This is a genomic window from Micromonospora sp. NPDC053740 (assembly GCF_040677775.1).
GTDB lineage: Bacteria > Actinomycetota > Actinomycetes > Mycobacteriales > Micromonosporaceae > Micromonospora > Micromonospora alfalfae.
In genome coordinates this window covers 24,167-81,837 of the sequence record NZ_JBFASO010000003.1, presented here as the reverse complement: position 1 = coordinate 81,837, position 57,671 = coordinate 24,167, and the positions used below count along the sequence as shown (strand labels likewise).

The following is a 57,671-nucleotide window of genomic DNA, read 5'->3' as shown; positions in this document are numbered from 1 at the left end:
CAGTCGGGGCGTCGGTCGCCAACTTCATCACCTCGTCGTCGGGTCTGGTGCGTCGTCACCGCAACCACAGGCCAGGCTGGTCGAAGGCCGGAGTCCGGAAGCTGTTCGACAGGCAAATGCCGCGCAACAACCGATGACCACCGGAACGGTCCGCTTCCTAGGCGCGCCGGGAAGAGGAGTCTCGGGTAGCGATACATCGACGGCACCTCGCTATGGTGTCTGCAGCGCATTGCACTGATCCACCTGTCATCGAGGTCTTCGCGGGTACGGGAGCGTTCCTCCGCGCGGGGGACGGTCCTCCGAACGCAGGATCTCGAAGGGATGGCGAGTGACGATGCGCCGCAACGGGCACTCAGGCCCGAGACAGAACCGACGGACCAACGCCAACCGGTGGCGGGATGTCGGGGAGTCGGTAGCACTGATACTCAAGGTGCTTGCCTACTCCGTCGGCCTCGCGGTGACGCTGGCCGGCAAGGGATGCGGGCCCAACTGACCTATCGGTCAACTGGGCCCGCGAGGGAGCGGGAAGGCCCTTCGCCTCGTGGCGTCGACAACCTGAGGCAAGGGTCTTCCTTCTCCAGCGTTACTGGATGTTCGTCCAGTGACGTTGGATATCTACCGTTGAGAAGCAGACTACCGTCGTCCTTGGGGTATCAATATAGGACACGGTCTTCCACACTTTCGTCGACCGTCGTCGCCAGTGACATGATCCCACCGTGCGTGCAGGTCAACGTCCCCCTGGGCGTGCCTCAGGTATCTCGCCCACGCGGCGCTGTCGCCAATTCTCGGCCGCGTCGTGGGACAGGACAAACCCCAAGACCACTTGATCGCCTCCCTCCGTCACGACGCTGAAGCTCCAGACGGTGCCGCGGGCGCGGTACAACTGACACCGCCCGACGGCGACAAGTGTGCGTGGACCCCGCGTCGCTCTCCTCTAACCTGAACGGCCTACGGGAAGGGGAAGACGTGGGCTGGTGGGAACGAGGTCAGGCTGGGCGGGGCGGCTCCTTGAGGTCGGTCGAGGCTGATGTCGCGCTGCTCCCGCTCACGCCGCAGTTCGAGCAGGAACAGCACGGGGGTACGTCGCTCGGCTGACCGCCACTCTGCAGGTCCCGGACGTTCGCAACATCGCGCTGACGGGTCGCTACGGCGCGGGCAAGTCGAGTGTCCTGAAGGCCTTTACCGACGAGCACACGGGACGGGTTCTCAACCTCTCCCTATCGACCCTCGGGCCTCCCGAGGAGGAGAAGTCGGTCACCAATCGGATCGAGAAGGAGCTCGTCAAACAACTGTTGCACAGCCAGCCGCAGCGGGCGCTGCCCCGCTCGCACTTCCGGCGCATCGATAAACCGAACCTCCGCCGGGCCGTCGGGATCGCCACGACACAGGTCGCAGTCGTCGCGCTGATCCTGTTCCTCCTCGGGTTTTTTCCGCGTCTGGTCGGCGCCACCAAGGAGCATCCATGGCCGGTGCGGGCCGGGGCGGTCGTCCTGTTCGGACTGTTGATGGTGGCCGTGCTGACATGGATCCGACAAGCCGTCCACAACCGCGTCGTCTCTAAGGTGTCCGCCGCCGGGGCTACCGTCGAGCTGGGCGCCAAAGAGGTCAGTTACTTCGACAAGTACCTCGATGAGATCGTCTACTTCTTCGAGTCGACGAAGTTCGACGTCGTCGTTTTCGAGGACCTCGACCGGTTCGACGACCCGGGCATCTTCGAAGCGTTGCGCGAGCTCAACACCCTGCTCACACCTCGCACGTCGCGCGGGGCCGGACGATCCGGTTCGTCTACGCACTCAAGGACAGCATCTTCGAGCGACTCGGCAATGACACCGGGCAGCTGGACGACGGCGCCTCCGCCGAGTCGGTACGGGCGAACCGCACGAAGTTCTTCGACCTGGTTGTGCCGGTGGTTCCGTTCATCACCCACCGCACGTCACGTGACCTGCTCACCCAGCTGCTGGCCGACCGATCCCTCGTTCCGGTGTCACCCGACCTCGTCGACCTGGTCGGACGGCACATCAGCGACATGCGGCTGCTGAAGAACATTCGCAACGAGTACGCCGTGTTCGCCGCACGGCTGATCACCGCGAAGCGCGGTGTGCCCGAGCTTCGTGCGGACTCGGTCTTCGCGATGATGGTCTACAAGAACGTCCACCTCGGCGACTTCGAGCAGATCGCACTGGGCCGCAGCGACCTCGACACGCTCTACAAACTCAGCCGCGATCTGGTGAATCAGTCCATCGCGAGGCGACGCGCCCGCATCAGCGAGATCGCCAATTCCGCAGCGCTGGCCGAGGCGCTACGGGAAAAGTCCGAGCGTTTCGCCGAGCGTTTGAACTGGCATGTCGATGCCATCCGACGGTCCGGAAACTATCAACAATACACTCTCTCGAGCTACACAATCGGCACCGAAACCTTCGCTCCGGCTGATGCCGGGACCGACAAATTCTGGCAGATGCTCATTGCCGACGGGAACGGACCGACGGCGAACTTCTACCATTACGGCTCACAGTTGCCCGTTCGCATCCCAATCGACGACATCCGTCAGCTGTTGCGGGCTGAACTTGATCTGGACGACTGGGACCGGCGCGAACGTCAGGCGTTGGACGCTGAGCGTGAGGAGGCGGTCGCCGAAATTACGGCGTTACGGAGGGCCGACTTCGTCGACCTCGTCGCGGATCCCGCCTTCACCCTCGGCCGCGGCACAGCGGAGGTCACCTTCGAGGCCCTCCTCGGGGAGACGATCCGCTCTGAGGTCGCCCGCGACCTGATCCGCCGCGGCTTCATCGACCAGAACTTCGCCCTCTACGTGGCCCAGTACTACGGCGAGCGCGTCTCCATCCGTGCCATGAACTTCATCGTGCGGCACGTGCAGCCCAACATCCCCGACACGTACTACGCCTTCAACGGGCCGGATGACATCGCGGGCGTCCTGCGGGAGACCAAAGCAGACTTCCTCGACCTGGACAGCGCCTACAACATCGAGATCCTGGACCACCTGCTAGCAAATCAGCACCCTGGCGCCCGGACCGTCCTCAAGCGCCTGGCCGAGATCGACGGCCCGGTCGAGCAGGCCTTCCTCCAGGCCTACCTAAGTGGCGGAGCGCAGGCCGCGGAGGCCGTCCGGCGACTGTCCGCCACGTGGCCGCCGATCTTGAGCCGGATCCTGCAGGTCCCGGACCTGCAGCCGGAAAGCCGGCTCGACCTGATCGACGAGGCAGTCCCGCACGCCGATCCAGACCTCGATCGGCAGATCGAGGAGCAGGTGACGACCTATCTCCAGGACAATCACGCTCGCCTGGCCTGCCTGACCCGGCCGACCGACGAGCGGTCGACACGTAACGCGGTCGCGCTGCTGCGACAGGCTCGGGTGGTGATCGACGACCTGACCGTTCTCGGTCACGACGTAAGTGCTCTGGTCGTGGCCGACAGCCTGTACACCCTCACGCCAGGAAATCTGCGCACCGCGCTGGACAATCCGCCGAGCCTAAGCCTGGACATCGTCCAGAAGACCGACCCCACCGTCTACGACTACTGCATCGCCAATCCCGCCGCCTACCTCACCGCAGTCGAAAACGACGGGCCCACCACGGTGACGGTCGCGGATCCCAGCACCTTCGCGGACATCGTCGCGGAGACTTCCAGCTGGGAGACGGGCCTGACAGAGCGACTCTGCCGCGCCGCGGCGGCGCAGTGCCGGATCGACCGTCTCACGGACGTACCCGCGGAGGTCTGGCCCGCGCTGGCCCGCTCCCGGCGGTTCCCGGCGACGGTGAACAACACCGCCGCTTACATCGAACAGGTCGGCGGGGTCGACGCCGATCTGGCCGGGCTGCTCGTCGACGCAGGCGCGATCGCAACTCCCGAGGCAGAGGCGGATCGGCTCGCCGAGCAGAAGACACAGGTCGCCGTGACGATCCTTCGCAGCAGGGAAACGATTCCCTCCGCCGAAACCCGTGCCACTCTGGTCGCCACGCTCGCCCTGACCGAGTCTCTCGCTGCCAGCCGCGTCGAGCCTGAGAACGGCCTCCTACTCGGCGAACTGCTCCGTTACCAGATTTGCGACGACACCGCCGACCTGTTCCAGCCGTTCGCCGGCGGCGACTGGGACACCCTGCGGCACGGCATCGAGTGCTCGACGAACTTTGCCGACTTCGTCACGCCCGCCCTGCTCGACGAGGACATGACGGCCCGGTTGCTGGGTAGCGCCTCAATCAGCCCGACGGTCCGGCAGGCTGTCTTGCTCCGGCTGGACGAGTTCGTACCGACCGATCATCGCGAGGCGCTGCGAGCAGCCGGGTGGTTCGCCGTGACGGCCCAGCCACTGAACCCCACCCAACTGGAGCGCATCGCCCGAGTGACCTGCGACGCGGAGCTGGTGGTCCCGTTGGTCGATCAGCTCGGGAACGCCATCTCGACTGACCAGACCCTTTCCGTCCTCGCGTACCTCGGGCACGGGTACGCCGATCTCACCACCTCTGGCGCAACACCGACCTTCCCGAACGATTCCCATCACTTCCAGGTCCTCACGCGGCTCAAGGAGGAGGAACATCTGTCGAGAGTGACCCGGCACCGGACCAAACCCCAGATCAGCGTCACGGTCGCCTAAAAATCGGCCCCCTAGGGCACTGATCTCCAGCACCGTGGACGACAGCGGGCGGTGCCTCATTGCAGGGAGCTGGAACCGTTACCGACGCGATGAGCATGAGCAGATCCACCATTGTGGCGGCGGCCGTACGACGCATCGTCGCCGACAACCAGCACCCGTAAGGCAGAACGATTCCCCTCACCGCCCCGTCCGGAGCCAGCGGTGGTGGCCGAGGCACCCACGCCTGATGCGACACCAAACCCTCGAGGGTGCCACGCAGCGTCTCGACAACGCGGTTTTGGTCTGGCGGAGTAGCCGCCAGAATCGCTGCCATATTCGGGGATCGATCAGGCCTGCTAGCCTGAAGATGATCCGGCCGCGGAGGGCTGGAAGTAGCGCAGGCCACCCCCGGACCTGGCAAGCGCTCCGACCAAGGGTGTGCTACGCCCGCTCCGCCAGCAAGCCAACTCCGTCATAGACCGAACTTGTGTGACAACCGCTGGCCGGGCAGCGCGGAGGGTCACGCATGCCTCACACAGCTCACACCGCCCATGCCCGTCTCCGGGCGGCGTACACCGGCGAGCACATCACCGCAGCCCGGCAGGGCGTCGGACACATCGGCGACCTCGGCTTGGACCGTTGCACCGTCCCCCAACAACGACTACGCACCCTTCTCGCGACCTACTTGTTCGGCGGGGCGGTCGCCGGGACCTCGATCGTCAGCCGCCTGACCCACTACTCGCTCACGATGTCTCCCCGCATCGACGACCTCGTCGTGGTGACCGACTGCCCCACCAACGTCCTCGGATACCTCGTCCCCAGCGGTGAAGAAACAGGGGCCGCAGGGCTGCCAGGGCTGAGACTGAACCAGGCCGACGGCAACGAGACCTACCGGCTGGTGCACCTGCCCACCGGCGCGCGCATGACCGTCACCGACCAGCATCGAGGAGTGTTCGACGACGCCCGCTTCGGGGTCTACTCCCGCGACACTGGCGATGGCTACCGATGGTGGACGCCAGACGTGCCCCTCCACGCCACAGAACAGCACATGCTGCGGTTCAACCCTGTCCCCAGCAAAGGGGTCGCCGCGATTCTGCGGGCACTGGCCATGCGCCTCGACGCCCGCGACATCGCTGGACGCTGGGCCATCGGCCACTGGTTCTCCGACCCACTGCAGCGGCCGAAACCCACCAACTTTCACTACTTCCGACAACGCCGCCTCGTCGGAGCCGGCCGACGGTGGCTCCTGCAATGGGACAGCTACCCGTACCCCCAAGACCTCGTCAGCATGCTGCTCGACGAGACCATCGGCCTGCCGGGCATGACCGCCACGGAAGCGGGCAAGGCCTACGACCTTCACCTCAATGGCCACATACTGCGGATTCAATCCAGCTTGGACCGATAGCTCACCACAACGGGCGGAGCAACTCACGAACAGCGGTCCGACTGGACAGGGACCATCTAGCTGATCGGTGTTGCTCCGCCCTGGGTTTTGACCCGGGATTGCTCTCGGCGGCGGGGGAGTAGTTCGGCGGCGGCTTCTGCTTTGGCGCGTTCGACGTTGAGTTCGGCGATGACCGAGGTGTAGACGTCGGTCATGGCGGCCGAGGAGTGGCCGAGGAGTTCCTGGATGTCCTTGAGGTCGGCGCCGACGGCTTTGAGGTAGGTGGCGGCGCAGTGCCGCAGGTCGTGCAGTCGGATCGGGGGTAGGTCGGCGTCGCGGACGAGGGCTTCGAAGCGGTCGGTGACGGCGTTGGGGTGCCAGGGCCCTCCGTCGGGTTGGACGAAGAACAGTCCGGTGTCGGGCCAGGTGTGGCCGGCGGCGAGTTTCCACTGGGCGCGGCGGGCGTGGTGGGCGCGCAGGACGACGCGGGTGATGCTGGCCATGGCCATGATTCGGTTGCCGGACTCGGACTTGACCTTCTTGATCACGGGTGTGTAGCCGTGGGTGGCCATCTGTTGGGTGACGCTGATCAGGGAGTTGTCGAGGTCGACGGCGGTGTCGGTGAGTCCGACGGCCTCGCCGCGGCGCAGTCCGCGGTGCAGGATGAGCGCGAATAGTGGGTAGAGGGCGATGTCGTGCTCTTCGGCGTGGTCGAGGAACGCGCCGGCCTGCTGCGGGGTCCAGACCATGACCGGGCTGGGCCGCTCGCCGGTGTCGCGCCACCGTTGTACGGCTTTGGTGGTCCATACCCGGGCTTTGGGACGTACGCCGGAGGGCAGCTCGATGTGGGCGGCGGGGTTGAAGTCGATGAGCCGGTTGTTGCCGCGGCGGATGGCGTCGTTGAGTGCCTTGCGCAGGGTGGCGCGGATGCGGTGCATGCTGGCCGGTTTGGTGGTGCGCAGGCCGCGGACGCTGGCGCGGATGGTGGGGTCGTCGCTCTGGCGGGCGATCTCGATGGCGGTGCTGCCCTCGGCGATGGCGGCGAACATGGCTTCGACGTGCTCCACCCGTAGTTTCACCAGGGCGATGGTGCCGAGGTGTGGGACCAGGTGGACGCGGATGTGCGACTCGTAGGCCAGCAGGGTGTTGGGTTGGACGCTGCTGAGGCTGCGGCGGGATGCCAGCCACGACTGCAGGTATTCACCGACGGTGGTCGTGACGGTGGCGGGCAGTCCGGCGCGGACCCGTCGGGCGATGGTGTCGCGGTCCGGCAGTGATGCGCCGGCGGTAACGGCGAGGAGCATGTCGGCGATCTCGGCGGCGACGGCCGGGTCGTCACTGGCGAGGGCGAGCAGGGCTTTGGCATGGTCGCGCTCGCCGGCGGCGGCGCCGCGGGTGTCGAAAGTGCTGCGGCGCAGTTGACGGCGCGCCTGGCCGGGGTGGGTCGGCAGTTCGAGTTGGTAGGCCCACCGGCCGTGGTTGGGGTTCCACACTCCGTTTGCCCGGCGAAGCTGTGGGCAGTGGTTGCCGAGTTTGCGGCCTTCGCCGTCCCGGCAGGAACAGCGTTTGAACTCGGACCCTTTCGGCCGCCTCAGGTGCCTCTCTCCGGTTGAGCGTGCGGCAGTAGGTGCCTGCGGGTTCGGTCGAGGGCGATCGGGGATTGCCTCTTCGCCTGCGACTTGGTCCTGTTCCGGCGCTGGTGCCAGCGAATCGCCCTGGTGGTTGGACGTTACCTGCAGGGCGTGAAAGATGGCCGCAACCGGCACCCGGTAGTGGCTGCCGAATCGGAGCACCGGGACCGGAAACTGGTCGCGCTTGGCCAGGTCATACGCGACTGAACGCGAGAACCTCATGATTCGCGCGGTCGTCGCTAGATCGGTCACCATGCCCAAGGCCGCGATCCGCTCGCCAGTCCATAGGTCGTCTGCGACATCGCCGTCAGCCCCGGTCGGCGATGCCGGGCCGGAGCCATGTTCGAAAGTCTTCATCGCAGAGTGGTCCATTCAGCAGCTAGGAAGAACGACGTCCGGTCTGGATGGGACGAGGTCAAGATGCGGGGCCGCTCCCTAGCCATGTGCTGGGACCTGCCTGCGAGACCGGCCGCTCGGCAGCTGCAGCAATGCCAACTTGCTCCTTAGTCGATACTCCGAATCATCTAATGAAATTGTGTGAAGGATTTCCGCGGCAGGGCGCGCACCGCTCCTGTGCCAGCCAGGCAAGCGGCTACCTGTCGGATGTAGTGATCACGAGCATGGGCGAAAAGGATCAGAACAGCGTCTCGTTGATCACCGCGCCGAGGTGTCTTCGACGGGGTATGGGCCTCCCGCAAATTTTAAGCCTAAGACGAGCCGTTCGAGCCTGAAGTGGGCATTGTTGTGGGTTTCGGTCTATGACCGTTCAGTCGCTCGGTCAGAATGTCAAATGACGTGGCCTGCTCGTAGGCGTCGCCGTCGCGCAACCGTTCACCGAGGAGATCCTCCAGCCGCTGCGCGGTGGCGTTCTGTTCGGCGATGAGGTCTCGAACGACAGCAGCGAGGCTTTCGTTGGTCATCTTGGCCGCGCCGCCGGCGACGGGGTTGTCGACGAGTTTCTCGAGGATGGTCAGCCACTGCCGGCTCATCCGATCTACGTATTGTGCGCGTTTCGCGTCCACGTCGTACTCGCAGTCGAGCTTGATCAACTGCTCCCAATACGGCTTGACTGCCTTCTTCACGCCCTCATCGAGTTCTACCCACACGTACGGCTGGCAGGCCACCCGCACTCCGTTGCGCTCGTACCGCCACGCCCCGCTGTCGGCGATGGCCCGCTGCAGCTCTACTTCAAGTTCTCTTGCGCGGTGCGCGACGACGTTGCGGGCTCGGGCGGCGGCGAGACGTGTCAGGGCTCGAACGGCGTAGGGCATGAAGTACTGGGCAGAGCCGCTGAGGAACTCCCTTGGTATCCCTTCGGATGACCATACGAATGTGGCGTGGACGCGAAACATGAAGACATAACCGCGCGCCGGCACGATGATCGGCGCCGGTGCGTCCCGGCGTTCGGTCAACCGGCCTGGCGGCGGTGGTGGCGGGGGCGGCGGGGGCATGGGGACAGGCTCGGGCCCGCGCAGCGCCGCCACGAGACGGTGCCATAGCGTCAGTAGCCAGGATCGGAACCGGCGCCAGGCGGCGGGTGAACTGGCCGTGTTGGTGGTGTCGGTCATGTCGTCACTTCCTCATCGCGGCGTCGAGCCATTCCGGTAGCCCGTCCTCGAACTGCGAATGCCGGGCGAGGTGGAACCTCATCCGGCGACCCATGCTTGGTAAGGCGGTGAGGTCGGTGACCAACGCTGCGGTCGCCTTACGCAGGGCTTCGTCGGAGTCAGCCTTGGTCAGCCATTGCTCGAAGGTGCTCCATGCCCTCCGCGACGCACCGGCTGTCAACAGCGCCACCTGCCAGAGGCGTACGAGATCGTGACTGTCGACCTCCTGCGCTGCGGCTCTGACCAGGAGTTCGGGAACGCCGCTCGGGGAGGTGTCGGCCGGTATCGCGGCCAGACTGAGCAAGGCGCCGGCGGCGTGCAGTTGTAGCTGTCGGTCGTCCGACCACTCCGCGAGTTCGAAGATGATCTGATCCGCCCTGTGCGGGGCGTAGAGCTGGTACACGCCCTCGGCGACCATGTACGTGTGCTGCTGCATCGGATCTTGGGCGATGCGGCGTAGGTCGGCGAGGCTCCAACTGAGATCCGGTTGTTGCAGCCCACTGGCGTACACGCGGGCGGCTGCGTCTCGCTGCAAGTTGCGATGCCCACTGGCCCAGTCTCGGACCTGCCCACGGACGAGATGACCCACCTGTCCGCCCATGTCAGCCGCGACCATCGCCCAGGCCGCTGCCTGCCGAAGCCGACTTTTGGGTGAGGCCGCCCAGCCGTCAATGAGGTCGGCGCAGACCCGCGCGAAATCATGGTGAGCGAGCAGGCCAGCCGCCTCAGCCGCCGCTCGCTGCATCGGCTCGTCATCCTCCGAGACCAGCCTGTCCAGCCACTTGAGCAGGGCTGGCCGAGTGCTGTCGAACTCATGCCACGCCTCATCGATGATGACGCCGCGCATGCCGCCGTCATGCAGCCAGGCCGAACGTGACGACCCGCCCCGTAACCGGGTGGCTTCTCGGCCCTCCTGCCAGTCCACCGCGAGCGGTCCGAGCAGCTCCGACACTGGGTGCTGCAACGCCAGCCGGCCCCAGTCCACCCGCTTGGCCTGCCCGTCGATCTCCTCGAGCAGGATGCCGGCCGCCTCGAAGGCGTAATGCAGGGACTGCCAGGCGAAAACGGCGTACGCAATCCGGAAGGCCCTTTCGTGCTGGTCAGCCCGTCGGGGCCGTCGGCTAGCGCCGCCGGCATCCGAACGCAGGATTTCCGCCGCACGAGCCCTGCGCCGCGGTTGCGAGCTACGGAGGATCTCGGCCAGTGCGCCGCCGTCGGCCGGATGGCCCTGCCCGACGGCTTCGGCGATTGGCACCACCTCGCGAGGTCCATAGGTGCTGTGCAGGGCATCGACGAGGTCGCTGTGGTGGAGATACCCGCGGATAAGTTCGGCGCTTTCCTCGTCGCTGAGCCTCAGTCGGTCGCGCAGGTGATGACCAAGATGAGCGCGAAAGACGGCCAGCGGTGCTGGGCTCCTGTGCTGCACCTCGGCGCTGTGCCGAACACCCGCACGCGAGTCGTCATGCCTGATCAGCAACAGGCTCGCGGACCGTCGTTGAAAGAGATCTGCTAGCAGGCGCATTACCTGGCTGTGGCTGTTGCCGGGCAGCCGGAGCACGTAACCGTGATCCTCCTCGATGCTGTCGCCCGCTCGGCGGAGTACTTCCGGCGCAACATCCCCCGGCAGCAGGATCTCATGTACTCGATCCGGGCTATGGCGGCAAGCCAGCGCCACGCAGGCGGTACTGAACCGCCCGGTGTGCGGCCTACCTGCCAGGCACGCCGTGGATCGCTGGCCGAGCTTCTCCCCGAGTTCCTCATCTGCGCCCGTCGCCGCGTACACCGCGAGCAGATCGGGTACTCCCGGCAGATCCCTGATGATGGGTTTCGTTGACGGTTGACCCGTGATAGTCACGACGTGAATCGTGTTGTTGTTGCCGACAGCGTTCACACCGCGGGCGTCGATCCCCGAGTAGACGGCTGAGAATTGGGTGCCGTACAGCTCGGCACCCACTCGTGGGTCCATCCGTAAGGAATCCGGGACAATCTCCTCCTGCTCCTCCCGCGACTCGGCTGTCGAGTCCGAAGCAGTCTCCTCTTCACGGCGAACCGGCTCATCTATCCGCGGCTCCGGCAGGGCTGCGTCGCCGGACGCCGCCTCTCCGGAGGCCGTACTGGGCGGCGACGGGTCTTCGTCAGGGGTGGTGTCGCTCATCGAGGCGAACCCCACGAGTCGAGGTCTTCTGGGCGGCCCGAGACGGAGATCGAATTGCCGTTGCCGATCGCGCCAATTCCCCGCGACCGGATGTCCTGGAACACCTGCCCACCACTGGCCGGCTGTGGGCGAGACCGGTCGCCACGGCGTTCGACGCTCTCACCGCCGCTCCCGTCGTGTGGTTGGTCAGAGGCGGAAACGGGAGGACCAGGAGGCTCGTAGGTGGTGGAAATACTCTCGCCCGGAACGTAGATCCAGGCGGTGGCCTCGAAGTGCTTCTCAGGTAGTCGTGCCGTCACCTGCTGGAAGTGCTCAGGCCGAAGATCCTGGTACTGGCGGACGATGTCGTGGTAGAGCCGGTCCGACACAATCAGCGCGACCGCAGCCCCCGGGAACTGCCGTAACGCGGCCTTGAGCTGGGGCGAGTCCACCAGTCGGCAGACTGTCACGACGGCGTCGCCTGGGTAGCCGTTCGCCCCGTCGAGATGAACCGGCCCTTCGTGAACACCGACGCGCAAACGGATACGTGCCTCAAGCCTGAGCCCACGGTTGTGTTCGCGCAACAACCGATCGAGGACCGGCGTAAGCCGCGTCACAACCGCCCGCTCGCTGGCACCTGGCGGGAGGATAGCTAGCTCACCATCGCCTCCCTGTTGGATCAACCAGTTGGCGCGGTCGAAGCCCAACTCGTCGCACGCCGTCGCCATGACCTCCCGAAAGGCCAGCTGCGCTCGATGCTGTAGGACGTTGTCTCGGCCGCTGTAGGACTCCATGTCCACAGCGACCAACACACGCCGGTCTGGGTCCGTGACGTAAGCCATGTGCTTTCCATCCCTCACTGGCTCGACAAGTCGTTCGAGACTCATCTCTACAGGCCGGCGGAGCTGGAAATCCCATACAAATACAGGAACAAGGTCCACTGTCGAGTCAGCGACAAGCGATACTTCGATCCCATGGCTCTCGCCAATATGGCCTTGACTCGAAGCATGGGAAGAAGCCGGAGAGCAAGCAGCGGCGAGGACACGTGGCGGGATCTTCATGTCGGCCTAGTCACGGCGGCATCACTGCAAGCCTCGATCAGACATGCGGACGCGAAAGCCTTGGCGCTGCTGACGGCCGAAGGAGGCATGGCCGCGACGGTCGTGGATCAAGCCTTGCCAGTCTCGCCGGATGGCAGCACAAGCGTTGCCGCCCTTACCGTGCTCCTTGCGGCCACCATGGTGATAGCCATGACGGCGGCCACCTGCCAGCTCGCGCTGTCGCTTCGGCCCCGTCTGCCCAGCGCTGGTGGTACGAACCGGTTCGGTTTCCCGGATCTCGTCGCGGTTGGCCAGCGGCCATCGATTGCCACAGCCACCCGGCACAGGAACGAAGCCTGGGATTTCGTGGTGGTACTCGCCCGGATCGCGATGGCGAAGCATCTATGCATTCGACGGTGTATGCCCTGGTTTCTCACGTCGCTGGGCTCCGCTGTCAGCTTGGTGGTCCTCAGAGCCTTTGCGGGTTCGATCACTTGACTGCTACTGCGGGGTGTAGCGACATCGACGCGAACCGTGAAGAATGATCTCTGGAGTCTGAGGAGGTGTACATGGAGGAAGTGCTCTGGCCATCCGCCACGTTCCTCGGACGCCTCCAACCGTCGACGCGAGAGCAACTCTTGGCGATGGGAGTCAGGCGCTCGGTGCGAGAGGCCCAGGTGCTTCTCCGGGAGGGCGCCTTGGAAACCCACGTGGTCCTGCTCCATGACGCGCTCGTCAAAGTCACGGCAGCACTCTCCGACGGCCGGCACGCCTTGCTGGCGATCCGTGTGTCTGGCGACATAGTTGGAGAGATCTCCGCCCTGAACGGCACACCGAGGACGGCGACGATCACTGCCTGTCGTCCATCAACCATCCGGATCATCCACCGCAACGCATTCAGGGCCTTCCTCCGCGACTACCCTGAAGCCGCCCTAGAGGTGGCCGGGATCGTCGCCGACCGTCTTCGGTGGGCCAACCGGCGACGGATCGACTTCACCTCATACCCTGTGCGAGTTCGTCTGGCCCGAGTCCTGTGGGAACTCGCAGCCGCCTACGGACGACGCAGCCCTCGCGGGTTGGTCATCGACATCCGACTAACGCAGGACGAGTTGGCTACCCTCTGCGGCGCCGCGGAAATCAGCCTGCAGAAGGCGCTCGGAGGCCTTCGGGCGGACGACGTTGTCGCCACGGGCTACCGCGAGATCGTCGTACGAGACAGCGAGGCGCTGCGTCTAATTGCCGAACTTGACTAGCTCTCAACCGGTCCCGGGCGGGCAGTTCGACCCGGCGGACCGGGTTGTCGCCGCTCAGCCCTTCTCGAACTGCGGCGTTCAACGCCGCTCGCGAGGTGTGGTGTGCACGTGGTGCAGGGTGCACGGGATCTGCGGCTGCCCGGCCCGGTCGTGGGTGACGGCGATCCGCGCGAACGCCGCCTTAGCTGCCGTTCGGTCAGGTCACCCAGGATCAGCTGCCCGAGGTGCGGAACCAGGAATACCGCCACGTCTCGGCGTGTAGGGCATCCCTGTTGTCGCGCGGATCGGGGTTGGTCGACAGCCAGCACCGCAGCCACCGGGCCAGGGGTTCACCGGCGGCCCGCCTGCTCCTCGCGTGAAACCGTCAGCAATTCGCGTGCGCCCGCCGGGCGGCTGCCGGCCTTCCGCAGGCAAAGACCGGCGGGCTCAGCGCACCCCGGTAACGGTACGTGCGGGCGGTTGACCTCGTCCTTGGACGAGGCCAACCGCCCGCCAAGCCGGAACTCCTCGGCAGGTCGGATGGCTGACCGAGGCGGATAGTCTGACACGGCCTCCTCCGGTGGCGGCTATTCGTACGTATGGGCGAGTGTCGGGCCTCTTCATGGGCTCACTGAGCGTTACAGTGTCGAGCCGGGCGCTCAGACCATCGGCGAACGATCACACGGAGCGAGTGTTTTGACGTCAGCAACGGCTTCAGCGGTGAGTAGTCGGGCGGCATCGCCGACGGGCACGAAGCGCGGACCCGCACGGTTCTGGGCCGTCGATCTCCACGTGCACACCCCGGCCTCACGCGATGTCGACACGCAAACTTACGGCGCGAGCGAGCCCCGTCAGATCATCGACGCGGCGATCGATGCCGGGCTGCACGCGATCGCCGTCACCGACCACAACACCGCCGGCTGGTGCGACAGAATGGCTGAGGCCGCCCGAGACACGACGCTCGTGGTGCTGCCCGGCCTGGAACTCAGCACGGCCGAAGGGCATCTCCTCGCCATCTGGGAAGAGGGCACCCCGGCGCAGCAGATCGAGGACGTGCTCGTTGAACTCGGGGTGCTCCGCACCGACCACGGCGACCTGCACAAGGCCCTGGACAAGGGGTTCATCGACACCGCGAAGGTCATCACCGCTCGGGGCGGCTTGGCAATCCCGGCGCACGCCGAGCGGGAGAAGGGCCTGCTCCGCCTCGCCGTGGCCGACCGCATCAACCAGACGCTTCTCGACGACGCCATCGGCGCGGTCGAGATCGTCGACCTAGTTGAGGTCGAGCGGATCAAGGCGCGGCTCGACGGCCGGCGCGAGCTCGCGGTCGTCCGCAGTTCCGACACCACCGCACCCGGTGCCAGCACCCACGTCCTGCGTGGCATCGGCCACCGCCGGAGCTGGATCAAGGCCTCGCGACCGGACTTGCGTGGCCTGCGGCATGCGCTGGCGGATCCGGCTCTGCGTGTCCGTCTAGAAGAACCCATGGCGTCGGAGCACACGGTGATCGAGTCTGTGACCGTGACCGGTGGGTTCCTCGACGGTCAGCAATTCGAGTTTTCGTGCGATCTCAACTGCCTGCTTGGCGGCACCGGAGCGGGCAAATCGCTGCTCATCGAGTTGGTCCGGTTCACTCTCGACCAGCAGACCGACGCCACCGACTTCCCACAGGTTCGCAAGGAAGTCGACTCCCGGCTGAAGTACGCGCTCACCTCGGGCTCGACCGTCGAGGTCGTGCTCACCCGCGGCCACGCGCGGTGCCTCGTACGCCGTGCGTACTTCGAGGACGGCTCCACCCAGCCTGAATTCATCGGCGACGCCGAGCAGCTGACCGGCCTGTCCGGCCGGATCGCGATCACCGGCTTCTCGCAAGGCGAGGTGATCGAGTACGCCCGGACTCCGGTCGGCCGGATGGCGCTCATCGACGCCGCCCTCGACCTGACCGAGTTCGAGATCCGCGAAACGGACGCGGTCAGCCAGCTCAACGACAACGCTCGACTCATCGGATCGCTCGAAACGAAGATCGCGCAGGCCCGCGCGAAGTTAGAGACCCTTCCGGAGGTCGAGAAGCGCCTGGAAGAGCTATCCGGCTTGTTCGACGGCGAGACCATCAAGATGCAGGCAAAGTGGAGTGCCGAGAAGGCCCTCTTCGAGCCCGTGGTCGGCATCCCCGAACTGAAGGTCACCGCCCGAACAGACAGCGGAGAGAAGTTCCGGGCTTCGGCCGCCATCGCCGACAACCAGGACCTCTACCAGCGAGCGCAGACGGCATACACACAGTTGCGTGAGGCGATCGAGACGGCGAACGCGCAGCTGGCGCAGGTGCTGCTGGTGGTAAACAAGGAACTCGTCGACATCCGACAGGAGTGGCACGACCGGTACCGGCAGTTCGACCACGAACTCGCCGAAGCGGTCAACCGTATCGATGTCGATAACAAGGGTCTCGCCGCCCTGCGCACCCGGCTCGTCGAACTTCAAACGGAGAAGGCGAAACTCGACGCACAGCAGACCCAGCTCGACGACGAACTCGTGCCGAACCTGGCCACGGCCACGTCCTACCGGGAAGAGTTGATCGCCGAGCTCATCGAAGCGCGCAAGGCGCGGCGCCGGCGGCGTGAGGACCGGATCAAGGCGCTCAACAGGCTTATGGGCGGCATCGTCCGGATCAAGATGCTGTCCGAGAACGACGACTCGGCCTACCTGGCCGAGCTGACGGCTATCGCCAAAGGATCGCGGCTGCGGGCTCAGGTCATCCAATTGATCTGCGAAGGGTCGATCCCGGTCAAGCTGGTCCGCTCGTTCCTCGATGACGACGTCAACGGTGTGTGTGACGCCACGGGCGCGGAGCGCAGGCACGTCGAGACGTTGTTCGAGTACGTGCGGGAGAAGGGCGCCATCGAGGACTTCCTGCGGATGCAGACCCTCGACCTGCACGACGGCCTCTCCGTCGAGTTCCGCAAACACGCCAACGACGGGTATGTGGCGATCGAGCGGCTCGCGCATGGCCAGAAGTGCACCGCCATCCTCATCATCGCCCTCGCCGACGGCAACGACCCCTTGATCATCGACCAGCCTGAGGACGCCCTTCACGCACCGTGGATCGAGGAATACCTCGTGGCGAAGCTTCGCGACCTGCGGGGCAGCCGGCAGTACATCTTCGCCACCCGCAGCCCTGGCCTCGTCGTCTCCGCCGACGCCGAAATGATCATCACTCTCACCTCCGACGCGAACAACGGTGTCGTCGAGGCAACCGGATCCCTCGAGCGTCACGACCTCAACACCCTGGCGCTGTACCACCTGGAAGGTGGCCCGGTTCCTTTCAAGCGCCGGACGGTCAAGCTGGGTTCGTCGATGTCGTAGGTCTCAGCGTGGCTGCCAGCCCACACGTGTGGCGAACGCGGCGTGAGAAGTTCGTTCGCTCTAGGACAGCGGCTCGGCAAGGTGGTGCAGCGTGCGATCGTTCTGGTCGCGGAACCAGCCCTGGGCCCAGACCTGGGCGTTGGGCCGCTGCCCGGTCGCAGTCTCAATGATGTGGCTGATGAGCCGGATCAGCCGCCACCGTGCACCGTCGTGCGCCCATTCAGCGGGCCCGGAACTGTCGTTGTGCCAGCGCACACGGGCGCGGTCGGGGTGCGTCGCCAGCCAGGCTCCGATGGTTTCACGGTCTTGGCCGACCTGGTCGGGTACGACGATGGTCAGTTCGGTGCCATCGGGGATGGTCTTGTGTGCGATCAGCCGATCCACAGCGGAGGCGCGGCGGACTTTCGCGGCCTGCGTGGCGACCTGGGTGCCACTGCTCGAGCGCGGACGGACCATGTACTCCTCCGCATCCGGAACCGGTAGGAGCCGTGCCACTGACAAGACGGTCTCTCCACCACTGGTGAGATAGAGCTGGTAGCGGACGAGTCGAATGTCAATTCCGGACTCGTACAAGTAGAGAGCGGCGTTAGTAGTCGTTGGTCCGAAGTCGCCGGCCATGAGGATGATCCGTGGCGTTCGCAATGTCTCGTCGGACACGCCTTCGGCCCATTCCTTCAGCTGTGCCAATGCCTCGTCGGTAGTCGTGTCGCCACCGAGGTGAGCGGCGTGAACCTCGGCGAGGCTGTCGAGGCTGAACAGGCGGGCCATGGCCGCATAGTTGATCGCCTGCATCGTGACGGTGTCTGGGGCGCGGTCCCGCTTGAGTTCGACGACGACGAGCCGTCCGGCCCGGTCCAGACCCAACACGTCGAGCCGGTCGGCGGCCGGCATGCCGCCGGCTGTTATCCATCGCCCGTATTCGAAGGTCACGACCTTCATGTCGCTGTCGATGACTTCGGGATGGTCGATGACCCACTGCTGCAGGTGTTGACGTTCCAGTAGGCCGGCCTCGACCAGCGAGATGCGCTGTGCTGGTACCGCGTTGACTCCGTTCACCGTGAACACGATTTCGTCAGGCACGGGCGGTGCCTCCTTGTGAGCTCGTTGGATTTCTTGGAAGGTTGAGCTGCCGCAGATCCGGCCCATGTGCGGAGGTATGCCCAGCCGGTCGTGGTCCTCGCCTCTGATTGCTAATCACCTGGTCGCCGTACTCGATATCAGCGCAAATCACAGCCCTACAACTGCCCGACGTGCCGTAGCCGGCGTTGCACTTCCAGGCTGCGGCTTGGGCCGTGCCGATACCTCGCCTGCCGGGCCCAATCTCTGCGCCCTCCTGCCGACTGGGGATAACCGGGCTAAGGTGCCCCGGTGTGCCATCGACGTGGACCTGCGCTGCGGCGAGGATCCCGTCCCCGCTAGCTCCTGATGCTGCCATGCCGGCATCGCAGTAAACCCTTCCTCGTACTCATCCCCAGGCGCGAGGTAGATGCCCGTGATCACATCGCCTTCTTTCGCACCTGCGGCTTGAACTCGCTGGTGCCGGGGAGCTACCTGGCGCCCTACGTCGCCTCCGCCCACGAGATCCTGCGGCGCTTGCACGTCGACTCCTGGCGCCGGGACGCGGGCGTGGGCCTGGGAGAGTTAGGTGCCCTCACCCGCCAGGTGCGAATGCACAAACTGTTCGACGGCCGGGCTTTCGCCTAGCCCAACCCAGAAGCCGCCGTAATGCATCGCTTGGAGGGTGGCGGATTCGGCCACCGTGACCAGCGCTGCGGCAATCGCGTCATCGGTGATGGTGCCGAAGACCTCGCGTCGCACAAGTTCGTTTGTGGCGATTGTGTCGAGCGCGGGCTGTGCGCGGAACTGGTGCAGCGCCGCGCAGTTCGGGTAGAAGGCCGATGCGTTTTCGCGAGATGACGCTGCCTGCGCCATCACACACCACCAGAGATCAAACTGGCACAGCGAGTTGAGGAGGAGATCGGTCTGGGAGAGGCTATCGACCGGCTCAATGAGGCTGGCTGGAAGATCCGGATGCAATGCGGGGTGCTGGGCGGTCAGGGCGCGGGCGAGAGAGATTAATTGACCGCCCCGTTCGGCGCCGTCTTGGGAAAGCAGCAGATTGGCTCGAGATGCGAACACCTGGCCGTGCTTTAACCAGGTCACGTAGACGTGGTGGGGCAGGATCGCGACGGGCTTGAACACCAGACACGGGAGGAATCGCCACGACTGCTGGCGGACGGCGAAGCTTCCGATCGCGAACAACCTCAGAAGCACGTTGAGCCAGTGTCGCGCGATGTCGCGGGTGCCGGCGACGCCCGCCTGAGCCGTGTTGTACGCCCTGTAGAGACCATCGATCACAATGTCGAACACGTCTAGACGGTCGTAGTGGATAGCCTGGACCGCGATGACGGCGAGCTTGTCGAGCGCTTGCTCCGAACGAGTGTCGGGTGCGGAGACACCGGGCATAATCGCCGCAACAGCGTTGGTCACGAATTGCCTGATCCGAACCGTACTCGTGGTGTCCAAGGACGCGACAACCGCCTCCGCGAAGACGTCCTCCTCCATCTCGAGGAGCAACGGCACGGAGGATCCAGCCGCCGTCCCGCCGCGCCGGAGTGCGTCGATGAGCCCGCGGACAAGGTCGTCGATGTCGTGCCGGGCTTCCTGGCGTACCCGCTCGCGGTAACGGCCGAGCAGGTCGTTCCAGTGCGCGTATCGGAGTCGAACGTTGGAGGTGCCTTCGCGGATCAGCACCTCACCCTCGTTGAACACGACAGCGATCCCACCACCATCCCTGGTGTACTGACCGATCGTCGAGACCGGCACAGGAAGGCCGTCTGGGTTGGGCTGTACGTATACCAGGACGATGGTCCGGCCCCGGACCTCGTGATGCTGGCTGAGGATGTGCACCGGGGCCTCGACGTACTTCGCGATCCTGTTACGGAGGTCTGCGGAGTCGAACTGTCGGACATTTACGGGGGGCTGATCATGGGCCGGCTGGCCCCGGCCATCCACGCCGATCACGATGTAACCCCCACCAGGCAGGTTGCCCATCGCGATGCAGTCTTTGACGAACTCCAGCGAGTCCTTCGACGTTCGGCTGCTCAGGTCGAGCGTCGCCTTGAAGTCCAGCGCGGTCTCCTCTGTACCTGCGGCGAGCAGTTCCTGTAGCTTCTCCGAATCGGTGCGGCCGTCAACGACGATCAAGCTGCGCTCCTCAAGTTCTGCCTGCTCGGGAAGTCGAGGCCACTGGTCTGCCTCGTTTGATACCACATCTGTCGATGGATGTGGGGGGCCGAGCGGCGCAGCAATTTTGCCCGGTCGCGGGACTCCGGGAAGCACGCTCGCCTATCGGCTGCGAGACCTTGCCGCCGTTGGTCTGATGTCGGTCTCACCTCCACCGACGACGGTGCGCGGGCTGACTGCGGCTTCCTGCGGGGCCTGCTCAGGGCGGTCGGCGTCGAGCGGGGCGCGGCCGAGCCGGTCGGTCACCGGCGCGGCGGAGCCGTGGTCGCCGATCACGGGTAGCGCTCCTCGGAGCAGATGGAGCCGATGAACCCTGTCAGCTCGGGGTGGTTCTGGAACCATTCCTCATGAGTGGACAAACGCAGGTGGTCGAAGCGCCGGTGGAGCAGGTTCTCCAGTTGCTGGCGGACGTGTTTGCTGTCTTCGGCGATGACGTGCAGCAACTCCAAGCCGTGGGGGTTGCTGCCGTGGATGGGGCGCATCCGCTCGTACGGGTCGGCGGCCTCACCGATCTTGATGAAGGAGCCGCTGGCGATGAAGTACACGCCGGCGTAGTGGTGCGGCAGGCCGGGGTCGCCGAAGCATCCGAAGACGGTCGACGAGGCCTCGATCATGGCTTCGGTCGGGTCGCCGTGGGTGCCGTAGCTGCGGATCTCTCGTCGGTATCGGGCGGCCAGCCGCCGCCGACCCTGGTATTCGCCGTAGGTGGTCATCGGTCACCGTCCCGGCTGGTGGTGAGGTCGTCAACCCTCACGTCGCCCCTGTCAAGATCTGGGCTAGCTGTACCCGGGTCTCGCGGAGCGCACCGAGCACGCGAGTGTGGCCGCAGAGTTCGGCGGTACTCCGCGAAGTCGCGGTCGCGGTCAACGCCGGCGGCCATTGCGGCCTGCCACACGATCGCCAACTCGGCCTCCCTCGCCGTGATCCGCCGTTCCAGTTCCTCAAGGCTGCTCGTCGCTTGCGATTTTCCCCGGCGGCGCGGGCCGTGGCCAGGGCGGTCTGCGCGGCGGCCAGCCCGACTGGGAATCATTGCCACACCGTGCGATGCCTACCGGACTGGCACGGCTTTGGTCTTGACTGTCGGCTTTGGCTCTGGCTTGGCTGGCTCGTCGCCTATGTCCTTGGTGGGCTTGAGGACTCGTACGTCGAGCATCCGGGCGCGTAGAGCCATGCTCGTGTCCATGGTCAGCAGCCGGACGGGCAGCGTTCGGGTGTAGGGCTGCAGCGCGAGTGTCCGATCGATGATTTCGTCGTCGGTGTCGGTCAGCCGCACATGGTGTGCGTCGTCGAACAGCACCTCGATGGTGACCTTGTCGTGGGGCACACCGCCGGCTTCGATGACCTCGTTGTGGTTGTCGGCCTCGCGGATCGTCACGCGTGATCGCGGCTGCTCCAGCAGCTCGTCCAGAACGCCGAGGGTGTGCGCGGCACGCCACCGGCTCTGTTGATTGCCCGATTCTTTGAGCCGGTCCAGCTCGTCGACCACCACCCGGGGCACCACGAGGCGTACCTCCTCGTTTCCGACGTTGAGCAGATCCGCAAACGCGATGTCACGGATCTTGTCGGGGTGGTGGATGAAGACGCTGGTGTCCACCACGATCACGTAGGCGTCGGAGCTCCACCTGTCGATCTCGGCCTTGAGCGCTGACCATGCCTGTTCCCACACGTCGGCCCGCTCGGTGAGCTCAGCGCTGAGTAGATCCTGGGTAAACCGATCGCGGCGGTCGCCGAACTCGGCCAGGCGCCAGAACCGCGCGGTGAAGATCAGTCGGTCGATATCGGTGGACCGGATCTGGTTGCGCAGGACGCGGGCGTTCTCGTTCGCCCAGTCCAGGTACTTGGTCAGATCGTGATTGTTCCTGATCGTTGTCTTGGCCCCGAACAGCAGGTCGAGCACGTGCGAGGTGTGGGCGCCGGGCGACAAGGTGACAAGCATGGCGACGATCTTGCCAGCTCCGCCCGCCTTAGCAGCATTGACGTTCGGCCGCATCGCAGCTGACATCGGATGACATTTAACCAAGACCAAAGCCATTCGCCGTCATCCGGCGGCGGATTGTGGAGGCGCACCTAGACCAAGGCGACGGCACTGGCTCAACAGTTCGTCTCGATCGACGGGTCGATCCTTGAGCACACCTCCTTCCCTTCAGGTCGAAGCGGTCGATCTGCGAGCCGATCGATCGGGCACCTACCGCCGACTGGCTGACGTCGACCAACGCCGCGGTAGATCCGTGGCTGCTCGGTGGCTGCTCGGGCGACGGGGGACGGGCGTGGATTTACCGGGACGGAGCAGGATTTCATCAGCTATCGCGAGCCCTCGCGCTAATCGATGGGTAGCGATGGTAGTCGCGCCCAGCGCCCGGACCAGCAAGGACGTGGTTGGACGGGGTTGGACTAGGGAGGTTGCGGACCGACTCGATTTGGCATATAGTGCTCTTTGTGGAAGACTAATATCTCCTTCGGACTACGGATCAGAAGGTTAGGGGTTCGAGTCCCTTCGGGCGCACAAGATCACAAGGGGCCTGACCTGCCAGAATGGCGGTCAGGCCCCTTGCTTGTTCCATCCCTTGTGGACAGTTGGGTGCTCGGTGGGTGCTCGTGCGACGAGCATCCCTTGCGTCCCGCCCTGTCCGGTGCGTGCCGGCCCAGTCCAAATTTCTCCAGCTCCAGCTGGGCAACCTGACGCCGCAACCGGCCCGCTCGTCAGCGGCCAGGTCGCTGGGCCGGTCGCCATCGCGCTCCTGCCGCAAACGATCGACCCAGTTGCGCAGCGTCTCGTGGTTGATGCCCAACTCCCGGCCTACGTCACGGATCGTGCGACCTGAGTCGAGCACCAGCGCAGAGGCCTGGCGGCGGAACTCCTCGGGGTACTTGCTCTGTCGAGCCACAGCGCTTTCCTCCTCCTCGGCAGGATGCCAAGTCAGGAGGTGTCCGGTCTCAGGGAGTCATTCACCTTTGTGGCTCGCTGCAGGCGATCCAGGTCGCCGCCCGGTCGTAGTCGTTGTACACGGACCAGGCAACGACTCCTTGTCAACTCTGCGGCCGTCAGCGCTTAGTCAGGAGATCTGCCACTCGATCGGGTGCTCGCCCGGAGCCGGGATCAGCGCGGTGAACAGCGGACTGGGCTTTGCGAGGACGGCGTTACGGAACTCCGCCCAGTAGCCGTCGGTGCCCAGGATCTGCTTGGCCCTGGGAATGGCTGCCGAGTCCGGTGCGGAGTAGTAACGTACCTTGGTGTTGTCCCCGTCGACGGCGGCTCGGTATACGACGTCGGCGGTGATCGACGGGTCGGAGCCGGTTGGCGCGTTCTTGGAGAAGAACGCATCGATTCCAGCCTGATAGTCCGCAGGGACGTCCTGCGCAATGTCGATCTTCGTGAAAATGCGGGTGGAGTGCTGTCCGGGCAGGACGGCCTTGACCGCGATGCCGAAGGCGGCCACCTCCAGGCTCATCCCCTCGCTGAGCGCCGCCACGGCTGCCTTGGAGGCGGCGTAGACGGCGCTGTACGGATAACCCTGCTCGGCGGTCAACGAGGAGATGTTGATGATCGTTCCGGAGCGCTGGGCGCGGAAGATCGGCAGGAAGGCCTGGCTGAGCGCGACCAGTCCGAACACGTTGGTCTGGAACTGCCGGTGGATCTGGTCCATGCTGCTCACCTCCACCGGCCCCATCTGGTAGAAACCCGCATTGTTGACCAAGACGTCGACCTGTCCGAACTGCTCCACGGCGGTCTGCGCGAAGGGCCCTGCCGCCTGCTCGTCATCGACGTCCAGCAGCAGCGTCCTGACCCGCTCCAATCCATCGTGCACCGTCAGGTCGGCCTCCTTGCGGACCGTCGCGACCACGTTCCAGCCTTCGGAGGCGAACTTTTCGACGATGGCCCGGCCCATTCCAGTTGCGGTACCGGTCACCACGATCGTTTTCGACATGGAGGGCTTCCTCTCCCATTAGTCCCGGCCCGGACATCCGTGCCCTCTATTGGCTTTGCTGCTGTCCGGGCAAGTGGTGGCTTGCTGATGCGTCCAAGTGTCATCGTGGTTTATCGGGTCGGCCAGGTTCGGTTCTTCATGGGAAAGTTCATCATGGGAAAGACAGTCCCAGGTATCCGCCGAGGCCCGGGGGTAGATTGGGTTTCATGTCCGAGCGCCCGGAGTCCAGCGTGAGCAATCCGCTTGCTGAGTTTCTGCGGGCCAGTCGTGCACGTATCCGGCCGGACGACGTCGGCCTACCCGACGGCGGACGGCGGCGCCGCGTTCCCGGGCTGCGCCGTGAAGAGGTCGCCCAGCTGGCCAATGTCAGCGCGGACTATCTGGCCCGGCTCGAGCAGGGACGCGTCACCACTGCGTCACCCGAGGTCCTCGACGCCCTCGCGGACGCGCTTGGTCTCGACCGCGACGGCCGGGAGTACTTGCACTCGATCGCAGGGCCGAAACAGCGCCCAGGATCCCGTACTCAGACCACGTCGCGGGTTGACCCGCAGACCCAGCGATTGCTCGATAGCCTGTACGAAGTTCCCGCCTACGTATTCGGCCGGAGACTGGACATCCTCGCCTGGAATCCCCTGGCCGCTGCCTTGTTCACCGATTATGGGGCACTGCCGGAGCGGCACCGGAACCTTCTCTGGCTCACTTTTCTCGATCCGGGTTACCGGGAATTGAACACCGACTGGGCCAGGGCCGCCCAGGAATGCGTCGCCTATCTACGTATGGAGGCCCGGAACTACCCGAGCGATCAGCGCCTGGCCGAACTTGTCGGGACTCTCTCCGTCAAAGACGCGGACTTTCGCACCTGGTGGGGCGGCCACCTCGTGACCGGCGCCACGCTGCGCCGCAAGATCTACCAGCATCCACTGGTCGGTCCGCTCATCCTCGATTCGCAGCAATTCGACGTCAGCGGCAAGTCCGACCAGCACCTCGTGGTGTTCACCGCCGAACCAGACAGCTCATCCCACGAGGCACTGAAGTTGCTCGCCCAGTGGACGAACACACCGGTGGCGATGGGACAGAGCCGAATGTGAGACAGAGCCGAAGGTCGGACAGTCCCGTGCCGCGCTGGTCAACCCACCACGCTGCTCAAGTCTGACTCGGGCGGGATCGCGTCGCGCAGGACCGCGACGAGTTTCGCGCCGTTTTTCCAGCATGTCCTCGGCGGCTGTCGGCGCAGGGCAGCCGCCTCGCCCGCCACCAAAACCCTTGATCCCCTTACTTACCAGGGTCTGAACGATCCGGGTTCTCTGCGAAGACCTGGGCCGCGACCTGGTAGCCGTCGAACGCGCGCGCTACGCCAGCGTAGGCCGCGACCTGAAGAAAGACTTCGGCGATCTCTTCCTTGGTGGCGCCGGCGTTGAGCGCGATGCGGAGCTGACCACGGAGGGGCTCCAGGACGCCGAGTGTCGCCGCGATGGTGACGGACACCAGTGCCCGCGTCCGTGTATCTAGGTGCTCGGTGCGCGGCCAGACGTCGCCGAAGGCGTGCATCGTCGCGATCCGTTTGAAGTCTGCGCCGTTAGCTGGCTCACCAGGGGTGGCGCCAAGAAAGCGCTCCAAGCGGAAGCCCAGCAGACGCTCAGCCGTGTCCAGCGCGGCGGCGTACCCCGGGTCTGTCGCCGCAGATGCCGGATCGCTCATCGTCATGATGTTCACTCTTCCATGTGCAAGGACGAAGCAGGCGAAATCCGGCATTTCGAACGTGACTGAGGGTCGCACCTAGTCAAGCTGATCAAGGAAGAGCGAGCCTGGGCCCATAACCCCCGACGTAGCTGGCCTCGAACTCAGCCGTCAGCGGACCACTCATGTCGACAGCAGCACTTGCCCAGATGGTGGAACCAGCGCGGATCAGAATCCCGCTACCACGGGCGCCGCTGCCCTCTCTGCCACGTCAACCCCGGCAATCGGCCCAGGTTGAGGTGGGGCTGTGGGTGCTCGGTGGGTGCACGGACGTCGGGGAACTGACACGGACGCTCTGGGGACGGGGCCGGACTTCTGGCCGCTTACGAGGCGGGCCAAATTATCGATCAACCTCCATGCGTGACGCTTGCGGGCCTTGGACCTGCACGGACGCGGTGGGATGCGGCCGGACTGAAGTGGTTGCGGTCGGACAGATCTTGCGATAGAGCCGAGCGTGGGAAGTGGGCGCGTTCACTTCGGACTACGGATCAGAAGGTTAGGGGTTCGAGTCCCTTCGGGCGCACAGAGCAGGGAAAGCCCCCGACCAGCCAAACGGCACTGAGCCAGCATCAATGACGCCCCGGATCCTTGCATCTGCGCGCCGCGCAACCGTGCCGCATCGGCAGTGAACATCTGGTGGGGTGTGTGCCAGCAGCCCCCGTTCCCCCGGACGGGGACCGCCGATGCCAACGAGGTGGCCTACGGCGCCTCGGCCGGCCGACGGACGCGTGGCCGCCCAGCGTGTGCCACAGACCGTTGCAGATGGTGAGAGCTACTTCACAGCCGCGCTGTGGGACATCCATTGTCGCCGCTGCGCCGTCGATCTAGGATCCGAACACGGATCGCTGTGGGTCAATCAGACCGTTGCCTTGGACTGTTTCCCGCGAGCGTTGTGGTGCCGAACATCGGGGGAAGGGTCGGCGAATGATTCGACATGCGCACTTGACGTTGCGAATGGGCGCCCGTGAGGATCACCATGCGGGCTTCATTCGGGGTAGCGCCGATATGGCGGCCCAATGGAATATGCCCGCCACGATTGTTCGCGGCCAACGGCGTTGAACCGGTTACTCGGACTCGACCTGCATCTGATCCGCCGGCTGTCCCGTGGCAGAGCCGCCCGGGCCTTCCTGCTGGCGGTCTTCATCGACGCGGCGGGTCGGGGGATCTTCCTCACCGGGTCGATCCTCTTCTACACGCAGGTCATCGGACTGACCAGCACGCAGGTGGGCACCGGCCTGTCGATCGCGGCGCTCTGCGGGCTGGTCTGCGTCGTACCCATCAGCCGGCTCGCCGATCGGGTCGGAGCGCCCCGGATGCTCATCGTGCTCCAGTTGTGGCGCGCTGCCGGCTTCTTCGCCTATCCGCTGGTCGACGATTTCAGCGGATTCCTGATAGCGGCGTGTTTCATCGGCATGGCCGAGAACGCGGCCACCCCCCTGCTGCAATCCATTGCCGGTTCGATCGCCGAGGACGATACGCCGGTCGGGACGATGGCAGCCGTTTCGGTGGTGCGCAACACGGCCTACTCCCTCGCTACGCTGGCAGCCACACTCTTTATCACCCTGGCCGACGCGTCGGCGTACATCGGATTTGTACTGGTCAACGCAGCGGCTTTCTTGATCACCGCATTCTTGCTGCTGCGGGTGCGCTCGGAGCTACCGCGGGGTGTCGCGGTACGCGAGCGCGGTGCCAGTGTCGGGGCACTCCCCTGGCGGGACCTGCGTTTCGTGTCGCTGACCCTGCTCAACGGCATTCTGTTCCTGCACGCTGCGATCCTGGGTGTCGCGCTGCCGCTGTGGATCGTGACGCAGACGTCGGCGCCCAAGCCGGTCGTCGGAGTCGTGTTGCTCATCAACACCGTCCTTGCCGTTGCGCTGCAGGTCCGATTCAGCCGTGGTGGTGACGACCTCGGTCATGCCGGTCGGCTCCAGCGCCGCGCGGGTGTGGCCCTCGCGGTGTTCTGCGTCCTGGCCGCGGTGTCGGGCGGGTTGGGCGACGTGGGCGCGACGGTTGTTCTGCTACTCGCCGCGGTGGCGTTGACCTTCGGGGAGCTGTGGCAGTCGGCCGGAGGATGGGGCGTGTCCTTCGGGCTGTCCCCGGTTGATCGACGCAATTTCTATCTCGGTCTCTACAACCTTGGCGCGGGTGGCTTCGCGGTCATCGGCCCGGGGCTGCTCACCGTTGCCGTCGTCGGACGCGGGCCGGTCGGCTGGCTGGTCCTGGGAGCCGTCCTTCTCGTCGCCGGGGTGCTCACATCGGTGCTCACACAGCGTCCGCCGCGTTCCCGGGAACCCGGTGACGCCGGGGTGCCCAGCCGGGCCGGAGGGGCCTGACCCGAGCGTGGAGTACCGCCACAAGGAAGGAAGTGCCATGCCGCCCGTGCAATTCGGTGTCGTCTCGCTGGGTGCCGCGTTGGGGGAACCGCAGGATGTCGCTGAGGTGGCACCGAGCTACGTGAAGGATCCCGAGCGTGTGATGGCGTGGGGCTATCGCACGTTCCATCGGGTCGTCGACGGAACCACGTCGGCGCACCTCGGCGCCCGAGCGGCCGCCCAGGCGTTGGAGCGTGCGCGGATCGAGGTCGGCGAGGTCGATCTGCTCGTGGTGGCCGCCAGCGACGTCCCTGACTACCTGCAGTGGGACGTCTCCTCGGCGGTGGCCCGGGAGCTGGGGATGGTCGGGACGCCGACCCTGCTGCTCACCCAGGCCTGCGCCGCCACGGTGACGGCGTTCCAGCAGATCGCCGGGACCTTCGCCGTCCGTGACGACGTGCGGACCGTCCTCCTCGTCGCGATCAACCAGGTCAGTGAGGGGCACGCCAACCGGATGAACACCAACACGTGTGTCTCCAGCGACGGGGCCGCCGCCGCGGTGTTGAGGCGGAACCACGCGACGTTGCGGTGGCTGGCGACCGACCAGTTCACTGATCCCGAATGCGTCGACTTCTTCCGGGTGGAGTACGGCGGGGCGGCGGCACCGATCGCCCCGGAGGGCCTCGGCAACCTCGAATTTGACCGGCTCGCCGCCGTCTACCGGCAGTTCCGCCGTGACCCCGACCACTTCACACGGTTCACCCGCGAGTTGAACCAGCGGGTCGCTCTGGTCGTGGACAACGCCTTCGCGCGCTCCGGTGTCGACCGGGCCCGGCTGACCCGGCTGATCTACCTCAACGACAACTACAAGGCGATGGTCGACGTGGCCGAGGCGGTCGGCTTGCCGCTCGATCGGACCAACTTCGAGCTGGGGGCGTCAATCGGCCACTGTGGCGCCGCTGACCAGCTGATGTGCCTGGACACCTATGTCGAGCGCGGCGATCTGCAGAAGGGCGACGTGGTGGCACTGGCCGGCATCGGGTACGGCATGCACTGGTTCTGTACCCTCCTGGAGGTCTGACCGCCTCCGCTCATCGCGGCAGAGAGGCCGCGATGAGGTGCATCTCCTTCTCCGGCTCCAGGTACTCGGCCCGAATCTCGATGGAACGCAGCTGCCCGAGGCTGCTGACATGTGTGCCGCCACACGGCATCGTCGCCACCGGCGAGATCTCACAGCGCCAGACCCGTTCCGCAGTGAAGCTGTCCGACGATCCGACGAGATGAACCGGGGCATCGGCGGCGACCCAGGAGGCCAGCAGATCGTTGGCGCGAGCGAGGTACGTGTCGAGGCCGGCGAGCATCCGGGCGTGGTCGAAACCCTTGCGTCGTAAAGACTTGCCCAGGCGGTAGCGGTCCACGCTGCTGCCCAGGTCGTGCCGGCTGTCGATCAGCGCGGCGGCGTCGAAGTTGCGGCTTCCCCGGGAATCCCGGGGCGCGTCCTTGCTCCACAGTTCTTCGGTGGCCTCGTTGAACGCGTACGCCACCAGATGGCACCCGGTGTGGGCGGCGCTCAACCACCGACGCCGATGATCGTCCACCGTCAGCTGGGCGGTCCGACCCACCCAGGACTCCTCCGGTTGCTTGACGATGAGGTGAGCGACAGCGAACACGTGCTCGGTGTCGCCACGGCGTGCGGTCACCTCAGGCCCGATGGACACGGCACCGTCGGCCGGCCGGAACGTGACGATCTGGGTGTCGACGACCGGGGTGACCTGATCGCCCACGGTCAGGTTGCCGTGATCTCCCGGTTGGTCCGGCCAGGCGGCGTCGACCGGGTGGAACGGGGTCGCGTCGGTGACGACGGCCCAGCGCCCGGAGCCGGCCGGCAGGACCGCCTCGATCCGCGCTTCAGCGGCAATGTCACCCCGGTGATAGGAGATCCGGGTCTCGGTGATCTCGTACAAGGCTTCTCCATCGAGCAACATGTGCGCAGTGCCTTCGACAGTGGGGCGTTCAGCTGGCGTCGGTGCGGCCGACGGCCGCACGCACGGCATCGGCCAGGTCGATACGGTAATGCTTGGCGAGCTCGGCGCAGAGCTGTTCGACAGTCACGTCGTATTGTTGACCACCTTCGTGTTGCAGGGCGTACCAGGCGAGCTGACATCCGATCGCGGCGGCGTCGATGTGCGACAGGCCCCAGTCGATGCCGGCGAAGAATCCGGCTCGGAAGGCGTCGCCACCGCCGGTGGGGTCGACCACCACCGGGACCGACGCGGCGGGCACCGTGGCGTCGCCGTTTTCGTCGCGGATCCGTACGCCTCGCGGGCCGAGTGTGGTCACCACGGTGCCGACCAGCCCGAGCAGACCCTTCTTGGTCAGTTCGCACTTCTCCAGAAGCAGGTCGAACTCGTATTCGTTGGTCAACAGGTAGCGGGCCCCCGTGATGAAGGCACGCAGTTGCTCACCCGGCATCCCGGCGATCTGCTGCGACGGGTCGGCTGCGAAGGGCCAGCCGGCCTGCCGGCAGCAGGCTGCGTGTCTCAGCATGGCGGCCGGCGAGTCGGGCGAGATGATCACCAGGTCCGGTGCGGCTCGGTCTCCACCGACGACGGCGGCCAGGTCCAGGCGATGGGCTTCGGCCATCGCGCCGGGATAGAAGGACGCGATCTGGCACTGCTGCTCGTCTGTGGTGCAGATGAAGCGAGCAGTGTGCTCGCCATCGACGACGAGCACTGGCGAGCAATCGACGCCGTGCCGTTCCAGGAACGATCGGTAGTCGGCGAAGTCGCGCCCGACCGCGCCGACCAGGCTCGGTCGTAGACCGAGCCTGCTCATGCCGTACGCGATGTTGGCGGCAACGCCACCACGACGGATCACCAGTTCATCGACCAGGAAGGACAGCGACACCGCGTGCAGGCGGTCCGCGATGACCTGATCGGAGAAGCGGCCGGGGAAACGCATCAGGTGATCCGTGGCGATCGATCCGGTGACGTAGAGCCGCCCCATGTCAGTTGGTCGCCGCGCTCTTCAGGTCGGCGGCGCGGTCAGTGCGCTCCCACGTCAGGTCCGGCAGCTCACGGCCGAAGTGGCCGTACGCTGCGGTCTGCTGGTAGATCGGACGCAGCAGGTCCAGGTCGCGGATGATCGCGGCCGGACGCAGGTCGAACACCTCCTTGATCGCCTTTTCGATCCGCTCGGCCGGCACGTTCTCGGTCCCGAACGTCTCTACGAACAAGCTCACCGGGTGGGCCTTGCCGATCGCGTAGGCCACCTGCACCTCGCACCGCTCGGCCAAGCCGGCCGCCACCACGTTCTTGGCGACCCAGCGCGTCGCGTACGCCGCCGAACGATCCACCTTCGACGGGTCCTTGCCGGAGAACGCACCACCACCGTGACGGGCGTAACCGCCGTACGTGTCGACAATGATCTTTCGGCCGGTCAGGCCCGCGTCACCCATCGGACCGCCGATCTCGAACCGGCCCGTGGGGTTCACCAGCAGCCGGTAACCCTCGACGTCCAGGCCGAGGGCCTCCAGCTCGGGAGCGATGACGTGGTCGCTGACGTCCGGCGTCAGCAGCGACTCCAACGAGATGTCGGCGGCGTGCTGCGACGACACCACCACCGTGTCCAGACGCACCGGACGCAGACCGTCGTACTCGATGGTGACCTGCGTCTTGCCGTCGGGACGCAGGTAGGGGATCGTCCCGTCCTTACGGGCGGCCGACAGCCGGCGGGCCAGGCGGTGCGCCAGCGCGATCGGCAGCGGCATCAGCTCCGGCGTCTCCGAGCAGGCGAACCCGAACATCATGCCCTGGTCCCCGGCGCCCTGGCTGTCCAGCGAGTCGCCGGTCCCACCCTCGCGCTTCTCGATGGCGGCATCGACACCCTGCGCGATGTCGGGCGACTGCGAGCCGATGGAGACGCTCACGCCGCAGGAGGCGCCGTCGAAGCCCTTCTTCGACGAGTCGTAACCGATCCGCAGGATCGTGTCGCGAACGATGCCGGGAATGTTGGCGTAGGCCTGCGTGGTGACCTCGCCCGCCACGTGCACCTGGCCCGTGGTGATCAGGGTCTCCACCGCGACGCGGCTCCGCGGGTCCTGTGCGAGCAGGGCGTCGAGAATTCCGTCGCTGATCTGGTCAGCGATCTTGTCCGGGTGGCCTTCCGTGACCGACTCGGAGGTGAACAGGCGGCGTGCCACGACGTGTCCTTTCGATATCGGCGCGTTCCAGGGTCAGGCGCGCCGGCGGAGGGGCGAAGGTCCTCAGTGGATCGGGCGCTGCGTGGCGGTGCCGGCGATTGCTGCCTGCCACGCCTCCACCGGCGGCGGATTGTCCATGTGCTCGGGAACCCGGACGTGGATGACGGACGGACCACTCCCGGTGGCCGCCTCCTTGATCATCACGCTGAGCTGTTCCGGGTCGAACGCTCGTGCCGCGGGCAGTCCCATGCCGTTGGCGAGCAGGACGGGGTCGATACGTCCGGGGTCGACCGCGAAGTAGCGCCCGCCGGCGTAAAGGTGCTGGATCATCTTGATCCAGCCGAGGGAGGTGTTGTCCAGGACCACGTAGGTGATCGGCAGCCCGAGCCGGCCGGCCGTCTCCCAGTCGCCGAGACCCATCGCCACGCTGCCCTCTGTGGTGAGGCAGAGGATCCGCTCGCCGGGGTGCGCCACGGCAACGCCGATCGCGGCCGAGATGGCGAAGCCCAGTGGCCCGTGCCCGCGAGGAATGACGACTCGCCACCCGTCGCCGGACGATTCCCAGAACGAGGCGAGGAACGGCGTGGGAGTTCCGGCGTCCGCCACGACCCAGGTGGACCCGCCGAATTCGGCATGCAGCGCACGAACCACGTCCCGCGGCTGAAGCCGCTGGTCACCGGGGTCCGGCAGTGGCGACGAGTTCGCCGTGACCCACAGTTGCCGGGCGGTGGCGAGAGCCTGGATCCGATCGTCGCGCGTCTGCTCGTCGGCGGCGGGTAGCGCCTGGCGGAGCTGGTCGAGAGCCGTCCCGACGTCCGCGATCAGGGGCGTGCTTCCGGGGTAGTTGCGTCCGGCCCGCTGCGGAGAGAGGTCGATGTGCGCGATCCGGGTGCCGGAGCGTGGGGGTGCCGTGAAACTGGCCGTATCGGTGGCGTTCGCGCGGGTTCCCGCGAAGAGGACGAAGTCGGAGTTGCGTAGATAGTCGTTGGCGTACTCCCGGGCGCCGTTGGCGCCGACGACGCCGAGGGCGAGTGGGTGGTCCTCGGCGAGGGCGCCCTTGCCGTGGATGGAGGTGCCGACCGGAATGGCCGCGTGCTCCGCGAGGTCGGTGAGGGCGCGCCAGGCACCGGACAGGTGTACGCCGCCGCCGACGACGATCGCGGGGCGTGCGGCCTGTGCGATCTGTCCGGCCACCGTGTTCACTGCCTCGGTCGGGGCGAGGGGGCGTGCGGCGGGAACCGTGCTGCTGCCGGTGGCGACGGGCAGGTCGGCGGTCTCCTCCAGAACGTTCTCCGGGATGATCAGCACTACCGGGCCGGGACGGCCGCTCGTCGCTGCGGCGACGGCCTCCGCGACCGCGCCGGGCAGGTCAGCTGCCTGGTCCACGGTTCGCCGCCACTTGGTCACGCCGCTGAACAGTGCCATCTGGTCGATCTCACTGATGGCGCTGGTGCCCCGGCTGCCATGCGGGTTGTCGGTGCTGATCGCCAGGATCGGGATGCCGGAAGCGAAGGCCTCGCCCAGACCGCTGGCCAGATAGACGGCGCCCGCGCCGCTGGGCGCTTCGCAGACCCCGAGGCGGCGGAGGGTACGGGCGTAGCCGTCAGCCATGTACGCCGCGTGGCGTTCGTCGCGGGCCAGCACGTGCCGGACGTCCTGCGGGCGCCTCGCGATGACGTCGTAGAAGTGGATGCTGGTGTCTCCGGGGAAGCCGAAGATCGTGTTGACACCGTGCCGCACCAGCGCTTCGACCAGAAGTTCCGCGCCGGCGCGCGCCGCACCCTCAGCTGCGCTCATTGATCTCTCCATGGGAGTCGCTAGGCGAATGGGACGAAGAAGAAGGTCCGGCGGTAAGAGAACCGGCCGGATCCGGAAACGGTGAAGAAGTCGGCGAAGCCGATTGTCGAGTGCTGCCCGTCCAGGGTGATCCGGTCCGCAGTGCCGTGCACTGCCACCTCCGGCCCTTCTATGATCAAGGAGGAAAGGTTGTGCCGGCGGCTACGAATAGGTGGCTGGGAACGGTAGAACGCAGATATGGCCGATCGCCCGATAATGGACTTCTGGCCTGGCCTGTCGTAAATGGAGTCCGGTTCGAAGAGAAGCATCATCCCATCGATGTCATCGGCGTCGACCCGACGGTAGTAGGTGCGCACCACGTCGTCGAGGTGAATCCGATTCATCATTTGCGGCACGGACATCTCCGGCAATTATTCGCGGCTCACCACAGAGCGGCTCCGGTCGTGGTGATCACCGGTCAGGGAGGGGTGACGGGCTGACGCGTTAGTGGACGAAATGCATGATCCGACATCATCCTCACATTCGTTGCCCCGCTACGTGTGGCGCTCGTCACAGACGGTGCTCGTCGGGGGCGGCGGTGGCGTGGGGCGAGGTGACGCGGTGCCTCCATTGGCATCGATGCAAGTGATCTTAAAAGGTGGCGTTTCGTGTGCTGGGACGACATGTGTACGCGGCGGCCAAGGAGCTGCGACTTTGCAGGAATGTCACCCGCCGGACCTTCGGCACGATAGCTCATCGCGCGTCCGGTGTGGGGTACGTGGAGCGTTCTCCAGTCGCTGATCGGCATTTAGCCTGGGCGTCGAGTCGCCGTTCCCACATCTTAGGAAACATTGCTTGCACAGCTAGGGGTGCATGTGCTTGCATCGATCTCTGTCGGGCTGGGGTCCGAACTGGCGAGAGTGGCCTGGTGCTTCCTGGTCGTCTCGATGCATACGGGGATTCTGACTAATCACTTGAACCGTCAAGGCGATACGACGCGTCGATGTGTGCCATTGTGCACGCGGTCGTACTCGTCACGTGATTCTGTGAACAACCGGTAGCAAACGGGGGGAAAATGAGCACGGAAAGTCGGCAGAACACGGAACTTCTGGATTTTTATCGCCCGCAGGGCGACGGAGAGCCGAATCTCTTCGAGATCTGGGAGAAGGGCGGAGCCCGTGGCGACTCGGTGACGCCGTCGACCTACTCCAGCGAGTACCGCCGCTGGATGACGGGCGTCCTGGTGAACCAGTTGCGGAGCAACAAGGCCACCGGCCTGCTCAGCCTCGGCTGCGGAAACGCCGTGGTGGAGGCGGACACCGCCAAGGCCGGCTTCCGCGTGTATGCGGTGGACGCGTTGGAGGAGGCGGTCGATCTCGCTCGGGCCAAGGGCCTTGAGGCGCAGCAGGCGGACCTGAACACCTGGACGCCTGACGAGAAGTGGTCGGTCATCTACATGGACGGCGTGCTCGGGCATCTGTACGACCCCGAGAACGGACTTCAGCCGATCCTGAAGCGCATCCACTCGTGGCTCGAACCGGGACCTGCCGGCGTGGCGTCGTTCGTGGCGTCCAACGACGACACCCAGAACGACTCCTGGGTGCAGGCGGCCTCGAACGTCAAGGGCTTCTACTGGCTGTCCACCGGCTACCTCGGTGAGCAGGCGCTCGCTGCGGGCTTCGACCGAGTCGAGATCCAGCACTTCCACTACCAGCGCCCGCAGTCGGGTCCGCGCCGGCGGTCCGTGGTCGTAGCACAGCTGCACGCCTGATCGGGAAGCGTGTGATGAGCGTTCTTGAGCTGTGGTTACGCGAAGAGATCAACCCGGACGAGCACCGTACCGTCCTGACCCCTGATGACGCCCGGGTGCTGATCGCCGACGGCGTGCGGCTGACCGTCGAGGAGTCGGCGCACCGAATCTTCGACACCGGGGAGTACGCGGCGGCCGGTGCCCGGATCGTCGCGGCCGGCACCTGGCCGGAGGCGTCGGCCGAGACCGTCATCGTGGGGCTCAAGGCCCCTGCCGACGAGCCGGAGCCGCTGCGCCACCGGCACATCTTCTTCGGGCACGCCTACAAGGGTCAGCGCGACGGGGCGGCGCTGCTGCGCCGCTTCCGGGCCGGTGGAACTCTGCTGGACCTGGAATACCTGACCGACGACACGGGCCGTCGGGTCGCCGCGTTCGGCTACTGGGCCGGTTACGTGGGCGCGGCGTTGGCGCTCCTGCATTTCCGGGGCCGGCTCGTCCCGCCCCTACGGACGATGAGCCGCCCGGAACTGGACGAGGCTCTCGTCGCGTCCGGGAACGCCCGTGTACGCGCCTTGGTGATCGGTGCGCTGGGCCGGTGCGGCCGGGGCGCGCGAGACGCGCTGTCAGTGGGCGGAGTCGAGCCCACGGCGTGGGACGTCGCCGAGACCCGCGATCTCGACCGCCGGGCGATCCTCGACCACGATGTGCTGGTCAACACCGTGCTGTCGAACGAACTCGCGCCTCCGTTCGTGCGCCCGGAGGATCTCGACGACCCGGCTCGCAAGTTGTCAGTGATCAGCGATGTGACCTGCGACGTAACGTCCGAGTTCAACCTCCTGCCGATCTACCGGAACCCGACCGACTGGGCCCGGCCGGTGCACCACCTGCGTGCCGAGCCCGCGCTCGACCTGCTCGCCATCGACAACCTGCCCTCGTTGCTGCCGCGTGAGGCGAGTGCGGCCTTCTCCGCCGACCTGCTGCCGCACCTGCGCACCCTGCCGGACGACACGCCGGTCTGGCGACGGGCGTACGACCGGTTCGCCGCCGCGACATCTGAACTCGACCTGATGGGAAGCCCGTCGTGACATCCACCCTCACTGAGCCGACCGGACGGGTTCACTGGCTCGGCACCGGTCTGTCGACCGGGAGCGGGCTCGCCCTGGTCTGCGCCACCGCTACCGGCACCACGGTCTGGGGACGCAGCCGCGAGAAGGCGCAGGCCTGTCTCGACCGGCTCGGGCTCACCGGCCAGGCCGACGCGCGGGAACTCGGCTGGGAAGCCCTCGCCGACGCCGTACGCCCTGGTGATCTCGTGGTCTCCATGCTGCCGGCCGCGGAGCACCCGACAGTGCTGCGGCTCTGCCTGCGCCAGTCGGCGCACTTCGCCAGTTCCAGTTACGTCTCCGCGGAGGTCGCCGAGCTGGCCGCCGACGCGCGACGAGCCGGGCTCGTGGTGCTGACCGACGCGGGGCTCGACCCCGGAATCGATCATCTGCTGGCTCATCGGCTCGTTCAGGCCGCAGAGAAGGCCCTCGGCGATACTCCGGCGACTGTGTCGTTCACGTCGTACTGCGGGAGCTTCCCCGCGGTGCCGAACGACTTCCGCTACCGGTTCAGCTGGGCGCCGCGGGGTGTCCTGACCGCCCTCGGCACCCCCGCCCGCTTCGTGGAGGGTGGCCGCGAGCTGACCGTCGACCGGCCGTACCGCGCTGCGGAGAAGCTTGTCCTGGGTGGCGAACCGTTCGAGGTCTACGCGAACAGGGACAGTATCCCCTACATCACCACATATCAGTTCCCTAAGTCCTGGGAGGTTGACACCTTCGTTCGCGGCACGGTCCGGCTCGACGGATGGACCGACGCCTGGCAGCCGGTCTTCGCTCAGCTGGAGAACGGCACCGCCGACGAGATCACCGCTCTGGCCGCGCGGCTGGCCGAGCAGTACCCGGCCACCAGCGAGGACCATGACCGGGTGGTCATGTTCGTACGGCTGGAGGCGGTTACCGGCGACGGAGCGCGCTGGGCCGGCGAATACACGATGGACGTCCAGGGGGATGCCACCGAGAACGCGACACCTCGCCTGGTCTCCGTGGCCCTCGCCGGCGGGCTCGCCGAGTTGCTGGCCGGACGGATGTCTCCCGGTCTGCACCAGGCGACCTCCGACCCCGGGTCGATCGACAGCTGGTTGGACTTCCTGTCCGCCAACGGCGTCGCCTGCCAGGAATATCTGCCATAGGCCGATGATCTGGTACATGGTTGGAATTCGATCGCCTCATGGTGTTCCGAAGTAAGTACACTTCGGACGGTCTGGCGCGGTTCACAGCCAGTTACGGGGAGGCCAGGACATGGCGCAGCAGTCGGAGACCGGGCAATCGGCGACGATTCGGCGTGGCATTCTGCCGCTGCTGATCTTCGCCGCGTTGACCGCCGCGATGGACGTGTACGGCAGCAACCGACTGCAGGTGGTCAGCCCGGAAAGCCTCACCGCGGTCTCCTTCACGCTGACGGCGGTCTTCTTCCTCGTCCTGGAGGTCGTGCGTAACGGCACAGCGTTCCTGACCATGCTGCGTGATTCACGTCACGACGTCATCGCCATCAACATCACCACCGCCGTGACGTGGCTCGCCACCTTCTACGCCCTCCGCAACCTGGAGCCCGCGGTAGTGAACGTGGTCGGCCTGGCCCTCGGTCCGGTGTTCATCCTCGTGACCGGCGCGATCCTGCGCCGGGGGGCGTCCGTCATCGCTGCGGAGGTCGTGGTCGCGTTGGGGATCTGCGTGTTCCTCAGCGTCCTGGTGTGGGGCTCCTTCACCGGTGAGACCGCCGTCGGGGACATCGGTGAGAGCACCGCCGCCTGGGGACTCTTCTTCTCGGTGGTGTGCGCGATCGGATCGGCGGCCAACATCACCTACATGAAGCGGCTCAGCGATCGCGGTCGCAGCCCGCAGGAGGTGCTGGCGGTGCGGTTCTTCCTGATGATCGCGATCGGGTGGGCGATGACCGCGACGAGTTCGCTGGACGAGGTGCGGGCCGCGCTCGTGCCCGGCGCCGTGGTGGCCGTCATCGGCATCGGGCTCCCGATCTACGTACTGCAGATCGGGATCAGGCACACCGAGCCCATCACCACGGCACTGATCGTCTCGCTGTCACCGATCTTCGCCTACTTCATGCAGTTCCTGGACGGCCGGCTGCAACCCTCACCACTGACCATCGTGGGAATCGTGGGCATCGTGGCACTCGCGACCGCCGGGACCCTGGCCCGGGCTCGCCACGACGGCCGATTGGTAACTGCGACCGTGCCGTCGGCGTACGACACCGACGGAGTCCGCCGATGAAGGAGTCCTCCATGAAATGCGCCATCGTCGACGCGTACGGCGCGGGCCGGCACCTGCCGGCAGCGCTGCGGCGTCGCGGCATTGAATTCATCCACATCCGCTCTGACGCTCCCGACTGGCGGCTCAGCTACCGGCCCGAGGAATTCACAGTCGACCTGAAGCACGAGGGTGACCTCGACGCCACAGTCGCCCGGCTCCGGGAGCACGACGTCGGCATCGTCGTGGCCGGCGCCGAGTCCGGGGTGTTGCTGGCCGACCAGATGTCCGCCGCCCTGGGCACATCGGGCAACGGCATGCGGAATCCCCTGGCGCGGCGCGACAAGTTCGCCATGCACGAGGCGATCCGCGACGCCGGCCTGGCCGCCGCCGACGGCTTCCGGGCCGAGTCGGTCGACGAGATCCTCGGCTGGGCGGGTGACCGGGGGCAATGGCCGGTGGTTCTCAAGCCGCCGTCCAGTGCGGGCGGGGACAACGTCTACGTCTGCCACTCCCCTGACGAGATCAGGGACGCGTACGCGCGGATCACCGGCAACATCGACCGGTACGGCCGCCAGAACCGCCTCGTTCTGGTGCAACAGTTCCTGGCCGGCACCGAGTACTACGTCAACTCGGTCAGCCGGGCCGGTGTGCACCGGATCGTGGAGGTTTGGCGCTATCACAAGCGCTCCACCGGCGGTCGGACCATCTACGACTACGAGGACCTGCTGGCCTGGGATGACAGTGCGGCCCGGCAGATCGCCGACTACACCCTGGCGGTGCTGGACGCGCTTGAGATCCGTACCGGCGCAGGGCACACGGAGGTCATGCTGACCGCGTCCGGACCGGTTCTGGTCGAGTGCGGCGCCCGCCTCGGCGGCGGCCAGATGCCTGAGCTGTTGACCCGGTGCACCGGCACCAACCAGGTCGACAGCCTCGCCCTGGCGATCGCCGACCCTGAGGTCTTCACGCGTCAGGGGACCAGCGGTTATCGGCTCGACGCCAATTTGCGCTGCGTCAACCTGATCACCGAGCGCGACGGCGTCATGCCGGGTGCCGACGCCTGGGCGGCCGTCCGGGCGCTCCCGTCCTTCGACAGCCTGGTGCTCAACATCCCGGAGGGCACCCTCCTGTCGCCCACCACCGACATGGCCACCTGCCCGGGCACGCTCTACCTGTGTGCCCCCGACCGGCAGCAGGTCATCGCCGACTACGACCGGCTGCGCTCGCTGGAACTCGCCGGCCTCTACGGCAACTGATCAACACGTCTTCGCCTCGCCGCGGCACAGCACGACGCCGCGGTGAGGTACGGGGGTGCCCGCTGGCCTGATCCGGCACCGCCGTCCACTCGGGAAGGAGCGACAGAGTGCCCACCGGAACCGCCGACCGCGCCGCAGTTGCGGCCACCGTCAAGCGGGTCGTCATCGCACAGTCCCAGCTGACGATCAGCGCCGGTCGGATCACCGAGACAGAGCCGCTCACCGGGCCGCTGCTGGACGTGACCTCGCTGGGCCTGCTCGCCGTAATGCTCAAGATCGAAGAAGAGCTCGGTGTCACGCTGCCCGACGATCTGTTCTCCGCCCCCCTGCCGCGCACCGTGGGCGACCTGGTCGACCTCGTGCAGCGGGCCGCCCGATGAGCGGCCCCGCCGCCGGATTCGGCGCGGCCCTCGATGCGCTGCCCGCCGACCTGTTCGACTGCGTGCAGGTCAACCTCGCGCTGCTGGCCGACGTGCGGCACGGACCCGGCACCCATCTGCGCCTCGGCGCGCGGCTCGCCTTCCGGCCCCGGCTCGACGACGGTTGGTGGACAGTCGAACCCGTTCCTGCCGACCAGGTGGATCACTCGGCCGGGCTCCTCGGCCTCGCAGTCGCCGAGCGCTGGGACGCCTGCCCGGCGGACCGGGTGCCCGAGTTGATCGCCGGGCGCGAGCCGCTCTACGTCGTCGCCGACGCCTACCACCTGCCGTGGCTTCCCTACGCCGGGCAGGAGCACATGCGGCACAGCTTCCTTGTGCACTCCCACGATGACGGCGTACGTGTCTGGGACGCCTACCGCAACGACACCCGATGGGGGCCGGCAGTACCGGGACACTGGGACCTGAACGTGAAGGACCTGGTCACGGCACTCGGCGACACCGCCGACGTGATCAGCTTCGGCGCGGCGGCGCTGCCCGACCCGCGGCCGACGGTCGAGCTCGACGACCCGACCGAATACCTGGCCGCGTACGCCGACGCCCCGGACCCCGCTGCCGCGCTCGCCCGCCTGACCCTGCAGACCTGGCTGCTCGCACGGTCCCGGCTGCTGCACGCCACCAGCCGCGGAATGGAACTCCAGGAACATCTCGGGGCCTGGCAGGGGCTGGTTCAGCAGACCTACGTCGCGTGGCGGATGGCGCAGCGCGGCCGGCCGGCGTCGGAGGCCCCGCTGCGGCGACTTGGTGAGCTGCTGCACCGGGACCAGGCGCTCTTCGCCGTACCGGCGGCCGGCGGGCAGCAGTGGCGGCAGCACGTCGCCGAGGCTGCCGCGTCCGTCCTCCGCCTGCCCGTGCCAGTGGTGCTGGGTGGCGCCCGGTTCGACACCTCCCCCGAGTACGGCTCGTTGCGGATCGTCGAGATCGTCGAGCTGGTGGAACGGGTGGTCGGTGTGGAGTTGTCCGCCGACGATCTCGTGCCGGAGAACCTGCAGGACCTCGACGGCCTGTGCCGGATCGTCGCCCGCGCCGGGACCGGCGCCCGATGACCCTTCTGCACGAGCTCTTCGACACGGCGGCCCGGCGTGCCCCCGACGACGTGGCCGTCACCGCGGGCCCGGACCGGACCACCTTCGCCGAGGTGGTGACATCGGGTCGCCGGATCGCGGCCGGGCTGCTCGGGGCGGGGCTGCGCCGCGGTGACCGGCTGGTGATCGTGTCACCGCCGTCGGTGGTCCTGCCCGCCGTCCTGTACGCCGCGGCCCGCGTCGGCGTCATCTTCGTCGTCCTGCACGAACAGCTCCGCGGCGATCCGTTGCGACATGTGCTCGATGACTGTGAGCCGGCCCTGGTCCTCAGCGATGACGCGGAGGTCAGAGTCCTGGCGGCCGAGTCCGGGTCCGCAGCGGGCGACCTCAGCGGACTGGTGGCGCGGGCACCGCTGGACGGCCTGCCGCCGGGTGGTGAGCCGCTGACAGTGGACCCGGTGTGTCTTGTCTACACCTCCGGTTCCACGGCTCGACCCAACGCGGTGGTCTCCACCCACCAGCAGATGCTGTTCGCTGTCGCGGCCATTCAGGATGCCGTTGGCTATCGCCGCGACGACGTGGTGTTCTGCCCGTCACCGGTCTCCTTCGACTACGGGCTGTACCAGCTCTTCCTCTGTGCGCTCAGCGGCGCTCGGATACACCTGGCCGGTCTGACCGTCACCGGGCCCGGCCTGACGGCGGCGCTCACCGCGACCGGCGCGACAGTGCTCGCGGCAGTCCCGTCGACGGCCGAGATGCTGGCCCGGCTGCTGGGCCGTGGCGGTGAGCCGCCGGAACTGCGGCTGCTCACCACCACCGGCGCGGCGATGCCCGTGGACCTGCTGCAGACGCTGCGGGCCCGGATGCCGAATCTGCGGACCCAGGTGATGTACGGCCTGACCGAATGCAAGCGGGTCGCCATCATGCCCCCGGACGGTGATCGGGAGCGGCCCGGGTCGAGCGGCCGGCCGCTGGCCGGGACGGAAGTGTTCGCCATCGACAGTAAGGGACGTCGTCTGCCCGACGGTGCCGTCGGTGAGCTGGTGGTCCGCGGCCCGCATGTGATGTCCGGCTATTGGCGGCGTCCGGAGCTGACCGCCGACCGGTTCCGGGTGGAGGAGGGCCTCACCACCCAGCTGCGCACCGGCGACCAGGGCCGGGTGGAGACCGGGGGATGGGTCTACGTCGACGGTCGTACCGACGACATCTACAAGGAACGCGGATACCGGGTGAGCGCCACCGAGGTGGAGGCCGCGGCTCGCCGGATACCGCGGGTCACGTCCGTCGCGGTCCTGCCACCGCGCGACGGCGTGCGGTCGGTGCTGGTCGCCGTCACGGAGCTGGCGGCGGAGACGGTGCTGGACCAGCTGCGCGACCATCTCGAGGTCTTCAAGATCCCGCAACGGTGCGTGGTGGTCGACGGTCTGCCGCTTACCCACAACGGCAAGATCGACCGCAAGGCCCTGACCACCCTGGTGGCCGAGAGTGCTTGACCACGAGCTGGCCCGCCACGTCGCGGCCACTGCCGGAACCCCGGCTTACGTGTACGACCTGGCAGCCGCGCGGGACAACCTCGCCGCCCTGCGCATCGCCCTGCCCGAGGGGACCGACACGTACTACTCGGTGAAGGCCAACCGGCACCCGGAAATGCTGCGCGCGCTGCGCGACGCCGGCAGTCGTGCCGAGGTCTGCTCGCCGGGCGAACTCAGCGCCGCTCTGGCGGCCGGCTGGGATCCCGGCACCATCCTGTACGCCGGTCCCGGCAAACGTGACGTCGACCTGCGCACCGCGCTTGCCGGGGGCGTGCGGCACTTCTCGGTGGACTCGCCGAACGCCCTGGACCAGCTGAACCGGTGTGCGGAAGCGGCTGGCGTGCCGGTGTGGTGCCTGCTGCGGATCAACGCCGACGCGCCCGCGTCCCGGCCCGGCCTGACCATGACCGGGGTGTCGTCGCCGTTCGGTGCCGACGCCCGCTGGGTGGCGACCGCCCCGGAGCGGTTCGGGCACCGGCCGCACGTGACAGTGACCGGGCTGCACCTCTACATGGGCACCAACCTGACCACCGTCGACGATCTGCTCGCCCAGTTCACCAGCAGCCTGCGCACCGCCGCCGACCTGCGCGAGGTGCTGCGCGCCCAAGGGGTACGCCTGGACGTGCTCGACCTCGGCGGCGGGTTCGGTGCGCCGTTCGGCCGGGCCGGCGGTCGCCTCGACCTGTCCGGGCTGCGTGAGCCGCTCACCGCCCTGCTGGACGCGGAGGTACCGGACTGGCGGGACGGCCGACCCCGGATTGCCTTTGAATCGGGCCGCTACCTCGTCGGTACCGCCGGCACCCTGCTCACCCGGGTCCTCGACGCGAAATCGTCGCACGGCAGCTACCTGGTCGTCCTCGAGTCAGGCATCAACCACCTCGGCGGCCTGTCGGGGCTGCGCCGCCTCCCACCGCTGGTGCCGAGCCTGATCCCGGTCGACGCTGCGGCACCCACAGCGGTCACGGTGCCGACCACCGTGTGCGGCCCGCTGTGCACTCCGCTGGACGTATGGGCGCGGGGCGTCGAACTGCCCCGGCTCGAACCCGGCGACCTGCTGGCTGTACCAAACGTCGGCGCCTATGGCCTGGACGCGAGCCTGCTCGCCTTCCTGGGCCACCCGCTGCCGGCCGAGGTGGTTCTCGACTCCACCGCCCCGGCACCGGCCACCTGGCACGTGTCCCGGATGGACCTGGTCCGTACCCCGATCTCCCTGGGAGAGCCGCTGTGAATCCGGAGTTCGTCGCGCTGCTGTCGCGTTTCCTCAAGTACGCCACCCCCGACCAGATCACCGCCGACGCCTCACTGCACGATCTGGGCCTGGACTCGATGCAGTCGATCGAGCTGCTCTTCGCCATCGAGGACGACTGTGGTGTCAGCCTTCCCGACGAGGCGTTGACCGAGAGCACGTTCGCCACTGCCGGAAGCCTCTGGGCGGCCGTGCGCAACGCTCGCGGTGACGCCTGATGACGGCGGTGGCGGCTACGGTCGTCGACCTGGCCGGGCGGGTGGAACGGGTCGCGGCGGTGGCCCGGGAACATGCCCGGCGTACCGACGACGAGGCGGTCTTCCCCACCGAGGCGCTGGCCGAACTGCGCGCATCCGGGCTGCTGGCGCTGGTCGTGCCGGCCGCGTACGGCGGGCTGGGCGGCGGCCCGGCGGAACTGATCGACTGCGCCGAGTCGCTGGCCCGCGCCGATCTGTCGGTGGCTCTGATCTTCGCGATGCACTGCCAGCAGGTCGCCACCGTCGCCAGGTATGGCGGCGATGAGCTGCGGGCGACTCTTCTGCCGCGCATCGCCGCTGGCGAACGCTATCTGGCGTCGGTGACCACCGCTGCGGGCACTGGTGGTCACCTGTTGTCCGCGAGCGCGCCGCTGCGGGACACGGAGGAGGGACTGCTGATCGAGCGGTTCGCGCCGATCGTCACCGGCGGTGCCCACGCCGACGGCTTCCTCATCACCATGGGCAGCCCTGGCGCCGACGTACCCGGACAGGTCTGCCTCGTCTATGCCGAGCGCGAGCAGTTGGAGATCACCGAGTCGGGCCAGTGGCAACCGATGGGCATGCGGGCCAGCCACAGTGTGGCGCTACGGCTCACCGGTACGGTCCCCCGCCACCAGTTGATCGGCGCGGAGCACGGGTTCCGGGAGATCTCGCTGGCCCTCTTCTCGCCGCTGGCCCACCTCGGTTGGGCCGCCTGCTGGCTGGGTGCCGCCGCCGGGGCGCTGTCGCGGGTGGCGACCCTGCTGCGCAGCCCCGACGGCCGGCGTCGATTCGACCATCAGTCCGAGTTGCTCCTGACCCGTCTGGGTCGGGCCCGCCATCGGATCGACGCCGTCCACGCGCTGCTGCGGCACACCCAGCGCATCGTCGAGGACGGCGGTGACCTGTCGACCGCGCCGGTGCAGATGCTGCTGAACGGCCTGAAGGTGACCGCTGCGGAGTCGTGCCGGCAGGCCGTCGAGGAACTCGTCGACGCGGTCGGGTTGCGGCACGGCTACTTCAAGGACTCGGACACCTACCTCGAACGGGTCCTGCGGGATCTGCGGTCGGCGTCGCTCAACTACCACAACGACCGGCTCGACCTCGCCGACGGACGGCACGTGCTGCTCGACCGGAAAGTCACCCATGTTGGTGGGTGAGCGGACGACAGGGTCCGGCGACGCGCTGGCCCGGGCCCTCACCGGTGACCGTCCGGTGTGGCCCGCTCTGGGGGCGTCCGGCGTCATCGCGTCCCTCTACGAGCCGGACGGACGCGTCAGTCCGGAACGGCTCGGCCGGCTGCTGGCCGCGGTGGACGCGTCCCAGCCGATCGGGGTCACACTGGGCGTCTGTGTGCAGGTCGCGGCGGCACTTCCGCTGCTGCGTACAGCCCTGCCGGATCATCCGCTGACCGCCGAGGTGACCGCCGGGCGGGCGGTGCTGGCGCTTGCCGCCACCGACAGCGGCCGTGGTTCGCAGCTGAGCTCGCTGGGCAGCGGCTACCGGATCGACGGCGACCGGCTCACCCTGACCGGCACGAAACGGTGGATCACCAACGCGCGTACCGCCGACGCGTTCCTCGTGCTGGCCCGGCATGAGGAGGGCCGGCACTTCACCAGCTTCAGCTTCGTGCTGGTCCCGGCCGGCGCTCCCGGTGTAACGGTGACCCCGGCCCGCACCGAGTTGTTCGACGGGGCCGGGCTCGGCGACGTGACGTTCACCGGCGTACAGCTCCCCGCCACCGCCGTCGTCGGCGGCCGTGGCCGGGGGATGGCACTGTTCGCCCGGCACATCGCCACCGAACGGCTGGCCGGTGGTCTGTGGGCGGTCGCCCTGTGCCGGCGTGTGCTGGCCGACACCGTGGAACGCCTGCGCCGGCTCGACGACGGCGGCACCTCTCTCTGGCAGGACCCGGGCGTACGGCGGCACGTGGCCGGATGCCTGGCCCGCGTCCACGAACTCCGCGCGGTGTGCGTGACCGCCGGCCCGCTGGTCGCCACGCGGCACGATCCCGCAGCCGCGGCCCGGGTGAAGATCGCCACCGCCGACACCGTCGACCACGTGCTCGGTGAATGCGCCCGCCTGCACGGCGCGGACGGGTTCGTCGACGACGGCGTCCAGCGGCTGCGTACGGAGGCGGCGGTGTTCGGCATCGGTGGCGGTGTCGGCGAGGTGGCCCGTGAGCTGCTCGCCGACCGGGTCGACGACCTCCTGCACGGTCTCGCATGGTGACGGTGGTCCGGGAAGGGGGAACGATGACGAACTGGGCGGATCTGAGCTGCTACACCAGCAACCTGGCCGCCTACCTGGCCCCCGGGCGGCCGCACCTGCGGTCCGAACTGGCCGACGCGGTTCGTCTCGCGGTCCTCCCCGCGACGACGGCACTGTCGCACCACACCCGTATCGACGGTGGCAGCCTGGGATATGTCGGGACGGGCCGGTGGGCGGAGGCCACGGCCGGGATCGCCGCTGAGCTGGAGACCCACGGCAAGGTCCTGGCGGTCGCGAACACCGAACAGCTGCAGTGGTCTCCCGAGTACCAGCGCCGCGCGACGCCGCACTGGGTGCTGCTGACCGGCCGGCACGGAGGCGGCTGGCAGGTGGAGGACCACTTCGCCGCGACGACCCCGCACGGCGATCATCGGCCGTACCACGGGCAGGTCACCGAGGACGAGCTGAAGGTGCTGCTCACGCCGGTCACCACGGTGTCCGGTGAGGTCGCCAACCGCGATCGGCACGCCCTCGGCGAGCCCGTCGAGGTGCCACCGCCATCGCAGTACCGCTGGCTGGCCCGTACCGCTGCGGTGCGTACTCCCGTGGAGCCGGGGTGGCTCACCGGCTCGGACGCGGTGACGCATCTCGCCGCGGTGGTCGAGGACCGGGCAAGGCTCGCCGCTCTGGCCGACGACCTGTGGGCGGCCAGCCGGCACCAGCTCTTCCGCCACCGGGTCCGGTCGGCCGCCGGGCTGACCGACCCGACGGCCGCCGCTGCCGCTGTCTGCGCGTGGGAGGAACTCCCACGGGCTCTGCGGTTCGCCGTGGAGTCGGCCGACCGTGGGCGGCCCCGGCCGGGTGTGGTCCGTGCCGCGTTCGACCGGATCATCACCGAGGGGGCGACCGCGTGAACACGCTGTACGACTGGTTCGCCGAGTCCGCCGCCCAGCATCGGGATCGGATCGCGCTGGACCTGGGCGCCAATCGGCTCCGGTACGGGGAACTCGACGATCTCGCCGGCCGGGTCGCCGCCGCGGTGGTGCGCCGGCTCGGACAGCCCCCGAACCGGCTGGGGCTGCTCGCGGCTCGCAGCGCCGGTGCGTACGCCGGATATCTCGCCGCCTACCGGCTGGGTGCCACGGTCGTGCCGCTCAATCCGGCGTATCCGCCTGCGCGGACCGCGGCCGTCGCCACGGCGGCCGAGCTGGACCTGGTCCTCGCCGACGCCGGTGGCAGCGCCGGTGCGGTGCCGGTGCTACCTGTCGACGACAGTGCTCTCGCCGCGCTCCCACCTGCCAACGGGGTGGCCGCACATTGGGCGGACGCGGCCCGTCCGGCGTACATCATGTTCACCTCCGGGTCGACCGGGACGCCGAAAGGCGTGCCGGTGACCCATGCCAACGTGCTCGCCTTCCTGCGGGCCGTGGCCGGACGCGCGGAGCTGACCAGCGACGCCCGGGTGTCCCAGATGTTCGACCTCACCTTCGACCCGTCGATCTTCGACCTGTTCGCCACCTGGGGCGCCGGAGCGACGGTGGTGGTGCCGCAACCGGCCGACCTGTTGGCGGCGGTCCGGTTCGTCCGGCAACGCGAGATCACCCATTGGAGTTCGGTGCCGTCGGTGATCGCCATCGCGCGGCGGCTACGGCAGCTGGGCCCGGACCGGATGCCGACGTTGCGATGGAGCATGTTCTGCGGCGAGCCGCTGTCCGTCGACGCTGCGGCCGCCTGGCAGGGTGCCGCGCCGAACAGCGTCATCGAGAACATGTACGGACCCACCGAACTCACGGTCACCTGCACCGGCTACCGCCTGCCGGCATCGCCCGCCGACTGGCCGGCCACCACGAACGGCACCGTGCCCATCGGGGAGCCCTACCCGGCAGTCGCCTGGCTACTGCTCGACGAGGACCTGCGCCCCGCAGCCGAGGGAGAGCTGTGCGTCAGGGGCCCGCAGCGGTTCCCGGGTTATCTCGACCCGGCGGACGACAGCGAGCGGTTCGTCACCGAAGCCTCCGGCAGTTACCGGCTCCGCCATGGCACGCCGTCCGGATCGGACTGGTACCGGACCGGAGACCGGGTCCGCCACGAGAACGGCCGGTTGATCCACCTCGGCCGGCTGGACCACCAGGTGAAGGTGTCCGGATACCGCGTCGAACTCGGCGAGATCGAGGCGGTCGCCCGGCGACACCCGGAGGTGGCGCAGGCTGTCGCCCTGGCCCTCGCCGTGCCGACGGGCGGTGTGGAGCTGCACCTCGCCTACGAGGGGCCGGTGGTCGACGAGGAGCAGCTGCTGGCCATGCTGCGGGCCACGCTCGCTCCGTTCATGGTGCCCCGCCGGCTCACGCGGTTCGAGGCTCTGCCGCTCACCGCCAACGGCAAGATCGACCGGGGCCTGCTCGGCCGTGTCCTGCGGTCAGTTCAACTTCCGGGACAGGGCCCGGGTGGCGCGTCGCATCAGCTGCCGAACGGCGGGGGACCGGTCGCCGGCCCGGACGGTGGCGCGGATCTGTCGGTTCGGGCATCTATTGTCCCGAGTGTGGGCGGCATGCCAACCTGACTGGGTGCCACTGGATCCGCGGCTGCTCGCCGCGTTCACGCTCGCCACTGTCGTCGCTACGCTGGCGCCGGGCCCGGACATGCTGTTCGTACTCGGTTCCGGGATGCGTGGTGGCCCACGTACCGGGCTGCTCGCCACTGCCGGCATCGCGACCGGCGAGGCCATCCACGTCATCGCCGCGGCCGCCGGGCTCAGCGCGCTGTTCACGGCGGTGCCCGAGGCGTTCACCGCGTTGCGCCTCGCTGGTGCCGTCTACCTGGCCTACCTGGGCATCCAGATGATCCGGCAGTCCGGTGACCTGGTGGTGTCCACCGGTGACGGCGCGCCCATCTCGGCTCGCCGTGCCTACCTCACGGGCTTCCTCACGAATCTGTCCAACCCGAAGATGATCATCTTCTCGGTCGCGTTTCTTCCGCAGTTCGTCGATCCGTCGCTGGGGTCGGTGTGGATCCAGTTCGCTGTGCTCGGCGCCATCCTGATCTGCCTGGAGTTCCTGATCGACGGTGGGGTGGGCGTCTTCGCCGGTCGGGTCGGAGGTTGGCTGAGACGCCGTCGTACCGTGCGCCGTTGGGTCGACACCGGTACCGGCGGCATCCTGATCGCGCTGGGACTGCGGCTGGCGGTGGAGTAGCAGCGCGTCGTCGCGCGTTCGTCCGCTGGAAGGCATCCGGTCCCGCAACGGGTCCGGTCTGCGTGACCGAACCAGTGCGGGACCGGATGCCTGTCTCCTGTTACCCGGGTGCCGGGGCGAGCGGGTGATCAGCCGAAGCAGTTGGGCACCGGCGGTGAGCTGGGTGTGCAGTTGGTGGGCCGGTTGCCGGTGATGGCCGTCTTCTGGTCCACCGTGACCTGGCCGCCGTCGTTGAAGATCCCGCCGGGTGCCAGGGTGGAGATGTTGTCGGTGACCTTGCTTTCGGTGAGGGTGAGCGTGGCGTTGTTGTAGATGCCGCCGCCCTGCGAGTTTGAGCCGATGGCCCTGTTCCGGTCGACGTGGGTGCGGCGCAGTACGACGGTGCCGCTGCCGTTGTAGACGCCACCGCCGTGTTCGATGGTGCTGTTCGTGCTGGCGACGTTCTCGCTGATCCGGCTCTCTTCGGCCACGAACTGGTTGATCTGGTTGAACACGCCGCCGCCGCGTTGGCCGGCCTCGTTGTGGTGGACGTTGCCGTGCTTGAGGCGGAAGTCGCCGTCGGTGAAGATTCCGCCACCCTCGCTGCCGGCTCGGTTGTCGTTGATCTCGACGTTCCTGGCCTCGGTGGTGGAGTTGAGGCCGCCGCGGATGCCACCGCCGCGGAAGCCTGCGGTGTTGTTGTCCAGGTGGACGTTGTCGAGCACCGCGACCTGGCTGTTCGACAACCCGCCGCCAGCGCCGCCGATCGGCACGATGTTGAAGGTGCCGATCGTGTTGTTGTAGCTCAGTCGGGTGTTCTGCACTGTGAGGTTGCCGTTGTTGTAGATGCCTCCGCCGTCGAACACGGCGCTGTTGTTGCTGATGGTGCTGGCGCGGTCCTTCTTCCCGTCCTTGCCTTTGCTGTCCCAGTCCTTGCCGTTGCCGTGGTCGTTCCCGCCGAGGATCTTCGTGACGCCGTAGTTGGCGATGCCGCCACCCGGGCCGTTGGTGTGGTTGTAGACCACCTCGGTGTTCTCGATGACGGCCCTGCCGCCGATGTCGATCCGGATGCCACCGCCGCCCTGGCCGATCCCACCCTCGGCCAGGCCGCCCTTGATGGTGGCGTCGCGCAGCGTCAGGTCGCCGCCGATTCCGACTTCGAGGATCCGGAACGGGGTGGCGTTGGCCGCGCGGACGATTGTGGATCCGTTTCCGTCGATCACGACCTGCTGGGTGATGATCGGTAGGCCGACCGCGCCGAAGGGCACCGGTGGCTGGGGTGCCGACCTGTTGAGCGTGTAGGTGCACTTCTCGGCGAGGCGGAGCTTCGCCCCGGAGTCGGCGTTCGCGCGGACGATCGCCGCGATCAGCTCGTCGGCGTTGCAGGGTACGGACCGGAAGTCGTCGCGATGGTCGTCCTCTTTCTTGTGGTCCCTGCCGTCGCGGCCACCCGGGTCCTGGCCTCCGTGGTCGTCGCCGCTGCCCCGGCTGCCGTCGGCGAGGACCTGCGCTCCGGCGTTCGACGGGCTGCCGTCGTTCTTCCCGGCTGCCCCGCTCACTCCCGCCGAGGTGAAGGCGGCCAGACCGAGCACTCCGGTCAACCCGGCCGCCCCGGCGACGAGCCAACGCGCCCGGCGCCTCTTCGGCAGCGGGGCCTGGTCGGCCGCCACTTCGCTCATCTTCGGGTGTAGATAGTTGGACATCGAGCTACCCAGCCCTTCTCGGTACACCATGTTTCCGGACGTCGCAGTCGGTGCAGAGGGCGACAAATCGGTTATCGCCACCAAGGCGAAGGTAGTCGAGCGAAGCTCACATCAACCGGGCTTATGCGAAAAAGACCTACATTCGACCTAAGCGGCACAGACGTTCCGTTGGCCCCACGCGCTCCCACCTGCCCCACTGGTGTCGAAGCCGGCCCGCTCGGCGTGCATCACCGCCTCCAACTCGTCCTTCATGAAGCCGGAGCATCCCCGGCGTCGGGGACCCGCCGACTTCGCGAAAACGGAGTGGATCACTCGCTCGGCCCAGCGAGGCGGGCATCGCGCTGGTTCGGCGTCGCGACCCGGGTTGCTGGCACGCTTGACGTGGGCGAGGTCAGCGACAAGAATTCACATGAATCGCTGTTAGCGTTAACAACCCGTCCCAGTGCTGCGACGGCATCGTCATGCCGATGTCGCGTCGGTCGCGACGGCCTGATTCCTCGGTCAGCACTACCACTGCAGGGGAGAATCTATGCGAACGAGGGCAAGATGGCTCGCGGCGACTGCCGCACTCGGTGTTGTCCTCGCCGGGGTGCTGACCTCGACCGGACCGGCCAACGCGGAATCCAACGGCGGGGTGCGGGTCATGCCCCTCGGCGACTCCATCACCGAAGGCACCCAGGTGCCGGGCGGGTACCGCATCGGGCTCTGGCAGCGGCTCGTCAACGGTCGGTACACTGTGGACTTCGTCGGGTCGCAGTTCAACGGGCCTGCCAGCCTGGGTGACCACGACCACCAGGGTCATCCCGGCTGGCGCATCGACCAGATCGACGCGAACATCGTCGGCTGGCTGAACACCCAGCGGCCGCAGACCGTTCTGCTGCACATCGGCACCAACGACATCCTGCAGAACTACAACGTGAGCACCGCGCCGAACCGGCTGTCCACCCTGATCGACCGGATCACCACAACGGCTCCCACCGCAGAGGTGTTCGTCGCGCAGATCATCCCGCTCTCCAACAGCAACCAGGAGGCGGCCGCACGCACGTTCAACGCGGCGATCCCCGGCATCGTGCAGAGCAAGGTGAACGCCGGCAAGAAGGTACGCCTGGTCGACATGCACAGCGCACTCACCACCGCCGACCTGATCGACGGCGTCCACCCCACCGCCGGCGGTTACGACAAGATGGCCGCCCGCTGGTACAGCGCGTTGCAGTCGGTGCCCGGCAGCATCGGCAACCCGGGCAGCGGCACCGGGCAGACCACCGCGATCGTGGGTACCTTGTCCGGTCGCTGCGTCGACGTCCCCGGCTCCTCCACCACGAACGGCACCCAGGTGCAGTTGTGGGACTGTCACGGCCGCACCAACCAGCAGTGGACCTACACGAGCAGCAAGACGCTGACCGTGTACGGCAACAAGTGCCTCGATGCGGCCGGCTACGGCACCTCGCCAGGCACCCTGGTCACCATCTACGACTGCCACGGCGGAACGAACCAGCAGTGGAACGTCAACGCCAACGGCACCATCACCGGCGTGCAGTCCGGCCTCTGCCTGGACCCGTACAACGTGGGTACCGGCAACGGCACGAAGCTCGTCCTCTGGACCTGCACCGGTCAGGCCAACCAGCAGTGGAGCCGCCGATAACCTGTGCGGCGGCGCCGGGTGGTCGGATCGCTGACGGTCCGACCACCGTCGTCCCCTGCTGCCCACTCTCCGGACGGCATCGACCGGGTTCGGTGGGCGGACGATAGGCTGCGGCCGGCATCGGAGTGACCTGAGGGGAACGGGTACGGGTGATGGGCGGAACGGCTCGCGCGGTGGTCGCGCTCTGCGGGCATCTGGCGTGAGCGACGGGTTGCGTCTCGGTGACCCGACACGCCTCGGTGGGTACGAGGTGCTCGACCGGCTCGGCGACGGGGGCATGGGCAGTGTCTTCCTGGCCCGTTCACCGCAGGGTCGGCTGGTGGCGGTCAAGGTCGTCCGTGCCGAACTCTCCCACGACGAGGAGTTCCGGGGTCGGTTCCGTAGTGAGGTGAACCGCGCCCGCCAGGTTCCACCGTTCTGCACAGCCGAGGTCCTGGACGCCGACCCGGACCATGACCCGCCGTATCTGGTGGTGGAGTACGTCGATGGCCTCAGCCTGGCCGAGGTGGTTCGAACGCAGGGCCCGCTGGAGGCGGCGCGGCTGCACAGCATCGCGGTTGGGGTGGCCACCGCGCTCACCGCCATCCACGGCGCTGCGGTGATCCATCGCGACCTGAAGCCGGCGAACGTCCTGGTCGCACCGGGTGGGATCAAGGTCATCGACTTCGGCATCGCCCGAGCGTTCGAGGCGACGAGCCAGCACACCCGGACCAACCAGATGGTCGGGACCCTCTCGTACATGGCTCCGGAGCGGTTCGACACGACTTCCGGCCGTCCGGCGGGCCCGGCCGCGGACGTCTTCGCCTGGGGTGCCCTGGTCGCCTACGCCGCGACCGGGCGCAGCCCGTTCGGGGGCGACTCACCTACCGCCACCGCCATGCGAATCCTCACTCAACCACCGGACCTGACCGGGCTCGATGGGCCGTTGCGGGAGTTGGTCTCCCGCGCGTTGGAGAAGGACCCCACTGCCCGGCCCACCGCCCGGGAGTTGCTCGACGGGTTGTTGACGGTAGCGTCTCCGGTGGGCGCCGGCGGGCCGGCCGAGCTCCCGGGCGCGACGCCGTCGAGTGTGCCGCCCGCTCCCGGTGGTGATGATCAGGGCGCGGGGTCAATGCCATCGGGTCTGGCCACTGGCGGTCGCGGGGGTTCACGCGGGCGTGGCTGGCTCATCGCTCTGGGCGCGACCGCTGCGGTGATCGCCGTGCTGGTGCCCGCTGTCCTGTTCGGTCCGAAACTGTTCGACGGGCAGTCCAAAGCGGACCTGGCCGGCTCGCCGCCGAGCGGTGGCCCGGAGACGAGCGGTCCGGCGGCCACGGCGTCCACGCCCGCGTCGGGCAAGCCGTCCGCCTCAGCGTCGGCCAGCACGGACCCGACCCACGCCATGCTGGCTGGTCAGCGGCGAATCCTGCTGCACGTGGTGGAGATCGACCGTGACCTGTCGCTGCCGTCTCACGGCGAGCTCGAGGTCGGCAACGGAACCGGCAAGGACGCGCTCTTCGTGCTTGAACCAGTCGGTGTCGACTACATGATCAAATCGGTGAACCCGGAGATCGCCCACCGACCCTGTCTCGGCGTCAAGGTCGATTCAGAAGGGTACTCGGCGCTGGTGGGAGCCGACTGTCGGCCGACCAAGGCAACTCTGTTCGCGATGAGCCGTGAGGGCAGGGACGACAAGGGGCGCCCCTCCTACGCCATCATCAGCGAAGAGTACGGCCCGGTGCAGTGGAGCCCGACCAAGAAGGAGATCTTCGTCGAGTTTCTCGGCGACGCGCCGCTGAACACCACGTTCAGCCTTGTCGATCGAGGCGCTGTCTGACTCGGACGTACCCGGCCCCTGCGGGCCAGCCACCGCCGGCTCTGATTCGCAGGTGATCGCTTTCTGACCGTCGCCGCGCCAGCGCTCCTGCCGGTCGACCCGTCAGGCTGCGTTCATCGGCACCGCCAGCAAGCTGCGGGCGATGGGCAGCCGTCGATGTTAACGCGCTCGTGGGGCCTCCTCAAGGGCTCGTCGGTGGTCCCTGCGGGGGATCTGGGTCGATGCCTGCGGGAATGCGGTTCAAGTCGTTTCACCCCAAGATCCGCAGCCCGGCAGCGGCAGATGTTCCCAGCGCGTTACGTCTTGACGAACGGCATGTTATCGCTCACAGTCGATGCCTAAGGACGACGAGACCTCGGCTTTCCGGGCAAGCCCTGCTTCGTCGATCTCGAATCAGGCGTGCGCCACAGCTCGCCGGCGTCTTGTTAACGCTAACTATCTGACGTCTGCGCGCTCGGCCACGCGTCGCGGTACGCCCATCCTCGGGCAGGCCGTTCGGCTCTTGGTCACTGGAGGAGGATCATGTCTGCCCTCGATAGGTCTCCATCGATCGCAACGCCGTCACGGCGGCGACGGTGGTGGTTGCCCCGCATCCTCGCCGCCAGCGCTGCGGCGTTGATGGTCGGTGGTGCCGCCGTAACTGTGGTGTCGTCACCCGCCGCCGCGGCGACGGTCGACACGAACGCGTGGTACGTGTTGGTCAACCGCAACAGCGGCAAGGCCCTGGACGTCTACAACCTGGCCACGAATGACGGTGCCCGGATCACCCAGTGGGCCCGCAACAACGGCAACCAGCAACAGTGGCAGTTCGTCGACTCCGGTGGTGGCTACTACCGGGTGAAGTCGCGGCTGTCCGGCAAGGTGCTGGACGTCTCGGGCTTCTCGACCGCCAACGGTGGCAGCATCGTGCAGTGGAGTGATCTCAACGGCACCAACCAGCAGTTCCGGCTGGCCGACTCGGACAGCGGCTACGTCCGGTTGATCAACCGGAACAGCAACAAGGTGATGGAGGTGCAGGGCGCCTCGACCGCCGACGGCGGAAACATCGTGCAGTACGACGACTGGAACGGCGCGAACCAGCAGTGGCAGTTCGTCCGCGTCGGCGGTGGGACCGACCCCACCACGCCGCCGCCGACCACCCCGCCGCCGGGCGGCACGTGTGACCTGCCCTCGACGTACCGGTGGTCCTCCACCGGGGTGTTGGCGAACCCGAAGTCGGGTTGGGTGTCGCTGAAGGACTTCACGGTCGCCCCGTACAACGGCCAGCAGCTGGTCTACGCCACCACGCACGACTTCGGTAGCAGCTGGGGCTCGATGAACTTCAGCCTCTTCTCGAACTACTCACAGATGGCCTCGGCCACCCAGAACACGATGAACTCCGGGACTGTCGCGCCGTCGCTGTTCTACTTCGCGCCGAAGAACATCTGGGTGCTCACCTACCAGTGGGGTGGCACGGCGTTCTCCTACCGGACCTCGACCAACCCCACCAACGCGAACGGTTGGTCCGCGGCGCAGCCGCTGTTCACCGGAAGCATCACCGGCTCCGGTACCGGTCCGATCGATCAGACGATCATCGGTGACGGTACGAACATGTACCTCTTCTTCGCCGGCGACAACGGCAAGATCTACCGGGCCAGCATGCCGATCGGGAACTTCCCGGGCAACTTCGGCAGTAGCTACACGACCATCATGAGCGACACCACCAACAACCTGTTCGAGGCCGTTCAGGTCTACAAGCTGCAGGGTCTGAACAAGTACCTCATGATCGTCGAGGCGATCGGCTCGACGGGCCGCTACTTCCGTTCGTTCACGGCGACCAGCCTGAACGGTTCGTGGACGCCGCAGGCCGCGTCCCAGAGCAACCCGTTCGCGGGCAAGGTCAACAGCGGTGCGACCTGGACCAACGACATCAGCCACGGTGAGCTGCTGCGCACCAACGCCGACCAGACGATGACCGTCGACGCCTGCAACCTGCAACTGCTCTACCAGGGTCGTTCCCCCAGCTCCGACGGCGTCGACTACGGCCTGCTGCCGTACCGGCCGGGCCTGCTGACCCTGCAACGCTGACCGATTTGAACAAGCTCGACTGACCCGGAACGGGCGGGGGGGGCGGGGCCCCCCCCCCCCCCCCCCCCAGGTAAACCCGCGCCCCGCCCCCCCCG

At 67.3% G+C, this 57,671-nt stretch carries 44 protein-coding genes and 1 pseudogene; 27 read left to right on the top strand and 18 right to left on the bottom strand.

Features of this window, described 5'->3' with window-relative positions; translation table 11 throughout:
* Positions 1-948: 948 nt before the first annotated feature.
* Entirely contained in the window at positions 949-1,074 is a 126-nt protein-coding gene (locus AB0K35_RS09155) for a hypothetical protein (RefSeq protein WP_363884608.1), read from the bottom strand.
* A 17-nt stretch (positions 1,075-1,091) separates the two neighbouring features.
* Here AB0K35_RS09155 and AB0K35_RS09150 point away from each other — a divergent pair.
* The 3 genes and pseudogenes from AB0K35_RS09150 to AB0K35_RS09140 form a co-directional block, all read left to right on the top strand.
* Positions 1,092-1,688 (top strand): annotated as a pseudogene (locus tag AB0K35_RS09150) (hypothetical protein); the annotation flags it as partial.
* Between the two features lie 86 nt (positions 1,689-1,774).
* Positions 1,775-4,609 carry a hypothetical protein gene (locus tag AB0K35_RS09145; RefSeq protein WP_363885251.1) on the top strand — a complete coding sequence of 945 codons (2,835 nt, stop codon included), beginning with the start codon at positions 1,775-1,777 and terminating at the stop codon, positions 4,607-4,609.
* Between the two features lie 505 nt (positions 4,610-5,114).
* Positions 5,115-5,993 (top strand): hypothetical protein, encoded by an 879-nt coding sequence (locus AB0K35_RS09140; protein ID WP_363884606.1) that lies wholly within the window; start codon positions 5,115-5,117, stop codon positions 5,991-5,993.
* Positions 5,994-6,049: 56 nt separating this feature from the next.
* Here the strand turns inward: AB0K35_RS09140 and AB0K35_RS09135 are convergent, their stop codons facing one another.
* From AB0K35_RS09135 to AB0K35_RS09120, 4 genes are all read right to left on the bottom strand, one after another.
* Positions 6,050-7,465, bottom strand: coding sequence for a tyrosine-type recombinase/integrase (locus AB0K35_RS09135; protein WP_363884604.1), 1,416 nt, complete (start codon positions 7,463-7,465; stop codon positions 6,050-6,052).
* An 845-nt stretch (positions 7,466-8,310) separates the two neighbouring features.
* Positions 8,311-9,171, bottom strand: coding sequence for a hypothetical protein (locus AB0K35_RS09130; RefSeq protein ID WP_363884602.1), 861 nt, complete (start codon positions 9,169-9,171; stop codon positions 8,311-8,313).
* Positions 9,172-9,175: 4 nt separating this feature from the next.
* Complete coding sequence (locus tag AB0K35_RS09125; protein ID WP_363884600.1) at positions 9,176-11,365, bottom strand: hypothetical protein; 2,190 nt, start codon at positions 11,363-11,365, stop codon at positions 9,176-9,178.
* Positions 11,362-12,186: a hypothetical protein gene (locus tag AB0K35_RS09120; RefSeq protein ID WP_363884598.1), complete on the bottom strand. Its 825-nt coding sequence runs from the start codon at positions 12,184-12,186 to the stop codon at positions 11,362-11,364. The genes AB0K35_RS09125 and AB0K35_RS09120 overlap by 4 nt, the downstream gene beginning before the upstream one ends.
* On the opposite strand from AB0K35_RS09120, the gene AB0K35_RS09115 reads away from it, so the two are divergent.
* The 3 genes from AB0K35_RS09115 to AB0K35_RS09105 all read left to right on the top strand — a co-directional run bounded on the left by AB0K35_RS09115 (position 12,187) and on the right by AB0K35_RS09105 (position 16,976).
* Positions 12,187-12,882 carry a hypothetical protein gene (locus AB0K35_RS09115; RefSeq protein ID WP_363884596.1) on the top strand — a complete coding sequence of 232 codons (696 nt, stop codon included), beginning with the start codon at positions 12,187-12,189 and terminating at the stop codon, positions 12,880-12,882.
* 71 nt (positions 12,883-12,953) lie between these two features.
* Positions 12,954-13,637: a Crp/Fnr family transcriptional regulator gene (locus tag AB0K35_RS09110; protein WP_363884594.1), complete on the top strand. Its 684-nt coding sequence runs from the start codon at positions 12,954-12,956 to the stop codon at positions 13,635-13,637.
* A gap of 771 nt (positions 13,638-14,408) precedes the next feature.
* Entirely contained in the window at positions 14,409-16,976 is a 2,568-nt protein-coding gene (locus tag AB0K35_RS09105; protein WP_363884592.1) for a Nuclease sbcCD subunit C, read from the top strand.
* Between the two features lie 60 nt (positions 16,977-17,036).
* Here the strand turns inward: AB0K35_RS09105 and AB0K35_RS09100 are convergent, their stop codons facing one another.
* From AB0K35_RS09100 to AB0K35_RS09075, 6 genes are all read right to left on the bottom strand, one after another.
* Entirely contained in the window at positions 17,037-18,056 is a 1,020-nt protein-coding gene (locus AB0K35_RS09100) for a hypothetical protein (RefSeq protein WP_363884590.1), read from the bottom strand.
* 561 nt (positions 18,057-18,617) lie between these two features.
* Positions 18,618-20,183 (bottom strand): ATP-binding protein, encoded by a 1,566-nt coding sequence (locus AB0K35_RS09095; RefSeq protein WP_363884588.1) that lies wholly within the window; start codon positions 20,181-20,183, stop codon positions 18,618-18,620.
* 311 nt (positions 20,184-20,494) lie between these two features.
* The gene (locus AB0K35_RS09090) at positions 20,495-20,935 is read right to left on the bottom strand and encodes a GIY-YIG nuclease family protein (RefSeq protein WP_363884586.1); all 441 of its coding nucleotides are present in this window, start codon (positions 20,933-20,935) and stop codon (positions 20,495-20,497) included.
* 335 nt (positions 20,936-21,270) lie between these two features.
* On the bottom strand, positions 21,271-22,224 hold the full coding sequence (locus AB0K35_RS09085; protein WP_363884584.1) for a PIN domain-containing protein: 954 nt from the start codon (positions 22,222-22,224) through the stop codon (positions 21,271-21,273).
* Between the two features lie 466 nt (positions 22,225-22,690).
* Positions 22,691-23,107, bottom strand: a complete 417-nt coding sequence (locus AB0K35_RS09080) for a transposase (protein WP_363884582.1) — start codon at positions 23,105-23,107, stop codon at positions 22,691-22,693.
* Positions 23,108-23,275: 168 nt separating this feature from the next.
* A complete protein-coding gene (locus AB0K35_RS09075; RefSeq protein WP_363884580.1) occupies positions 23,276-24,148 on the bottom strand; it encodes an SDR family NAD(P)-dependent oxidoreductase in 873 nt (290 codons plus the stop codon).
* A gap of 206 nt (positions 24,149-24,354) precedes the next feature.
* On the opposite strand from AB0K35_RS09075, the gene AB0K35_RS09070 reads away from it, so the two are divergent.
* Positions 24,355-25,236: a helix-turn-helix transcriptional regulator gene (locus AB0K35_RS09070; RefSeq protein ID WP_363884578.1), complete on the top strand. Its 882-nt coding sequence runs from the start codon at positions 24,355-24,357 to the stop codon at positions 25,234-25,236.
* 184 nt (positions 25,237-25,420) lie between these two features.
* Here AB0K35_RS09070 and AB0K35_RS09065 read toward each other — a convergent pair whose 3' ends face one another.
* Entirely contained in the window at positions 25,421-25,852 is a 432-nt protein-coding gene (locus tag AB0K35_RS09065) for a carboxymuconolactone decarboxylase family protein (protein WP_238668920.1), read from the bottom strand.
* Positions 25,853-26,901: 1,049 nt separating this feature from the next.
* Here AB0K35_RS09065 and AB0K35_RS09060 point away from each other — a divergent pair.
* Positions 26,902-28,218, top strand: a complete 1,317-nt coding sequence (locus AB0K35_RS09060; protein ID WP_238668921.1) for an MFS transporter — start codon at positions 26,902-26,904, stop codon at positions 28,216-28,218.
* Between the two features lie 37 nt (positions 28,219-28,255).
* A complete protein-coding gene (locus tag AB0K35_RS09055) occupies positions 28,256-29,278 on the top strand; it encodes a 3-oxoacyl-[acyl-carrier-protein] synthase III C-terminal domain-containing protein (RefSeq protein ID WP_363884576.1) in 1,023 nt (340 codons plus the stop codon).
* Between the two features lie 10 nt (positions 29,279-29,288).
* On the opposite strand, the gene AB0K35_RS09050 is transcribed toward AB0K35_RS09055, so the two are convergent.
* The 5 genes from AB0K35_RS09050 to AB0K35_RS09030 form a co-directional block, all read right to left on the bottom strand.
* Positions 29,289-30,161: a hypothetical protein gene (locus AB0K35_RS09050; RefSeq protein WP_363884574.1), complete on the bottom strand. Its 873-nt coding sequence runs from the start codon at positions 30,159-30,161 to the stop codon at positions 29,289-29,291.
* A gap of 49 nt (positions 30,162-30,210) precedes the next feature.
* Positions 30,211-31,158 carry a carbohydrate kinase family protein gene (locus tag AB0K35_RS09045; RefSeq protein ID WP_363884572.1) on the bottom strand — a complete coding sequence of 316 codons (948 nt, stop codon included), beginning with the start codon at positions 31,156-31,158 and terminating at the stop codon, positions 30,211-30,213.
* A gap of 46 nt (positions 31,159-31,204) precedes the next feature.
* Positions 31,205-32,398, bottom strand: coding sequence for a methionine adenosyltransferase (gene metK / locus AB0K35_RS09040; protein WP_238668925.1), 1,194 nt, complete (start codon positions 32,396-32,398; stop codon positions 31,205-31,207).
* Between the two features lie 63 nt (positions 32,399-32,461).
* Positions 32,462-34,195 (bottom strand): thiamine pyrophosphate-binding protein, encoded by a 1,734-nt coding sequence (locus tag AB0K35_RS09035; RefSeq protein WP_363884570.1) that lies wholly within the window; start codon positions 34,193-34,195, stop codon positions 32,462-32,464.
* 20 nt (positions 34,196-34,215) lie between these two features.
* Positions 34,216-34,596, bottom strand: a complete 381-nt coding sequence (locus tag AB0K35_RS09030; RefSeq protein ID WP_238668927.1) for a nuclear transport factor 2 family protein — start codon at positions 34,594-34,596, stop codon at positions 34,216-34,218.
* Between the two features lie 653 nt (positions 34,597-35,249).
* On the opposite strand from AB0K35_RS09030, the gene AB0K35_RS09025 reads away from it, so the two are divergent.
* From AB0K35_RS09025 to AB0K35_RS08955, 15 genes are all read left to right on the top strand, one after another.
* Entirely contained in the window at positions 35,250-35,945 is a 696-nt protein-coding gene (locus tag AB0K35_RS09025; protein WP_238668928.1) for a methyltransferase domain-containing protein, read from the top strand.
* A 14-nt stretch (positions 35,946-35,959) separates the two neighbouring features.
* Positions 35,960-37,009, top strand: a complete 1,050-nt coding sequence (locus AB0K35_RS09020; protein ID WP_238668929.1) for a saccharopine dehydrogenase — start codon at positions 35,960-35,962, stop codon at positions 37,007-37,009.
* Positions 37,006-38,157 (top strand): saccharopine dehydrogenase family protein, encoded by a 1,152-nt coding sequence (locus tag AB0K35_RS09015; RefSeq protein WP_363884567.1) that lies wholly within the window; start codon positions 37,006-37,008, stop codon positions 38,155-38,157. The genes AB0K35_RS09020 and AB0K35_RS09015 overlap by 4 nt, the downstream gene beginning before the upstream one ends.
* A 109-nt stretch (positions 38,158-38,266) precedes the next feature.
* Positions 38,267-39,256: a DMT family transporter gene (locus tag AB0K35_RS09010; RefSeq protein WP_363884565.1), complete on the top strand. Its 990-nt coding sequence runs from the start codon at positions 38,267-38,269 to the stop codon at positions 39,254-39,256.
* Positions 39,253-40,491, top strand: coding sequence for an ATP-grasp domain-containing protein (locus AB0K35_RS09005; protein ID WP_357360618.1), 1,239 nt, complete (start codon positions 39,253-39,255; stop codon positions 40,489-40,491). The genes AB0K35_RS09010 and AB0K35_RS09005 overlap by 4 nt, the downstream gene beginning before the upstream one ends.
* 107 nt (positions 40,492-40,598) lie before the next feature.
* Positions 40,599-40,871 (top strand): acyl carrier protein, encoded by a 273-nt coding sequence (locus AB0K35_RS09000; RefSeq protein ID WP_238668933.1) that lies wholly within the window; start codon positions 40,599-40,601, stop codon positions 40,869-40,871.
* Positions 40,868-41,974 carry a hypothetical protein gene (locus AB0K35_RS08995; protein WP_238668934.1) on the top strand — a complete coding sequence of 369 codons (1,107 nt, stop codon included), beginning with the start codon at positions 40,868-40,870 and terminating at the stop codon, positions 41,972-41,974. Before AB0K35_RS09000 ends, AB0K35_RS08995 begins: the two co-directional genes overlap by 4 nt.
* Positions 41,971-43,446 (top strand): class I adenylate-forming enzyme family protein, encoded by a 1,476-nt coding sequence (locus AB0K35_RS08990; RefSeq protein ID WP_238668935.1) that lies wholly within the window; start codon positions 41,971-41,973, stop codon positions 43,444-43,446. The genes AB0K35_RS08995 and AB0K35_RS08990 overlap by 4 nt, the downstream gene beginning before the upstream one ends.
* The gene (locus AB0K35_RS08985) at positions 43,439-44,713 is read left to right on the top strand and encodes an alanine racemase (protein WP_363884562.1); all 1,275 of its coding nucleotides are present in this window, start codon (positions 43,439-43,441) and stop codon (positions 44,711-44,713) included. The genes AB0K35_RS08990 and AB0K35_RS08985 overlap by 8 nt, the downstream gene beginning before the upstream one ends.
* The gene (locus AB0K35_RS08980) at positions 44,710-44,949 is read left to right on the top strand and encodes a phosphopantetheine-binding protein (RefSeq protein WP_238668937.1); all 240 of its coding nucleotides are present in this window, start codon (positions 44,710-44,712) and stop codon (positions 44,947-44,949) included. The genes AB0K35_RS08985 and AB0K35_RS08980 overlap by 4 nt, the downstream gene beginning before the upstream one ends.
* Positions 44,949-46,127: an acyl-CoA dehydrogenase family protein gene (locus AB0K35_RS08975; RefSeq protein ID WP_238668938.1), complete on the top strand. Its 1,179-nt coding sequence runs from the start codon at positions 44,949-44,951 to the stop codon at positions 46,125-46,127. The genes AB0K35_RS08980 and AB0K35_RS08975 overlap by 1 nt, the downstream gene beginning before the upstream one ends.
* Positions 46,114-47,199, top strand: coding sequence for an acyl-CoA dehydrogenase (locus AB0K35_RS08970; protein WP_363884559.1), 1,086 nt, complete (start codon positions 46,114-46,116; stop codon positions 47,197-47,199). Before AB0K35_RS08975 ends, AB0K35_RS08970 begins: the two co-directional genes overlap by 14 nt.
* Before the next feature lie 23 nt (positions 47,200-47,222).
* Complete coding sequence (locus AB0K35_RS08965; protein WP_363884557.1) at positions 47,223-48,092, top strand: hypothetical protein; 870 nt, start codon at positions 47,223-47,225, stop codon at positions 48,090-48,092.
* A complete protein-coding gene (locus AB0K35_RS08960; RefSeq protein ID WP_363884555.1) occupies positions 48,089-49,738 on the top strand; it encodes an amino acid adenylation domain-containing protein in 1,650 nt (549 codons plus the stop codon). Before AB0K35_RS08965 ends, AB0K35_RS08960 begins: the two co-directional genes overlap by 4 nt.
* A gap of 4 nt (positions 49,739-49,742) precedes the next feature.
* Positions 49,743-50,369, top strand: coding sequence for a LysE family translocator (locus AB0K35_RS08955; protein ID WP_238668942.1), 627 nt, complete (start codon positions 49,743-49,745; stop codon positions 50,367-50,369).
* Positions 50,370-50,497: 128 nt separating this feature from the next.
* On the opposite strand, the gene AB0K35_RS08950 is transcribed toward AB0K35_RS08955, so the two are convergent.
* Positions 50,498-52,051: a hypothetical protein gene (locus AB0K35_RS08950; protein WP_363884552.1), complete on the bottom strand. Its 1,554-nt coding sequence runs from the start codon at positions 52,049-52,051 to the stop codon at positions 50,498-50,500.
* Between the two features lie 529 nt (positions 52,052-52,580).
* On the opposite strand from AB0K35_RS08950, the gene AB0K35_RS08945 reads away from it, so the two are divergent.
* The 3 genes from AB0K35_RS08945 (at position 52,581) to AB0K35_RS08935 (ending at position 57,576) form a co-directional block, all read left to right on the top strand.
* Positions 52,581-53,693: a ricin-type beta-trefoil lectin domain protein gene (locus AB0K35_RS08945; RefSeq protein WP_238668944.1), complete on the top strand. Its 1,113-nt coding sequence runs from the start codon at positions 52,581-52,583 to the stop codon at positions 53,691-53,693.
* 199 nt (positions 53,694-53,892) lie between these two features.
* Positions 53,893-55,509, top strand: coding sequence for a protein kinase (locus AB0K35_RS08940; RefSeq protein WP_363884550.1), 1,617 nt, complete (start codon positions 53,893-53,895; stop codon positions 55,507-55,509).
* Between the two features lie 522 nt (positions 55,510-56,031).
* The gene (locus AB0K35_RS08935) at positions 56,032-57,576 is read left to right on the top strand and encodes a non-reducing end alpha-L-arabinofuranosidase family hydrolase (RefSeq protein WP_238668946.1); all 1,545 of its coding nucleotides are present in this window, start codon (positions 56,032-56,034) and stop codon (positions 57,574-57,576) included.
* Positions 57,577-57,671: the final 95 nt, after the last annotated feature.

What these genes read in the sequence shown, in the direction of transcription:
- AB0K35_RS09140 (WP_363884606.1), top strand. Translation starts at nt 5,115, where the DNA reads ATGCCTCACACAGCTCACACCGCCCATGCCCGTCTCCGGGCGGCGTAC.
- AB0K35_RS09130 (WP_363884602.1), bottom strand. Translation starts at nt 9,171, where the DNA reads ATGACCGACACCACCAACACGGCCAGTTCACCCGCCGCCTGGCGCCGG.
- AB0K35_RS09125 (WP_363884600.1), bottom strand. Translation starts at nt 11,365, where the DNA reads ATGAGCGACACCACCCCTGACGAAGACCCGTCGCCGCCCAGTACGGCC.
- AB0K35_RS09120 (WP_363884598.1), bottom strand. Translation starts at nt 12,186, where the DNA reads ATGGCTTACGTCACGGACCCAGACCGGCGTGTGTTGGTCGCTGTGGAC.
- AB0K35_RS09110 (WP_363884594.1), top strand. Translation starts at nt 12,954, where the DNA reads ATGGAGGAAGTGCTCTGGCCATCCGCCACGTTCCTCGGACGCCTCCAA.
- AB0K35_RS09090 (WP_363884586.1), bottom strand. Translation starts at nt 20,935, where the DNA reads ATGACCACCTACGGCGAATACCAGGGTCGGCGGCGGCTGGCCGCCCGA.
- AB0K35_RS09085 (WP_363884584.1), bottom strand. Translation starts at nt 22,224, where the DNA reads ATGTCAGCTGCGATGCGGCCGAACGTCAATGCTGCTAAGGCGGGCGGA.
- AB0K35_RS09075 (WP_363884580.1), bottom strand. Translation starts at nt 24,148, where the DNA reads ATGTCGAAAACGATCGTGGTGACCGGTACCGCAACTGGAATGGGCCGG.
- AB0K35_RS09070 (WP_363884578.1), top strand. Translation starts at nt 24,355, where the DNA reads ATGTCCGAGCGCCCGGAGTCCAGCGTGAGCAATCCGCTTGCTGAGTTT.
- AB0K35_RS09065 (WP_238668920.1), bottom strand. Translation starts at nt 25,852, where the DNA reads ATGACGATGAGCGATCCGGCATCTGCGGCGACAGACCCGGGGTACGCC.
- AB0K35_RS09060 (WP_238668921.1), top strand. Translation starts at nt 26,902, where the DNA reads ATGGAATATGCCCGCCACGATTGTTCGCGGCCAACGGCGTTGAACCGG.
- AB0K35_RS09055 (WP_363884576.1), top strand. Translation starts at nt 28,256, where the DNA reads ATGCCGCCCGTGCAATTCGGTGTCGTCTCGCTGGGTGCCGCGTTGGGG.
- AB0K35_RS09045 (WP_363884572.1), bottom strand. Translation starts at nt 31,158, where the DNA reads ATGCGTTTCCCCGGCCGCTTCTCCGATCAGGTCATCGCGGACCGCCTG.
- AB0K35_RS09035 (WP_363884570.1), bottom strand. Translation starts at nt 34,195, where the DNA reads ATGAGCGCAGCTGAGGGTGCGGCGCGCGCCGGCGCGGAACTTCTGGTC.
- AB0K35_RS09030 (WP_238668927.1), bottom strand. Translation starts at nt 34,596, where the DNA reads ATGTCCGTGCCGCAAATGATGAATCGGATTCACCTCGACGACGTGGTG.
- AB0K35_RS09025 (WP_238668928.1), top strand. Translation starts at nt 35,250, where the DNA reads ATGAGCACGGAAAGTCGGCAGAACACGGAACTTCTGGATTTTTATCGC.
- AB0K35_RS09020 (WP_238668929.1), top strand. Translation starts at nt 35,960, where the DNA reads ATGAGCGTTCTTGAGCTGTGGTTACGCGAAGAGATCAACCCGGACGAG.
- AB0K35_RS09010 (WP_363884565.1), top strand. Translation starts at nt 38,267, where the DNA reads ATGGCGCAGCAGTCGGAGACCGGGCAATCGGCGACGATTCGGCGTGGC.
- AB0K35_RS09005 (WP_357360618.1), top strand. Translation starts at nt 39,253, where the DNA reads ATGAAGGAGTCCTCCATGAAATGCGCCATCGTCGACGCGTACGGCGCG.
- AB0K35_RS08995 (WP_238668934.1), top strand. Translation starts at nt 40,868, where the DNA reads ATGAGCGGCCCCGCCGCCGGATTCGGCGCGGCCCTCGATGCGCTGCCC.
- AB0K35_RS08990 (WP_238668935.1), top strand. Translation starts at nt 41,971, where the DNA reads ATGACCCTTCTGCACGAGCTCTTCGACACGGCGGCCCGGCGTGCCCCC.
- AB0K35_RS08975 (WP_238668938.1), top strand. Translation starts at nt 44,949, where the DNA reads ATGACGGCGGTGGCGGCTACGGTCGTCGACCTGGCCGGGCGGGTGGAA.
- AB0K35_RS08970 (WP_363884559.1), top strand. Translation starts at nt 46,114, where the DNA reads ATGTTGGTGGGTGAGCGGACGACAGGGTCCGGCGACGCGCTGGCCCGG.
- AB0K35_RS08965 (WP_363884557.1), top strand. Translation starts at nt 47,223, where the DNA reads ATGACGAACTGGGCGGATCTGAGCTGCTACACCAGCAACCTGGCCGCC.
- AB0K35_RS08950 (WP_363884552.1), bottom strand. Translation starts at nt 52,051, where the DNA reads ATGTCCAACTATCTACACCCGAAGATGAGCGAAGTGGCGGCCGACCAG.
- AB0K35_RS08945 (WP_238668944.1), top strand. Translation starts at nt 52,581, where the DNA reads ATGCGAACGAGGGCAAGATGGCTCGCGGCGACTGCCGCACTCGGTGTT.
- AB0K35_RS08935 (WP_238668946.1), top strand. Translation starts at nt 56,032, where the DNA reads ATGTCTGCCCTCGATAGGTCTCCATCGATCGCAACGCCGTCACGGCGG.